This window comes from Aquabacterium soli, from assembly GCF_003933735.1.
Taxonomy (GTDB): Bacteria; Pseudomonadota; Gammaproteobacteria; order Burkholderiales; family Burkholderiaceae_C; genus Aquabacterium; species Aquabacterium soli.
In genome coordinates, this window is sequence record NZ_RSED01000027.1 from 1 (window position 1) to 55,995 (window position 55,995).

Sequence of the window (55,995 nt, forward strand, 5' to 3'; positions counted from 1 at the left end):
GTTTTCGGTCGGCGTCAACACTGCTAGGAGTTTTCATGTCTTTTACTAATGGCTATAGGGCGCATCTCGCCCAGCTCGACGCTGAGCACCTCGGATTCTGGCTAATGCACTACCCCTCTGGGGTGTCTATGCGCTTGCAGGAGCGCATCAAGTTCGCCTCAAAGCTGATTGCCAAGGCTTGCGCAGTATCTCGGTCCTCGGCGTATGAAGCGTTCTCAAAGGCCACTGGATTTCAGGACTGGTTTGAACTGAACCGAGAGCTGAACCGGTACAACAATGATGATGCCCAAGCTCCCAGTAGCTGGCTTGAGCGCCTCTCGGGAACATACTTCTTGTTGGTCGAGCACCAGGAGGAGGTTCCTCTGGCCCCGGCCCACATAGGTGAGCTTGAAGCGTTTGCTGAGAAGGTCGCTCGTCTTACTAGTGCTGCGCCCGAGGTCGTATTGGATGTTGTCTGTGCTGGATTGTCTGGCAGTGCCGCCTGGCATGAAGTAGTTGGTCGTCGTTTGCTCGAGGCAAGCAAGCCCTTGTATGGATTCCAGGTTGATGAGGTCAGTGCTGGTGGCAGGCGGCGGGCTCCAGGGGCCTTTTCCAGAAGCCCGGCATGCATGGCCCTTACCGAGATGCTCGATGAGCAGACACTTGATTTCGCAGAGCAATCCAAGCCCCAACAGCTAGATGCGGGACGATGGCTTGATGAGGTCTTACGGGAGCAACCAGGCTTCCTCGAAGGCGGCCTTGTTAAGGCTTCGCTGCTACTCAAGACAGGCGAATATGCCGCCGCCAGGAAGATGGTGAATGACTATGTTCGACTAGCTCACCGCTGTATTCCCAAGGACTTTGCTGGCCGCATTCCCTGGGTTTACCTTTCAAACAGAGTGTATTTGCGGCTTCTAGCTCTGCAGTGCCGGGTCCACTACCTGTGGACCGACGTACGGTCATCCTTGGCGATTGCGAGGAAGGTCTATAGGTTAAATCCAGAGGACAACCAAGGTATGCGCTTCTTGCTACCCCTGTTGCTGCTGGAGGTGCAGGACTACTCGGCTGCCAAGCTCTCGTTGCGTCACAGCAAGAATGACACGCATGGTCTCGCGTCCCTCAATCGAGCCTTCGTCGCCTTTGCCAACAAGGAGCGCGACGTCTTTCGACGTGAATTGCTCACTGCATTGTTTGACTTGCCGTGGGCGGTGCTGTTCCTCAAGTCGGATGTCTCGACGGCGCCTTACAGCGATGATGCCTTTCGGATGGTCGCTCCGGACGTGGACTGGTACGCGGAGTTCGCGTGGCAGCCTTATCACTCTGTGCGAGGCTTACGCAAGGCATGCCAGCGCATACTTGCGGAGCCAATGGTTCAGCAGGCGGACGCTGAGCTGCGTAGTCTTTGGCTAGCTGGCAGTGCTGAACCTCGAAATGCGAAGCCAAACCGACGTGATGCTTGGTTTGCAGCGAAGGATGTTTGGATAGAGCGTACAACTGCACCAACGGCCTGGAAGTGAGCTAGGCCTGCATTTGAGTGTCCTTAGGCGTTACTCCCGATTGGCTCATTCCCTCAAGCCGAGAGAATCGAGCGCAGTTCTCCATACGCAAGGGACTTCATGAGCCGCATCTCAAGAGTTCGGTCTGGTCTTGCTGTTCTAGCCGCAAGCTTGGCTTTTGGTGTTGGCACAGTTCATTCGGGCACTCCAGTAGCACAAGACAAAAGTTACGCAAGTACCCGTCATCCCATCGTGCTGGTGCATGGCCTGATGGGGTGGGACACTATCCTGGGCCTGGATTACTGGTATCAGATTCCCGCTGCTTTGCGGCAAAGCGGTGCCGTCGTGTTGGTTGCCAAGGTTTCCGCGGTGAACGACAACAACGTGCGAGGTGAGCAACTCCTCAAACAGCTGCGGGAATGGGCAGCAGCAAAGGGATACAAGAAGTTCAATCTCGTTGGCCACAGCCTTGGTGGTCCCACGGCGCGCTACGTTGCCGGAGTAGCTCCTGACCTGGTTGCAAGCGTTACTTCAGTTCAATCGCCCCATGTGGTTGATGGCGCGAATCCCGACAGCATCGTGAAGCTTCTGGCAAGCAATCCTGGCGTTTTCTCAAGTGCTGGCAAGCTCATTGATTGGCTGTCGGGCAGCGGCTCGCTGCCACAAGACCCCGCGGCCTTGCAGGTGTGGAGCTCGAACACGGCCGCGTTCAATGAGATGTGGCCGGCTGGCAAGCCTACCGCTAGCTGTGGCCAAGGAAATGAGCTGGCAAGCAATGGCGTGCGCTACTACTCCATCGCCGGCAACGTTGCGAAGACGAACACCTGGGACCCCTCTGACCTTCTGTTCTCAGAAGCGGGCGTTCCTAGCGATGGCCTCGTGCCAGTGTGTGCCGCCCATTGGGGACGCGTGCTGCGCGATGACTACCCCTGGAATCACTTTGATGGCGTTAACCAGTTCTTCGGTTTGGTCGGCAAAGGCGCCCCTGACCCGGTGACCTTCTATGTGCAGCAGGCAAACAGGCTCAAGAGTCTCGGTCTTTGACGCCTAAATTGAAGCTGGTTTGGTCTGCGGTTAAGTGCGCTTGAGTTTCCGGGCATAGCAGTGTCATCGAGCTCAATAGGCGCACGGATACCGTCAGTCTCATCGGACGCCACCTATCCCGAAAGATGTGGACAGGCTTGGACGTTATGCCCAGAGCTGAATGACCAGGAGCTCACCGGTGACGCAGACCTGGCCGTTGGCGAGTAGTTGTACGTCCACCTGCACCTTACGTCCCTCAATAGACCGAAGCTTGCCCTCCAGTTGGAGTTCGGCCCCAACGGGGTAGGGCGTTTGAAGTCGACTTTCAGTGAGCCCGTTACAAAGCGACTGGGTGCCTCATCCGCTTGTGCACCTTGTTCCTGACGCGCAAAGGCAGATGCCGTCGCTATGCCATGGCGGTCAAGCAAAGAAGCCAGCAGTCCCCCGTAAGCGCTGTCAGGAAATCCACCGCTGTACTTCGGGTCGGCGAGGAAAGTCGCCACAACCCGACCGTCAACCATGTAGCTTTTGAGCTTATGACCATGGGGATTTGCGGTGCCACATCCGTAGCAGTGGCTGAAACCTGCGGGATAGCTGTCTTGGATGGCGCAACGAGGCGGACATCGGCGGTGGCGACGTGAGGCTGGAGAAGGCCCGTTCGAGCTTGTAAGGGGAGCCAGCCACCAGTGCCTGCTTCAGAAGCGGTTGTTTTTCATCTCGCCTAGCTCCTCCGTGTAGAACTCGTCCGGTGCCTGCATGAAGTCAAAGTGCTCGAAGAGCGGCTGAATAACGGATTTCACGGATTCTGGAAGTAGGTCGCGGGCTACTTGGTGGCTGAATCGACCATGGATGGTGGCCTCGTCAGCGACCGTTGTGAATCCGGAGCGGATGTGTCTGCGCATGTTGTGCGAGAAGACGCTACGCCCCTTCAAACCTGTCCAGGTGCATTCCACCAAGATTTCGAAATCTGGCTCGAACATGAACTCTCCGAGTTCTACTACGCGCAGAAGAAACTCGCCGAAGCGCCACACCGGCAATGAAGCTTCGAAACCTTTACCGGCTTGGCTGGTGGTGCCGAAATCGCCGTTCGAATCCTCCTGATAGCCACGCAGTAGAAAGAAGTTGCCTTCAGGCTCTATGCGCCAGAAGTCTGCATGACCGACATCTGGCGAGACGATGTGCGCCAACCATGCTTGCAGTCCACCATCTACAAGGGCTGGTTTGGTTTCCTTCGATGTCATCGAGACGAAGGTTGGCCAGCCGGTGTACTTTCGAGCACTTTCGTTTCGGCGCATCACTTCCGCGACTGGCTTGTTTTTGGCTGTGCCCAAAATGCGGGCGGCAAACGAAAAGTAGCCCAGGGAAATCTTAGCTGGGTGTTCAGGAGGGAGGGTGGCGTTCAGCTCTTTCCAACGAGCAGTGCAGGTTTGAGCGAACTGATGGAGAACGTCTTGCTCATCAGTTTTCTGGTGGGGCATCAGCTCACCAGTACCTGGCATCATCGACCGAAGCAGGCCTAGGATTTCGTCTCGCTGATTTTGAACGGACCGACGCAGCAGAGCATCCCATTCGGAGCCGTTCAATGGACCGCGGCTTTCCGGGCCTGGAGCTCTAATGTAGTAGACGTGCTGCTTCAAGGCGCCCTGCGCGGTGGCGCTATCTGAGCGAACAGGTACCTTCGACCTGCCTGCCACGCGCACCAGTGGAAATTCCTCTCCTGTCTCCGGATGCTTTTGCACCGTCGTTTCGACGTGGAATACTGGCTCGGCACGCTTTTTCAGTATGGCGTTCAGCGCATCGGTCAGGTACGGCTCAAGCGACTCCGGACGCTTAGCGTCTGGTATCAGAACCTTTTCCTCGTTTTCAAGATAACCGAACAGGAGAAAGCCGCCACCATGGTTCTCCAGCGCAATGAGTGCCTTGGCGACGAGGCCTTGGCACTCGACGTCTGTCATGTCCAACCATCGCTTAACCTCGAAATCGAGTGTCTCTCGTGGGCTAATGAGCCAGTCTTCAAAACGCGAGTTGATGTCTTTGTTGAGCATGTTCGGAGTATCTGCTTGTGGCCGAATTCATTTGGCCCAATCTGCCGCCTGCAGTAGGAGCTCATCCAACTGAGACTGGTCGAGCATCAGCGCGCTGCGGCCCCAGATGCGCTTACCTTCAAAGCCTTTTTTCTTGCTAATCACGTAGTAGCCGAAACGCAGTTGCACCGCTCCATCATCAAAGTGCAATCGCTGCAGAACCAGTTCTTTGTATCGGCCATCCTTGACGCTAGCCTCGCGCACTATCGTGAACTCTCGCCGATTGCCGGTTGGGGACACGATGGCGCCTCGTCGCTCACCGCTGGGCGCTCGGGGCATTGCTCTTGGCATCGGAGAAATCCTTTATCGACCAGTTTGCAAACTTTGGGCTCAAGCATCCTGAACCTTGATGACTACGCACGCGGCCTTTCGTGCCATGTGCTGGGGAACTCTACTCGTAGCACAAAGCGCAGCAGCGAGTCTCTTGCCATTCGATAAGCCGGTCGTTTGGTATCGACACGGCTGGCCAGCTCGTCGTACTCACGCTGAGCCGAACGAGCATCCTGTGCACGGTAGGCTCCAATGTCGGCACCGGCATCCAGGATATCTTCGATGGTTCTGAAGTGCGCGTAGGCTTCGCCGCGTGTGTGCTGGTAGCCAGGTGGCTGGTTGTGTAGTGCAAACCGAGAGAGCTTGCTTTTTGCCTCATCGAAACGCGCTTTGACTTGCTCAAGATACTGGAGCATTTCCTGAGTTCGCTGAAGCAGGCCGGGGTCTGGCTCGATGTCAAATGAGCACGGCCTGTGCTTGTTTATGTTCAGCGTCTGGATAGGCGCCTCAACATTGATTTCACGCGCTTGGAAAAAATCCCAGTACGGATGAGAGCTCAGGTAAACCGGAAGTTCCTGAGCCACCCACGCTATGGCAAGCAGTTCAGCGGAATCGGTCTCCTGGGCAAACGGCCTTGGTACGTTGACAACCACATGAAAGCCAACGGTGCCTTCAGCAATTGTCAACTCGTTGCGAAGCACCACATGGGTCGCGGTGCTCTCGTTCCGAGGGATGCCGCTCCCGGTCGGAGTGGTCGCTGACCGGATTTGTATGTGACCCGCGTTGACAGTCAATTTGGCCATGAAGCTCTACCTCTGCGCCGATGTTCTGCGCGTAGTCTAGTCTTGCTCAAGCGCTTGGCGATGGTGCTTGATGGCTGTACGCGTATCCAGTATTATGCAGATATCGAGTGCTCTCAAGAGCTGCATCCTTTCCGATGAAGAATGGCGAGAAAAACTAGTTTGGCCCTCGGTGGCCTGGCCGCTGTCCTGATTGCCACGAACGCGGCGTGGGCGCTTCACGCCCACGAGCAGAGTTCGACGATGGCGCATCTTGAACAGGCTGCAGGAGACGCATCGACGCTTCTGAATCAAGCACTTGCGGTTCTACCGGTGGCGGCAGATGAAGAGGCGACGCAAGAGGAGGTTATCGCCGCAGCCCAACGAACCGGTGCCGCGATGGCGCCAGTGGAGAAGGGGGGGCTACATATGGGTTCAAGGCCTTGGTATGCGGTTCAGCGATGAAGGCCGGCTCGTGAGCGTATCTGCTGACCCACAGGAAGACGCCAAGGGCCCGACGCTGAAGGATTTGGGCTCGGCGGTGGCGTCGTAGCGTCTAGTCATGGCATCGCATCAGGCTCGATTTAGGCCACAGTATGTGGACATGAGCTGAAGCACACGGAGTGGCCGCGGTGTCCGCTGTGACGCTCCGGGCAGCTGGGCCCGACCAAGAAGCCGACACGTGAGCTGTGCAGAAAGACGGACTGGTGAGCTGGCATCTGTCGGGCCTTTCAACCATTTTTTGTTCGCCGGCCTTTCGTCAAGCTGGCGGATAGTAAGACATTGTTCGGTGGTACTCCAGGTAGTACCGTAGCTTAGCGTTGGGTCGTGTACGCAGTGGTTGCGGGAGAGCGAAGTGCTCGCGCTCGTCTAGGGGAAGCCGCTCAGAAATGAGCATCTGTCCTTGGCCATCGAACGAAATGAATCCTCGGTCGAAAAGCGCGTCCAAATGCGCCGCAAGCATGAGGCCATTGTCCGCATCCAGACGCTCGAACGAGTTGCTCGACTTCCATGGCTTCACGTGCGAAGCTCGAAGGAGTCCTTTGCACTTCAGGCCAGTGACAGCGCAGGCACGTCCCCATTTTTGCATCACACGTTCGCTGTACGCACCCTGTCCAATACGCGCTTGGTCCATCGCCATGCGCGTTGTCGCTCTTGGTTCATCGTCGATGTCTGGGATGGCGATGAATTCCGTAGGTGCACTCTCCATCGCATCCATGAGCCGAACCCAGGCCTCACAGCGCTGTGCGTCAGGCACCATGTTCATCACCATGGCAGCGAACTTGCGCTCGACAGTCATGTGGGAAGAGAACATCTTTGCCAGTGCCGCTTTGCCCGTCAGCTGCATCGCATCAAGAGTGACTGGCTTATCGAACCACAGGTAGTATTCGGCTGGACATACCCAGTTCGGAATCCAGTGACGGTTCGTGTCCCAGATTTCTTCGAAGCCGTCAGAGCCAAGAGCTTGCACCTTGTCTAGCTCCCAGGCACCGGCTGCTAGAGAGTCGATATCCAGCCTGTCCGCAATGCGGAGACGCTCTTGCCTGTCGAGCTGGAACTTGGCGTTTCCTGCGACGCCAACCAACTGCTGGACTCCATCGTGTGTGGCGGTCATGAAGACGAAGGTCTGGCCAGCATTTTCGGCAAGCGGTGCCTTTTTAGGCCGCTCAGTGTGAAAGACGCGGTAGGAAAAGCCACGCTCCTTGAAAGCCAGGCGCGGAGAGTTGTTCCATTCTTCATGCCCGAATCCCCACATGCCTGGGAAGCTTTTCGGGTCGGTTTTTACGCCTCCTGGCTTGCGGTAGCCATTGGTGTTCCAAAGAATCGGCTTCAGGATGAACAGTGCCATGTCAGGTGCTCAATGGATGTTTTGTGACCTCAGCCCGGACTCGGCTATTGGTCGCTGTCTTTTTGTGGAGCCGGGAAGGCTGCTGCTCGGGAAGGATTGGCTCGTTTCCAAGCTTCCAGGTCACGGCCCTTTAGCCAATAGTCGGTAGGGGCGGTATCGATGAGAGGGGCGTCATGTTTGCTGACCAAGGGCTGGCGTTCTAGGAAAAACGCTGGCTTGAGTTCCGTATCGAAAGGCCTGCGGAACATCTGCTCACCATCATCCCAGCGTAGGTCATTGACGTGTTTCCCCCATGGCTTGGCCAAAGCCTCGGCCATTTCGGGAAACAGCAGCGATAGCAGACGGTCGAAGATGGTGTTCCGCATGAAGTCCTGCTCATTGGCCCTGATGCCGTCCACAACCTCCTGGCGCCAAACGTCGTACCACTGGCGCTGACTCGGCTTTAAGTCGGGCTCATAGACGCTGAAGGCAATCATCACCAGAGAGTGGAAAGTCCGGTTCCGTCCTTTCGTCTGCCGTGCAGCGTTCAGTACACCTGCCACGTTTGCCAGCTTGTAGCCCACCGGACGATTGTGCTTGCAGCTCAGGATGCGTGCGAGGATTGATGTGTGTCCGACCAGGCGCTCATCCGTCGCTTCTGGATATCCATGGATGGTCAGCTTGTCCGCCGCATCGGCCAAACGCTCCTTGGCAGCCCTCTCTAGAGGAATGGCGTGTGGGAGCTGGCGACCATCATCATCGGTCATCACTCGCACATCATTGAGCTCGAGAACCGCGTTCAAGTACTCCTGCCTGATGTCTTCTAACGGTGTGGCAAGGACTCGCTCGCGCCGAGCGTTTTGCTCTGCGATGACTGATGCACGGGCTTCGAGCGCCGCCAGCATCGTCACGCGATGGTTCTCCAGTATCGGGTTGTGGAGCCAAGACTTGGTCTCCAACCCTTCGACAACGACTGTGACGAGCTCTTCTCGTGTCAACCGGCCTCCCGTGCGGCTGAAGTCGATTTCCAGAGCTGCTTGACCGGCGGCTCGAATTCGCTCGTGCCGCTCTTCGTCGATGATGTTGGTGACGGTCACCTCTATCAGCAACGGCTCATAGACGGTCGTTCCATCGGACGAGTGTGCGTGGCAGATGACGTCAGGAATCAGCCGTCCGAATCGGTGTTCCAGCCAGACCTTGTCGAGGACGAGCTGCTGGGCTGGTGCCGACCATCTGTCGGCAAGGTGGCGGCCCCTGGTTGTCGGCACGACTACCGTAGCTTCAAGCGCCGGGACCTTGAGCCTGCACTGTTCTTCGAGGATGCGTTTCACCTCGAGGTGAAGCAAGGTCTCCCGGCGCTGCGTCTGGTTCAGGCCCTCCGGAAGTACGAGCCCTTCAGGGACTGCATCGAAATGTTGGACAGCCTTCTCGGTTGCCTGGGCCAAGGCCTGCGCATCGAGTTCAGTGTCCTGCCAGTGAGAGCACCACTGCATGCTGTCGGGTAGGAGTTGTAGCCTCGCCCGAAGCTCCTCTGGACTCATGTGGGCTAGCTCAGGTGTTTCGATGTCCAGATAGATAGTGGGTAAGGGCAGTCCATCTCGACCCAAGGTACTGATGTCGGTCCCAGGTTTTCCGGTCAGAAGTACATGAAGCACTCGGCCGTCATCGAGGGTAAGGATAGCTCGGGTTGGGTCCTCGAATTGTGCATAGTGGACCTTGTGCCGCATCGCAGGGTGTTCCACCCAAGCCTCATATGAGCTGCCGGTCAGCCCTGTTGCGCTCGCTGTACGCCTGCGAAGCGGCAAGTCAATCCAACCGTCTTCCATGAGCTGGCGCATGGCCGCAACTCTGGCTGTGAGTACGAGGCATTCATCTCGTTCGACACCGTCTGGATGCCGAAAGTGAGGACGAATAACAAACTCGGATTTTGCGGCATTGACCGCGGTTAGAGGCTCCCCGCAGCTGGGGCATTCGCAATCGCACTTTGCTCCTCGGTGGTTTGCATCGACTTCGAGGATGTAGCGAGGCTGTCCTGTCACGCTGTCGCGAGCCCATGCCATAACGAGCTTCCTCAGAGCATGCCTGGCGCCGCGGTTCTTCCTTACCTGCAGATTCCCCTGGCCAGCCATGGTCGCCCCCCTGTTGAACTTGTCTTGCCTCTGTGGGCCATGTTTCTAATATTACAAGAAGGCGGACAGAATTCTGATTTGGCTCGCGTTTTCGACATTCTGGTAGATGACGCCTACTGGTGTATGAAAGGCAACTGCACACCATTGCTCAGAGATGAAGATTTCTTTCTGCGATACCCCGTGCACTGCTCTTGGCTAGCAGTCGCTTCGCCGAAGTGAAGCGCCCCGAGTTTCGCGGAGGCTCCAACCCTGGAGAATGGAGCCATGAAGAAGTCCCCGAAGTTTTCGCCTGAGGTGCGCGAGCGCGCCGTGCGCATGGTGCAGGAGCACCGGGCGGAGTACCCGTCGCAATGGGCGGCCATCGAATCGATTGCCGAGAAGATCGGATGTGTCCCACAGACCCTTCACACCTGGGTGCGTCAGCACGAGGCGATGCTGGACAACGTGACGGCGTCTCGACAGCCGAAGCCCAGCGCATCAAAGACCTGGAGCGCGAGGTACGTGAACTGCGCAAGGCCAATGAGATCCTGAAGCTGGCCAGCGCGTTTTTCGCCCAGGCGGAGCTCGACCGCCGGATCAAGTCCTGAAGGCCTTCGTCGACCAGCACCGCAAGCAGTTTGGGGTCGAGTCGATCTGCCATGTCTTGCAGATCGCCCCATCAGCGTATTGGCTGCACGCCGCACGTCAGCGGCAACCAGCCTTGCGCTCGCTACGTGCTCAGCGCGATGCGGAGCTGGTCCCCCTGATCCAACGTGTGTGGCGCGCCAACCTGCAGGTCTATGGCGCAGACAAGGTCTGGCTTCAGCTCAATCGGGAGGGCGTCAGCGTGGCGCGTTGTACCGTCGAGCGGCTGATGCGCGTGCAAGGCCTGCAGGGCGTGCGCCGAGGCAAGGCGCAGCGCACCACCATCGCTGATCCCAAGGCGCCATGTCCGCTTGATCGGGTCAACCGGCAGTTCAGGGCTGATCGGCCCAATCAGCTGTGGGTCTCGGACTTCACCTACGTCTCGACCTGGCAGGGCTGGGTCTACGTGGCCTTCGTCATTGACGTGTTCAGCCGCCGCATCGTAGATTGGCGCCAGAGCAGTTCCATGCACACCGACTTCGTGCTTGATGCGCTGGAGCAGGCCCTGTACGACCGCAAGCCCTCAGAGGACGATGGCCTGATTCACCATTCCGACAGGGGCTCGCAATATCTCTCGATTCGCTACAGCGGACGGCTGGCCGAGGCCGGGATCGAGCCCTCCGTGGGTTCCAAGGGCGACAGCTATGACAACGCACTGGCCGAGACCATCAACGGCTTGTACAAGGCCGAAATCATCCACCGTCGTGGACCGTGGAAGACCAAGCAGGCTGTCGAGCTGGCCACGCTGGAATGGGTCTCCTGGTTCAACCATCATTGATTGATGGGGCCACTTGGCAATGTCCCGCCCGCAGAGTTAGAGGCAAACTACCATCAACAACGCGCTGATCAGGCCGCGACCGTCTGACTTAAACCAACTGGCCTCCGCGAAACTCGGGGCGCTTCACGGGCGATTCACATGCGATAGTTGAGGCGGTCGCAGTGATTTCTCCTTGGCTGAAGTTGCTTGGGTTCCACCTCAACCTTATCCGGGTGCTACACGAAGGCCACCCCATCTCTCGCAGGGCGTATTTCTTCAAGAACTTTCACCACGTCCTGGGACATCACCCCGCCTCCCCCTCAAAACCACGACATGCCATCTACCTCCGACGTCCTGATTCACCTGGACCATGGCGACAGCGCCCTGGCGCTTCCAGAGGATCAACTGGTCCATCGCCGGCAGTTCGCGCATCTTCGAGACCAAGTGATCCGACATTTGGATGCCTTGCCCGATCCGGGGGGCTCGACCTTGGGCGACGAGCAGACCGGCGGCGGGTGGACGCAATTCCTTGACGGTACTCGCGGCGCTGGTAAATCCACCTTCATGGGCTCCGTCAAGAAGGCCTTCGAGGACGACAAGGCTATCCGCGGCCGGATGGCCTTCATCGGGCTGATCGATCCCAGTCGCCTTGAGCTAAGTGAAGTGCCGCTGCTGTTGATACTTCAACGCCTCAAGAAGCGGGTCGACAGCGAGCTTAAGGGCCTACGGCATGGCGAGGACGAACGCATTCGCGACGAATGGCGTCAGGCCTTTAAGAGCGTCGCTGGCGGGTTGAGCCTGTTTGCCCGGGACTACCACCCGCTCGACGGCCACGATCCGGACCTATTCCTCGACTGGGGGCTGGAACGCGCGAGCGACGGCGCGAGCCTGCGCGCGAGACTTCATCAGCTGTTCGCCATCGCCTGCCGCATCCTGGGCGTGAAGGCGCTGATGTGGGCCTTCGACGACGGAGACACGAACGCATCGCAGGCCATCGCGATCCTGGAATGCATCCGGAAGTACCTGGACGCGCCGCTGGTGATGGTCATGGTCACCGGCGACATGGAGCTCTATTCGCTGCTCGTGCGGCGGCACTTCGCAAAGACCGTCGCGGACGATCCCAAAGCCGCGTTGGACCTCACGCGAAACTCTAAGCCTGGCGATCGATCTTTGCAGTACCTGCGCATGATCGACCACTTGGAAGAGCAGTACCTGCTGAAGCTCTTTCCAATTCGCCGAAGAAGTCAACTGCTGCCGCTTCGGCACCTCATGGAGCGGACAGATTCGACCTGTCGTGTCACGAGTTCGGCTTGGGTCAGCGCCACGCCGAAGGTACAGGACCTGCTGGCTGCCATCGTGAAGCGCGGGCTTCGTGTCAAGACCGCCGGCGACGTTGCGCTGTATGTCGAGTTCTTGGCGACTCAGCCCTTACGTTCGGTGTTGCAGGTCATGTCTAAGTGCTCACAGCACCTCTCGGTCGGCAAGGACGAGAAATTCGAGGATGCGGATTGGTCGACTGAACTGACCGAGGACTTGGCAGGTGCGCTGCAGAGCCTCGGCTTGACCAGCCTCTACAAGTTCGCGTTGGACGTGGAAGCCCTGTCGGACAAGGAATTGGACGTGTTGACGCAGGCTGTATTCGACCTGTCGCTTCTGGACGGCGATCTCGATACGGCGCCCTATCTGCGGCCCATGTCGGCGAACCAAGACATCCGATCGAGCTTCATGGCGTTGGCAGCGGAAGTGCCAAAGGTCTGCGCCCTGCAGCCGGGGACGACGCTTCGCTACCTGCTGCGCGGGCCCGGCAGTGTCAGTCTGTACGCACTGGCCGAGGGTCAGATGGATCCAGGCCTTCCCGAGGACTTGCGGCGGCGTCGATTCAAGGACTACATCGGGATGGGGCGCAAAGAGGATGCCCTGGATTGGGGGAGACGCGCGACAGCCGTGATCGCCCTGCCTTACAGCATCAACCCGAAGGTCCGGGTCGTCCTTCCTGGGGTGATCGGCCTGAATCGAAAGCGGCGTCACAACAACCCGAACGAAATGGCAGCCAGAACGGCGATTAGCAACGCCCTGAGCGACAAAAGAGCGCCATTCCCTGTATTCGCTCTGGCATTGGTTGATGTCTCGAGCCCTTCGGGAACGCGGACCTATGCGTCGATCTTCGTCCTGCTGGGCATCATAGAGAAGCTGCTGTCATCCGGTCTGGAAGAATCGAACAAGATCCTCGACCGCGTGTATCCCGCATTGACTGTGTCCGCGCCAAGCTGGTCGCGTGCAGGAAGCGTCACTTCCGACGAAGGATCCGACCCCGCCGTATACAGGGCTGCAAAGGAAGAGGATCTGGAGAAGCGAAGCGACCTTTGGAGCAGGATGACCGAGTGGCGAGAAGAGTCGATCAAGCTGAAGGACGCCATTTCGCCCTCGGCTGTCGCCTTGGGAAAGGTCTGGTCACGCATCTTCTTCAGCCTCCAGAACGCCTGTGACGACTTGCGGCCACATGCGGACTTCTGTGACGTCATGGAGATCTTCGCCCAGTGCGTGATCAACGCATTCCTTGTGGAAGAGTCGGAACATCATCTGCTGGTGAAGCCCTCCGCAACGCCAACACCCTCCGTCCAGGATAGACGGAACCCGCGCGTGTCGACAAAGGTCTTCATCGACAAGCTGAAGGGCATGAGCTTTCGCAGGGATGAGTTGCCGCTGACATCCATCGTGGCGACCTGCCCCCTGATTCTTGGTCTTCTGGAGTCGACCGACGATGTCGCGAACGCGCTCATCGGGCTGTTCCCGGCCGGCACTGACAAGGATTCGATCAAGCTGCTGCTGCGCCCAGCGGCGCTCGCGCGCGAGATGAAGAAGATCTCAATCGCCGGGGGGCCAGCAACTGCCAAGCCTTCCGCGTCGACAGACAACTCGGCGCCCGTGGCGAGCGTCGCCGACGACGAATTATGAACGCCCAAGCCGCTTCTGTCGGCTCCCTCCTGGCCATCCTGGCGCTGTCGGACCACCGGGTCCTCCAGACCGCTTGGTCGACGCCCTTCACGTCGGGGGTGGGGTGGTCGGAACTCCGCAAGCCGGTCTATCTGGCGTTCCAGGCTTGGGCGGCTCGCTACCCCGATCACGTCTTCGACTCGGCGTGGCAACGGCTGAGTCAATGTCAATTTCGGCAGGCCAGCCTGCCCTTGGCCCTGCTGGTCGAATTGCGCGACGAGTTCCTGGAATGGCGACACGGCGAAGCCTGGGTACGACGCGATCAGCTCGGCGCTTGGCAGCAAGGGTTGGCCAGCCGTATGTCCACGCTTCCCGTACGCGCCGCAGCATACTTGTGGGCTCGACCTGAGTCCGTGGGCGATGGTATGCGTGCCATCGAACTCCAACGCAACAGGGGGGATCGACCGCGAGTCCCGTGGCAGTGGCAAGTGCTGCCGATGTTGCGCCCTGACGAGCCCCCCGTTTCCGCCTACATCGACCGCGAGGGCTTGCACGAGACACACCTGCACCTGAACGGAAGCACCCACGCCGAGGTGTGTTGGCTTCGGGCTCTCGGCGAACCGCGGGCTGAGAGCGAGGAGTTCGTCAAGGCCTGGACCGGAGGAGCGAATTCGGCTCGCCTGCATGACCTCGTGGAGCAGGCCAATCCCTATCTGACGCCCCATGTCTTCTACCGACACCTGCGGGTCGCAGGCCGCCTGCGAGCCTGGTTGAAGGCCGCGAGCGAGCATCGGATCGCCCCAAACTCGCGATTTCCAGTCTCCTGCCACGACTTGGACGAGATGGACGAATCTGAGTGGTCAGTCGGTTTGCAAACGCCCAACTTGCCCAGGCATCAAGGCCTCGAGATCGGCGACGAGCTGGTTTGGATGTCCCGGCTGCTCGCCTCCCTGCAGGCACGGCCTAGCGCGACGCTGTCCCGGATGCTGCACGCCTACCTGCTGCTGATGCACGAGCACTACCGGCTCCTGGTGCAGGGCGAGTCGCAGTACGGCTTCGACCAGTTCCAGAAGTTCACCCTTACAGAGCTTCGCGCGCCGGCGGAAAGGGACTACCAGAGTCGCTTCCTCGCCATGCATGGCCGTTCCACCATCAGCAAGATCGGCTACCTGGAGGGGCGATTCGCGCCCAAGGATTCGTTGGAAGGGGTAGAGACGCTCTTGCGCTCGATCCTGGGCGGCTATTGCAGCTACCTGCATGAGGTCGGTGCGGCAGGCCAGACGGCCAACCCCAAGCCAAGGACGCTGTCGGACGTGTTGGCCGAACTCGAGCGCTACTTCGCGAAGCCACCCACCTCGGACCGGGCCTTCCATCGCTTGACCCTGGTCGCCCACTTCATCAAACAACCCTGGTCGGCGATCCCGCGACACCGTGCAGGCCCCTACCGGCACCATGCCCTGGACAAGCGCCTGCGCCAAGTGACCGGCGTGCTGCTGCGATCGCTGTCGACCTGGCCGCGGCTGCGGACCTGGGTTCGGGGCGTCGATGCGGCCGCGAACGAACTGCACGCTCCCGCCGACGTATTCGCTCCTGTGTATCGCGTCTGCCAGCGGGCGGGCCTGACGCGACGCAGCTACCACGCCGGTGAGGACTTCCGGCATCTGCTTTCAGGCATCGCGGCCATCTGGGAGGCCTTGACCCTGCTCGACCTAAAGGACGGCGATCGCATCGGGCACGGGACAGCCATGGGGATCCGACCCAGCTTGTGGCTCGATCGCATGCCCGACAGGCTCAACCTCACTCGCGGTGAATGGATGTTCGGCGTTCTGGCCGGTTGGCAGCTGCTGCGCGACCTGCCTGACATGCAGGCCACGGCGCACCGCCTGCAGGGCGAGTTGGAGGCCACGGCCCGGCAGGTCTTCCGCGAGTCCATCCCAGCACGCGATCTCGAAGGCGCGATGGCGCTCCGTGGTCTGTGCCGGCAATCGCTTCTTCGCCACAAAGTCGACCCGGAAGGCGCCGACAGTGAACCCCTAAGCGATCTCTGGCGCGAAGAGGCCGCGGTGGTCCGTCGCGCACGGGACGAGCAACCGCGACAGGTCGAGTTGCTCTGGCGGTGGCTAAGCGACGAAGGCATCCAGGAACGAACCGACGAGTGGATCTCTAAGGAAGCCGCCTTTCTCGATGCTCCCGCCTACCTCCGGCTGCAGCAGGCGCTGATGCAGGCCGTCGCCGACCGGTCCGTGCTGATCGAGACCTTGCCATCGAGCAACGTCCGAATCAGTCAGTACTATTGCATCGACGAGCACCATGCATTGCGCTGGATGCGCGTACCCGGCCATGTCGAAGCCGGCGACCCGGCCATCATGACGTGCCTAGGGTCCGACGACCCCGGGATATTTGCCGGCGATCTGGAGACTGAGTTCTATCTGCTGTACGCGACCCTGAGGCGTCAGAGCACTTCAGACGTGGAGAGCCTGCAGCGCGTGAGCGAGTTGAACGAGCGAGGGCGGGTCTACCGTTTCCACGATCCTTTCCTCGCCTGACCAGTTGGCGCCAATCGAATATTGACCAACCCGGGGTGCAGATGAATACATGCACACCCCGGGCTGGATCCCAACCGTCGAGTCTTAGCGATGCTGGCTTGTCTATGACATCTATGCGGGTCGGGCCTCAATCCATTCAGCAGGTCCCGGGCTATCTACGACTTCACCGTCGATGGCCCACCCGGAACGCAGTCTCGCTTACCCGGTGGAGCTGTCTACGACTTTATTGGCAATGAACAGCTGAGTCATGGCCTGTGTCTGAGCGGCAGCAACTGAACTGTGCCAGCCCTTGACTCCCTGTCAATCTGACTCAGCGGGGCCTTCGGTCTTCAGCTCAGCAAACTTGGCAGCCATGGTGGGGTTGCCGCGTGTCAGCTTCTTGACAGTGAGATCTTCGGCCTTGTCGTTGGCCAGGCGCAGATTGTTGGCCGACTTGTAGAGCGCATCTTTGGTCTTCTCCAGGTCCTTTATCGCTTCGTCGATGCGCTTAACAGCTTCCTCGAAACCTTCGGAGGCAAGACGCCAGTTGCGGCCAAACGAGGTCTTGAAGTCTTCCAGCTGGGTCTCGAAGCGCGTGATGTCCACGTTCTGCGCTTTCACCAGGGCCAGCTCGGATTTGTAGTGAAGCGAGTTCATCGCCGCATTGCGCAGCAGCGTGGTCATGGGAATGAAGAACTGTGGTCGCACCACGTACATCTTCGGGTAGCGGTGCGAGACATCGACAATGCCGCTGTTGTAGAGCTCGTTCTCAGGCTCCAGTAAAGAGACCAGCACCGCGTATTCACAGCCTTTGTCCGTTCGGTCCTTGTCCAGTTCCTTGAAGAAGTCTTCGTTCTTTTTCTTGGTGGCCGTCTGGTCGTTCTCGTTTTTCATCTCGAACATGATCGAGACGATCTCGGTCCGTGCGTCGTCGCTCTCACGGAAGATGAAGTCGCCCTTGCTGCCGCTGCTGGCGTTGTTGTCCTTCTCGAAATAAGCGCGCGGAAAAGCGCTGGCGCGAATGCGGTTGAACTCGATTTCGCAGTGCTGCTCCAGTGTCTCGCCCACCATCTTGGTCGAGAGCTTGGCCTTCATGTCGCGCAGGCGCTCAATAGCTTCGTCGCGATCCTTGAGTTGGGTTTCGTACTTGTCCTTGAGCGATTTTTCGGCCAGTTCCTTTTCCAGCGCGGCGCGGTCCAGTTGGTTTTTGAACTTGTCCCGTTCTTGCTGAACCTTGCCCACGGCCTCGGTAATCGCCAATTGGTGGCTAACTGACGTGGCATCCAATTGAGATTTCAGGGTCTGCAACGCCAACTCTTTGCTGGCAGCGTTTTTTTGCAACTCGCTTTCCAGCCGGGCCTGGGCCAGTTCGGCCTGGGCTTTCTGTTCAAGCTGGGTCTGGCGCAGTTGCTGCGCCAGATCGTCGCGCTGCTTTTGCGCATCGCTGACGGCGTCGTTCACGGCCAACTGGCGCACCACGGCTTCGCCGTCCAACTGGGCTTTGAGCCTCTGGATTTCCGCATCTTTGGCCGCAGCGGTTTTCTCCAGTTCGGCCTGCAGCCGCGCGGCGGCCAGCAGTTCGGCGCTTTGCTGCTCCTGCTGAGCTTGGGTCAGCTGGTTGAGCAACCCATCACGCTCTTTTTCCAGCCCGCTCAGGGCCTGGGTCACGGCCAACTGGCTGGCCAGGGCCGTCGCCTCCAGCTGGTTTTTCAGGTCCTGGATTTCGGCATCCTTGTTCGCAGCACTGCTTGTCAATTCACCGGCCATCCTGGCTTGTTCCAGCGCGATGGCGTTGCGCTTCTCCTGCTCGGCCAGTTGCAGCCGCTCGTGCAACTTTTTTTCTAAATCTTCGCGCAGCTTGTCGAACTCGCTGTCGCGCACCTGCTTCTGAATATCAGCATAGCCAGCTTCATCGATCTTGAATGCTTTCTTGCAGTGAGGGCAAATGATTTCGTGCATGGAGTGTTTGGCACTGAAGACCGTATAGCGAATGAATCTGGGCTGGATGCGCGCACGACCCACTGAATCTCTTCGCAACCCTCCTCGGAAAACACACTTTCGAGTCGTCTGGATCGGGCGTGCGGGAGATGCTTACTCTACCTTTGGAATCGGTTGTCAGCCCTGCAGTAACTGAGCTGGCCACAGCGAGGCCTCGTCGGCGCGGTGCTTTTCGACAGGACAGTGGTCATTCAGCAAACGGTGCAGGGTTCAGTCACTGCCTAAGCGCCATAGGCCGCCATGAACACCCGCACAGCCTCGCGCAGAAGGGCCCTGTTTTCTGCGGACTCCGGCATCTCCAGCTTCAGCAGTCCGCGGATGTGGCCGGAGCCCATGAACATGGACAGGAACAGGTCTGCTGCCTGAAGCGGGTTCCGCACCTTCAGTGTGCCCGCTGAGTGAGCCCGGCGCAGGTAGGCAGCCAGCTCGCCGTTCACGCGCTCCGGGCCATCCTTGTAGAACGCACGGCAGATGTCCGGCTGCGCCCCCGCGACGCCGTAGACAGAGCGCAACGCGCCCAGTGCGTCGTCCCCGCGCGCAAGCGCGAGAAACCGGGCGCCGATCGCCAGCAGCGCTTGCTCCGGCTGGGCCGGGTCCAATGCCACGGCGCCAGGCACGCCAGCCACCACCGGCGCCGTCCTGTCGCGCACGACCGCCTGGAACAGGGCCTCCTTGGAGCCGAAGTTGTTGTACACGGTCATCTTGGACACACCGGCCTCCGCGGCGATGGCATCCACATTGGCACGCTCCAGGCCATGCTCGTTGAAGTGCCTTTGCGCTGCTTCCAGGATGCGCCTACCGCGCTCGGGATCGCGTGGCCGCCCGCGTTGGGGCTTTGGGGTCGGAGTCGTGGAAAAGGCCATAGCGAAAATTATTGGACTTGACAGTTCAATATATCTCAATAACATTAGTGGACTTGTTGGTACACTAAATTAGGCCAGCACGACAAGCCCTGCTGACGCAACAGACGATCAGCGACTGAACCCTCACTCCATCCACCACACGGAGCCATCACCATGGATGACGTCATCATCATCGGCGGCAGCTTTGCAGGCCTCGCCGCTGCCCTGCAGCTTGGCCGCGCCCGCCGCAAGGTCACCGTCCTCGATACCGGCCGGCCGCGCAATCGCTTCGCCGGCCACTCGCATGGCCTGCTTGGCCACGATCACAAGCCCCCGCTGGACATCCTGGCCGAGGCGCGGCAACAGCTGGCGCGCTATCCCACGATCAGGCTGGTCGTTGCCCGGGCCGACAGCATCTCGGGCAGCATCGACGATTTCTCCGTCCTCACTGACGATGGCGAAAGCCTTCAGGCGCGCCGCCTGATCCTGAGCTATGGCGTCACCGACCAGATGCCTGATGTCCCGGGCTTTGCCGAAAGCTGGGGCACGTCCATCGTGCCCTGTCCCTATTGCGATGGCTTCGAAGCCGCCGGCCAGCATTGGGGCCTCGTCTGGTCCGGCCCTCAGTCGCACAATCAGGCCAGACTGTTCCAACATTGGACCGACAAACTGACCGTCTTTGCCAATGGTCACGACATGCCTCCCGATGTCCAGGCCGATCTGGCGCGCCGCAACGTCGCTGTCGTCAATGGCCGGATCGTCGAGATCGCCCATCGCCAGGGCCATATCACCACCGTCAACCTCGATACGCATCGCAATATCGCGGTCGACGTCCTGTTCGCCCATCCGCGCAACAAGCCGTCCGCGAGCCTGCATGAATCACTTGGCCTCGATACGGTGGATACGCCTGCCGGCATTGTCCTCAAGGTAGACGAGCGTCGGCAAACCGGCGTGCCCGGCATCTACGCCGCTGGCGACCTCGCCACGCCCTTCTTGCCCTCGGTCACCCAGGCATCATCGCAGGGCGCGATGGCGGGCATCTTTGCCCAGCAATCGATGCTGGTCTGAAAGGGCGCATTCCCTGTGGCTAAAGCTGGTCGTTCCCCGCAAGCCATAGCACCACTTTGTCCATCTGCTGCGAAGTGTGCGGATGGGACAGCAGGCCTTCGACGACGTAGGTACCCACAGTGGCCATGACCGACGCTTTGGCGCGCGACATCCCTTTGGACACCATTCGATCGACCAGCATCTGATCCAGCATGGCGTGGAAGCGGTCGTGCCAAACGCGGATCGTGTCGGACCGGTCCATGCGCGCATGAACCGTGGACACCAGCCTGCTGGTGCGTTGGAACTCCACCAGCAACCACTTCAACTGGGTTGACAGCGGCTGGTCCTGCTTGGTGGCCAACTGGGCGATCGCCTGGTTGACGTGGCGGTCCAGAACGGCCACCAGCAGATCATCCTTGTTGGCGAAATACCAGTACAGCGTGTTGGGCGCCACACCCGCCGCCTTGGCCACGGCAGCCATGGACGTGGCCTCGTAGCCATCGACCAGGAACAGCCTGCAGGCCGCATCCTCGATCTGTCCACGTTTGACGTCGTGATCGACTTCTCTTTTGTTTCGGGCCATGGCTCAAGGTCTGTGTCGCGCCTTGAATGATATTCAACAAATGCTACACTCTTGTGTGTTGAATGTCATTCAAGATCATGGCGAGCACCCTTTTTTCTGCCCCAGCGTTGACTGAAGCGGCCCTTCAGGCCATGAGCTTCAAGGAGTTGATGGCCTTGTTTGCAACGCTGCCCGCGCCAGAGCTGAGCGAGATGGACGGCGAGTTCGCCGCGGCTTTGCTCGCCCAACCTGGCGCGTTGGCTCAGATCATCGGCAACCTGACGGTCAACAACCCGCTGATGCCGGGCCGCTGGCTTTGCAAGGCATTCAGGCCCGTGTTTGAGCATTCCGGGCGCGGCTACAACGCTTTCGCGCACCTGGGGCGCAAGGTTCAGCGCTATCCCATGCAAACGCTGATCGCGCCTTCACGCTACGACGCACGCCCGGCTTACACCCTGGTGTACGCAGCCTATCGGTCAATGTGTGGGGCCATCCACATGGTGGACGAGGTCAGGCGGGTGGCACCTGGCCTGTACCTGGGGATCGGCACATGGGGCTTCACCGCTCGGCAGCGGCAGGTGGCGTTGCCCTTTGTCCTGCGCGGCCCTGTCGCACCGTATGCCGGTGACATCGGCACCGCCAAGCGCGGATTCGATGTTCGCCAAGAGATCCCCGCACTCCAACACCAGACCAGGAAACCATGAGCACACCCCGCCGCAAAGCGCTGATCACGGGCGCATCCGCCGGCATCGGCGCCACGTTTGCCCGTCAACTGGCCGCGCAAGGCCACGATCTCTTACTGGTCGCCCGCCGCGGCGATCGGCTGCAGAGCCTGGCCGATGAGCTGTCCGGTCGCCACCAGGTGCAGTGTGAGGTCCTCTCTGTTGATCTGACGCGGGTGGATGCTTCGGCCACCGTGATGGCCCACCTGGACAAGCTGGGCTGGCACATCGACTTCCTTGTCAACAACGCCGGGCTGTCGGGGCACACCAAGTTTGCACAGACCCCTTGGTCGCAGGTGGGGGGCGAGATGCAGCTCATGATGACGGCGTTGACCGAGCTCACGCACCGCATCGCGCCAGGCATGATCGAGCGCCGTTGGGGGCGCATCATCAACGTGTCCTCGCTCGCGGCCTTGTCACCACCGGGTGAGAGCCTGCTTTACTCGGCGATCAAGTCGTACGTGCTGGTGTTGTCGCAGTCACTGGACATGGAGTTCAAGCCCCACGGGGTCCACGTGACAGCCTTGTGCCCGGGCTTCACGCACAGTGAATTCCACGATGTCATGGGCACGAGGAACATCGCCAACCACCTGCCAGGCATCCTGTGGCAGCAGCCCGATGCCGTGGTCAAGGAGGCCCTGGCCGCAGTGATGGCAGGCAAGCCGGTGTGCGTACCCGGTTGGGTCAACAAGCTGCTGGCCGCCATCATGCGGCCCACCCCGCTCTGGCTCGGTTATCGTCTGGGCAAGGCCTTCAACCCTTTCAAGTGACAGGCGACCATGACGTGGATGATTTACGGCGCCAACGGCTACACGGGTGAACTCATCGCCCGGGAGGCGGTGGCCCGGGGCATGCGACCCATCCTGGCCGGACGCAACCGCGTCAAGGTCGAGGCGCTGGCCCAGGCTCTGAAGCTGCAGAGCTGCGTCTTCGACCTGGATGACGCAGGCACTGTGGCGGCCCATCTTCGCGGCGTTCGGTTGGTGCTTTTGACCGCGGGGCCTTTTTCGGCGACAAGCCAGCCCATGGCGCAAGCTTGCATCAAGGCCGGCGCGCACTACCTCGACATCACGGGCGAAATCGATGTGTTCGAGCAGTTGCACCGTGCTGACCGTGCTGCGCGCGAGGCCGGCGTGGTGCTGTGCCCTGGCGTCGGCTTCGATGTCATCCCCACCGATTGTGTGGCGGCGGCACTCAAAGAGGCACTGCCCGATGCCACCGAACTGCGCCTGGGGTTCGACACCACCGTCAGCCTGTCGCCCGGCACGATGAAGACCACGCTGGAAAGCGCGCCTCAAGGCGGCCGCGTGCGACGCAACGGACACTTGCTGCAGGTGCCACTGGCCCATGAGACGCGGCGCATTGACTTTGGCCGGGGCGAACGCCTGGCGGTGGCCGTTCCATGGGGCGACGTGTCCACGGCATTCCACACCACCGGCATCCCCAACATCACGGTGTATGTACCCGCATCGCGGGCCTCGATCCTGGGCATGAAGCTGGGCAACTGGATGCGCCCCGTGATGAAGCTGGCTGTCGTGCAGCGTGCCCTGGCCGCTGTCGTGTCCATGGTGGTCAAGGGGCCTGACGAAGCCTCGCGTGCACGCATGCCTGCCTACGTCTGGGGCGAAGCCATCAACGCCCATGGCGTGCGCAGGACGGCCCGCGTGACCACAGCCAACGGCTACAGCCTGACGGTGCCAGGCGCGTTGGCTGTCACGCAGTTCTTGCTGGACAAGGGCGCCTCACCGGGCTTCACCACACCGTCGCGGTTGATGGGGCACGGCCTGCTGGCGACATTGCCCGGCGGCAATCCGATGGTGATGGCGTGATGCTGCCTATGGCCTGAACGGTCGGAGCCCCTCCGATCACGACAGGTTTCCTTCAGGCTTGGCAATGGTCAATTGCTCGCCAGCCGGGTGGCCTGCCAGCCACCGCCAAGCGCTCTGAACGCGGCCACGGCGGCACGCGCGGCTTCAACCTGGGCCTGGGCACGCGCATCGGAGGCCCTGAGCAGGTTGTCGTCGGCTTGCAGGACTTCGATCAGGCTGACCACGCCCTTCTGATACGCGGCGAACGAGGCGCCTCGCGCCCGGTCGAGGGACGCCACGCCCTTGGTCAGCACGGCGGCCTGCGCCTCGCGATTGACCAGTGTCGACAAGGCGTTTTCGACATCTTCCGTGGCGCGCAGTGTTGCAAGCCGGTAGGCGGCCAGCAGCTCGGCCTCCTGGCCTCTGGCCTGCTGGATCTGCGCGTCGATCCGGCCAAAATCGAACAGGCGCCAGCGAAGGCCCAGCATGCCGGCGGCCTGGCTTGCGCCGCTGCTGTACAGGTTGCCGCCGGAGACCACGGTCGCGCTGCCGATCAGGCCGCTCAGCGAGAGCTTGGGGTAGTACTCGGCCATGGCCACGCCGATGCGCGCGTTTGACGCGGCCAGCCGGCGCTCTGCCACCATCAGGTCGGGCCGACGCTTGAGCAGGTCGGCCGGTGAGCCGGTGCCCTCGATGGCCGGAGGCGAGGGGATGGCACCGGCATCGGCCAGTTCCACCCGATGCGTGCCAGGGGGCGAGCCGAGCATCACGTCCAGTGCGTTCATGGCCGTGTCCAGTGCCATGTCCAGGGCGGGGATGGCGGCCTCCACCTGCGCCAGGGCGCCTTCCGCCTGCCGGACCTGCAGTTCGGCAGCCAGTCCCTTGTCGTACAAGAGCTTGATGGTGGAGAGCAGATCCTGCTGCGCCTTGGCCTGCCGTCGGGTGATGTCCAGACGGCTTTGCAAACCGCGGATGACGATGTAGATGTCGGCCGTCTGGGCGGCCACGACCAGGCGGGTGGCGTCTGCACCGGCCTGAGATGCCTGGTAGTCGGCCAGTGCGGCTTGCCGTCCCCGGCGCAGGCCACCGAACACATCCACTTCCCAACTTGCGCCGAGATTGGTTTCGTAGCTGTTGCCGTACCGGTCGAATCCGGGTCTGCCGTTCAGGACCTGTCCCAAAGGCGTTTCGACCGACTGGTACGCCCTGGCGGCCTGCCCGGTGACATGGGCCGAGGGCTGCAGTGCGGCTTGGGTTGCGCCAAGTCCGGCGCGTGCCTGGGTGACCCGGGCGTAGGCCTGCGCCAGATCGAGGTTCTGCTCAAGGGCAAGGGTCACGAAGCGCGCCAGCTGAGGATCGCCGAAGCGGGTCCACCAGGTGGCGATGTCCCTGGTCGCTTCAGCGGGCATGTTCGACGCGGCCTGCGCCTGGTAGCGTGGCGGCAGGGGCATGTCGGGTTGGACGTAATCCGGACCGACAGCACACCCGGTGGCCAGGGTGCCGACCATGAGCGCAACGGGGAGGGCGTGTCTGGGCAACATGTCGGCATCCTTCAGTCGGTGGTGGTTTGTGACCATAATACCAAATGGTCACTGGTTTTCAAGCCACCTTGGCTTGGCGTAAGCTGTGCCCATGAAGACAAGCACCCCATCCACCACGACCCGTGGACCGGCCGAGCATGACCTGCGTGACCAGATCGTCGCTGCGGCCACCGAGCACTTCAGCCGGTATGGCTATGGGAAAACCACCGTGTCGGACCTGGCCAAGGCCGTCGGGTTTTCGAAAGCCTACATCTACAAGTTCTTCGAGTCGAAGCAGGCCATCGGCGAGATGATCTGCAGCAACTGCCTGTTCAGCATCGAATCGGAGATCCGCACGGCGGTGAACCGGGCCGGCACGCCCCCTGAAAAGCTGCGGGCCATGTTCAGGGCCATGACCGAGGCCGGTATGGCGCTGTTCTACGATGACCGCAATCTGTACGAGATCGCGGCGACATCCGCCACAGAGAAGTGGCCTTCGGTGCTGGTCTACGAGCAGAAAATCCTGCAACTGCTTCGGGACGTGGTGCAGGAAGGGCGACAAACGGGTGATTTCGAACGCAAGACGCCACTGGACGAGGTGGTCATGTCGATCTGCCTGGTGATGCACCCCTACCTCAATCCCCTGCTGCTGCAGCACAGCATGAACTACTCGGACCAGGCGCCCACCCACCTCTCCAACTTGGTGTTGCGCAGTCTTTCGCCATGATCATGCATTGTGACCATTGACTAATTTGGTCACTGTAAACATAATGAAAGCTCGATCCACTCATCGATGGGGCTTTCATGCGGCGGTGTTTCGCGAACTTCACGGCCTGGTGCGCACTGCCGTTGGCATTGACGGCCTGCGGCGACAAGCCTCCTGCCGATCCGCGCACCGAGGCGCCCCTGGTGCGGGCGGTTGTCGTGGCGGAGGCCGCCTCTGCCGAGCGCTCGTTCACGGGCACCGTGGCTGCGCGGGTCCAGAGCGACCTGGGGTTTCGCGTGTCCGGCAAAGTGCTGCAGCGGCTGGTGGATGCCGGGCAGGTGGTCAAACGTGGCCAGCCGCTCATGCGCATCGACGCGGCAGATCTGAAGTTGGCCGTGCTGGCGCAGGAAGGCGCGGTGGCGGCGGCCAAAGCACGGGCACTGCAGACCGCGGAGGATGAAGCACGCTACCGCGACCTGCGAGGCACCGGTGCGATCTCCACGTCGGCCTACGATCAGGCCAAGGCCGCGGCGGATGCGGCAAAGGCGCAGTACAGCGCGGCCCAGGCCCAGGCGGATGTCGCCAGCAATGCCAGCCACTACACGGAACTCTTGGCCGACGGCGACGGTGTCGTCATGGAGACGCTCGCGGAGCCGGGGCAGGTCGTCAACGCTGGCCAGCCCGTCGTGCGCCTGGCGCATGCCGGCCAGCGCGAAGCGGTGGTTCAACTGCCCGAGACGTTGCGCCCCGCGATCGGCTCATTCGCGCAGGCCACGCTTTTTGGCAAGGACGCTGGTGCTCGGGCCAGACTGAGGCAGATCTCGGGCGCCGCGGATCGGCTGACGCGGACCTTCGAAGCCAGGTATGTGCTGGAAGGTGAGCTGGCCAGCGCTGCGGTGGGCAGCACCGTCACCATCCGCATCGACAGCGGGCAAGCCTTGGTGAGCGGCGGCCTGCAGGTGCCGCTCACTGCCATCGCGGATGCCGGCAAGGGGCCGGGTGTATGGCTCATCACCGGGGCGCCGGCGAAGGTGTCGTGGCGCGCCGTCCAGCTCCAGCGTCTGGGAGACGACAGCGCACAGGTGACCGGGGAACTGAAGCCGGGCCAACAGATTGTCGCGCTGGGTGCCCACCTTCTGCGTGATGGCGAAGAGGTGCGTGTAGGCACGCGCACGGCCGCTGCCACGACGCCAGGAGCGCGTCCGTGAGCGAGGCCCGATTCAACCTGTCTGCGCTCGCCGTGCGCGAGCGGTCCATCACGCTGTTCCTGATCTTCCTGATCTCGGCTGCGGGCATTCTTGCTTTCCTGCAGCTGGGGCGCGCTGAAGACCCGCCATTCACGATCAAGCAGATGACGGTCGTCACAGTCTGGCCAGGGGCAACGGCACAGGAGATGCAGGATCAGGTGGCGGAGCCGCTGGAAAAGCGTCTGCAGGAGCTGCGGTGGTATGACCGCGCCGAAACCTACACCCGCCCTGGCCTGGCCTTCACCATGGTGTCGCTGCTCGACAGCACGCCTCCATCGCAAGTTCAGGAAGAGTTCTACCAGGCCCGCAAGAAGCTGGCCGACGAGGCCAGGAAGCTGCCTGGCGGTGTCATCGGGCCCATCGTCAACGACGAATATGCCGACGTGACCTTCGCGCTCTTTGCGCTCAAGGCCAAGGGCGAACCGCAGCGCCTGCTGGTGCGCGACGCGGAGGCGTTGCGCCAGCAGCTGCTGCATGTGCCCGGCGTGAAGAAGGTCAACATCATCGGGGAGCAGCCCGAACGCATCTTCGTGTCCTTCGCCCACGACCGCCTGGCCTCGCTGGGCATCGCACCTCAGGAGATCTTCGCCGCGCTCAACAGCCAGAATGTCCTGACGCCCGCCGGCTCCATCGAGACCAGGGGGCCGCAGGTCTTCATCCGCGTGGATGGTGCGTTCGACAAGCTGGAGAAGATCCGTCAGACCCCGATCGTGGCGCAAGGACGCACGCTGAAACTCGCGGACGTGGCGACGGTCGAGCGGGGCTATGAAGATCCGGCCACATTCCGCATCCGCAACAACGGTGAACCGGCCCTGCTGCTGGGCGTCGTGATGCGCGACGACTGGAACGGGCTTGATCTCGGCAAGGCCCTTGAAGCGGAGACCAGCAAGATCAACGCAGGCCTGCCATTGGGCATGACCCTGACGAAAGTGACCGACCAGGCCGTCAACATCCGCTCGGCGGTGGACGAGTTCATGGTCAAGTTCTTCGTGGCATTGCTCGTGGTGATGGTGGTCTGCTTCGTGAGCATGGGCTGGCGTGTCGGCATCGTCGTGGCGGCGGCAGTGCCGCTGACCTTGGCGGCCGTGTTCGTCATCATGGCGGCCACGGGCAAGAACTTCGACCGCATCACGCTCGGCTCGCTGATCCTGGCCCTGGGCCTGCTGGTGGACGACGCCATCATCGCCATCGAGATGATGGTCGTGAAGATGGAGGAAGGCTACGACCGTGTCGCGGCATCTGCCTACGCCTGGAGCCACACGGCGGCACCCATGCTGTCGGGCACGCTGGTCACGGCGGTCGGCTTCATGCCCAATGGGTTCGCGCGCTCCACGGCGGGCGAGTACACCGGCAACATGTTGTGGATCGTCGGCATCGCCCTGATCGCATCGTGGGTGGTGGCGGTGGCGTTCACGCCGTATCTGGGCGTGAAGATGCTGCCCGACATCCAGCGGGTCGAGGGTGGGCATCAGGCCATCTACAACACACGGCACTACAACCGCTTCCGGCGCGTGCTGGGCCGCGTCATCGCCCGCAAGTGGCTGGTCGCCGGCGCAGTCGTGGGGTTGTTCGTGCTCGCCATCGTCGGCATGGGGCTGGTGAAGAAACAGTTCTTCCCGACCTCCGACCGGCCGGAGGTCCTGGTCGAGATCCAGATGCCTTACGGCACCTCGATCGAGCAGACCAGCGCCGCGGCTGCGAAGGTCGAAGCCTGGTTGGCCAAGCAGAAGGAAGCCCGGATCGTGACCGCCTACATCGGCCAGGGCGCTCCGCGCTTCTTCCTGGCGATGTCGCCGGAGCTGCCCGATCCGTCCTTCGCCAAGATCGTGGTTCTCACGGGTGACGACAAGGAGCGCGAAGCGCTCAAGTTCAGGCTGCGCCAGGCCGCAGCAGATGGCCTGGCGCCCGAGGCGCGCATACGCGTCACCCAGATCGTGTTCGGCCCGCCTTCGCCGTTTCCGGTGGCCTACCGCGTCATGGGGCCGGACCCGGGCAAGCTGCGTGAAATCGCCGCACAGGTCGAGGCCATCATGCACGCCAGCCCGATGATGCGCACCGTCAACACGGATTGGGGAGCGCGTGTGCCCACGCTGCACTTCACGCTGGACCAGGATCGCACCCAGGCCCTGGGCCTGAGCACCCAATCGCTGGCCTTGCAACTGCAATTCCTGTTGAGCGGCGTGCCGCTCACCGAAGTGCGAGAGGACATCCGCTCAGTGCAGGTGGTCGGCCGCGCGGCTGGCGGCATCCGTCTCGACCCCGCGAAGATCGCCGACTTGACGCTGGTGGGCGCGGCGGGGCAACGCATTCCGCTGTCGCAGGTGGGCGCCGTCGATGTGCGCATGGAGGACCCCATCCTGAGGCGGCGCGACCGCACGCCGACGATCACGGTGCGCGGCGACATCGCGGAAGGACTGCAGCCGCCGGACGTGTCCACGGCCGTGCTCAAGCAACTGCAGCCTGTCATCGACACGATCCCTGCGGGCTACCGGATCGAGCAGGCTGGCTCCATCGAGGAATCCGCCAAGGCCACCACCGCGATGCTGCCCTTGTTCCCGATCATGATCGCGATGATGCTGCTCATCATCATCCTGCAGGTGCGCTCGATCTCGGCGATGGTGATGGTCTTCCTGACCAGCCCGCTGGGCCTGATCGGCGTGGTGCCGACCTTGATCATGTTCCAGCAGCCCTTCGGCATCAATGCGCTGGTCGGCCTGATCGCCTTGTCGGGCATCCTGATGCGCAACACCCTGATATTGATCGGGCAGATCCATCACAACGAACAGGCAGGGCTGGCGCCATTCGATGCGCTGGTCGAGGCCACGGTGCAGCGGGCACGGCCCGTGGTGTTGACCGCGCTGGCGGCGATCCTGGCCTTCATCCCCCTCACGCATTCGGTGTTCTGGGGAACGCTGGCCTACACGCTGATCGGGGGCACCCTGGCAGGCACTGTTCTGACCCTCGTGTTCTTGCCGGCCATGTACTCCATCTGGTTCAAGATCAGGCCTCAACACCCGCTCCCGGGAAGGATTTGACATGTATTCAGAAGTCGTCGTCATCACGGGCGTGTCCTCGGGCATCGGCCGCATCGCCGCAGAAGCCTTTGCAGCACGGGGATGCCGCGTTTACGGCACGGTGCGCAGCCTCGGCAGCACAACTCCCATACCGGGTGTCGAACTGACCGTCATGGATGTGCGCGACAACGCCTCTGTCCAGCGCTGCATCCAGTCCATCGTCGACCAGGCCGGGCGCATCGATGTGCTGGTGAACAACGCGGGCGTGAACATGCTTGGCGCGGTGGAGGAGACCACCTTGGACGAGGCCCAAGCTGTTTTCGATACCAACGTGTTCGGCGTGATCCGCGCAGCCCAGGCTGTGCTGCCGCACATGCGTGCCCAGCGCCACGGAAGGATCGTGAACGTCAGCTCCGTGCTGGGCTTTCTTCCGGCGCCCTACATGGGGCTGTATGCGGCGTCCAAGCATGCCCTTGAAGGCCTTTCCGAAAGCCTGGACCATGAGCTGAGGCAATTCGGCATCCGTGTCACCCTGGTCCAGCCATCTTTCACCAAGACGAATCTGGAGGCCCATTCGCTCAGGGCGGTGTCGCCCATTCCCGGTTACGACCTGGAGCGCGCGCTGGTCTCCAATGCCCTGGTCCGACAGCTCGACAGCGCGCCTGATCCTTCCACGGTGGCCAAAACCATCATCGCCGCGGCTCTGGGCACGTGGCGCATGCGGATCGCGCCCAGCGGGCAGGCTTCGCTGTTGCAAAAGCTGCGCCGCTTCATGCCTTCGAGCCCCGTCGATGCAAGCATCAGAAGGACATTCGGGTTGCCCTGAACCACTGCGCCGTCGCAACAACGATGACTGGACATACAGTGAGAAGGCCCGCGGCTCCTCGTCGCATGCGGATCGGACTGGTCGAGGATGACCTGTCCATTCGCCAGAAGTTCGCCAGGACGATAGGACAAACCGACCAGTTCGAGCTGTGGTTCGAGTCTGGTTCGGTCCAGGGCGCCTTGGAGTGGATGGCTGGCTGCTCCGCGGCGGACTGGCCGGAGATCTGGCTGGTGGACCTGGGCCTGCCCGATGGCAGCGGCCTGACGGTGATCCGCGAGGCCTTGGCCACCCATGCGCGCACACACGTGCTGGTCATCTCCATCTTCGCGGACGACGATGCCATCATCGGCGCGCTTCATGCGGGCGCGATGGGCTTCATACAGAAGGGGGACGGGGATGAAGCGCTGCTCGAACACCTCGGGAACGCCATGGAGGGCGGGGCGCCCATCTCGCCCAGGATCGCTGCACGCCTGCTGGCCTCGTTCAAACAGTCCGTGCCGCACGGTCAGGGAGCTGCCGGGTACCCGGATGACAGAACGGAGCAACACCCGCCCGCAGCCGACTTGACGTCGCGGGAGAGGGCCGTCCTGGATTGCCTGAGTCAAGGCTATGCGTACGAGGAGGGGGCCGAGCTGCTCCAGATGTCGCTCAACACGTTCCGGCACCACATCCGGGGCATCTACGGCAAGCTCGGTGTGCATTCCAGGATCGACGCGCTCGACGAGGCAAGGAAAAGGAGATGGCTGCACCGGTCATGAGCGTGGCGATGGCCAGGGCCATGGCGCTTCTGGCGATCCTGGCCGGGCTGAGCGTCGTGCTCGGCGGCGTGATGCTTCCATTGACATGGCAGCCCGCAGCACGGGGCATCACGTGGATCCGTGCTGCCGACGTGACGCCCGGGGCCTGGGGGCCGGGCCGCGCCATGGATAGACGGGTGGCATCTCCAGCGCGCCTGCCCGATCCGTGGCGGATGTCGGGCCGCAGTGACACATGGACGTATCACATCGTTCTGCCGGACCAGGCAGGTGCAGATGCCCACAGCGATTCTTCACTCGCCACGACCCAGGGGCTCTGGATACCACGGGCCAGCACGTTGGTGGCCATCTGGCTGGACGACCAGCTCATTGCAGGCATGGGCAGCGCCCACACCATCGCCGACAAGCCGTGGCTGCTCAGCCTGCCGCACACGCCCGAGCGTGCAAGGCCACGCCATGTCCACATCGTCGTCGCCGGACAGGGCGGCCGCGCCAGTGGACTGTCATCCATTGCCTACGGATCATTGACCGAGCTCGAATCTCGTCACGAGGCGAGAGAAGCCCTGCTGATGGGCGGTGGCCTGTCGGTCTTCACGGCCACCTTGATCATGAGCCTGGGATCGGGGTGGGTCGCTTATCACCTCCGATCCAGGGCCGTCGGACTGTTCTCGTGCATCACCTTGCTCATGAGCCTTCGCGAAGCCTTGGTCTTCTGGGGAGCAGGGTGGTTTCCTGCGCAGGCCGGCGAGAGCATGGTCTACGCCAGTGCCGGGGCCGCCTTCCTGGTGTCGGGATTCTTGCTGTTGCGATACATCGATCGCCGGGCACCGCTGTGGCAAACGGGTTCCAAAGTCCTGCTGCTGGTGGTGCTGCCGGCCGTGGCCGCTTCGTTCCTGGAGGTGCCGGGGGGGCAAGAGGCCATGTGGCTCTGGTACTGCATGTCGCATGTGCTGGGCCTTTGGCCGACGGCCATCGTGGCCTGGGAGGTTCTGAAATCACCCTCTGCGAAACGCACGCTGATCCTGTTGTCGGCCGTGGGCGTGAGCGCTTGCACGCTTCTGGACGATTGGCACGCTTTCATCTCCAGCGCTCCTTCCAGCTATGAGTTCCTTCGGCTGGCCCCCGTCGCTTCCGTCAGCGCCTTGCTGTCCGTGGTGGTGACCACCTACATCCGCGTGTCCGGGGCCCTGGTGGCCGAGGAACGCTTCAAGGTGGATTTGCAGGTGGAGGTTGATCGACAGCGCCTGGAACTCGAGCGCCTGCACGCAGCAGTGCAGGAGAAGGCCAAGACGGAAGCCGCCTTCAGGGAGAGATCCCGCATTGCGCGGGATCTCCACGATGGCCTGGGCTCGCAACTGGTCCACATCCTGTCGGATGTGGAGGCCGACGACGTCGGGAAGGCCGACCTGGTCGCCGAACTCAAGGATCTCCTTGATCAGTTGAGGCTGACGATGGATGCGCTCGACCCTGTGGCGAAGGACGTGATCGACCTTCTGGCGCAGATCAGGTATCGGCTCAGGGATCGGTGGCAACGCGCGGGCATCACGCTCACCTGGGCTGTGACGCCCCTCGCATCGGACAGGCGATTCACGCCCGAAGACCTCGCAAGCCTGCAGCGGATGCTCTACGAAATCTTCGCGAACATCGTCAAGCATGCCAAGGCCACCCACGTGACCGTCCGAACCTTCTCGGATGCAGCGCATGACGTCTGCGGAATAGCCATCAGTGATGACGGCATCGGGTTTGCTCCAGCCGCCGAGCACGCGGGGCGGGGCATGCACAACATCGCTTCCAGAGCAAGGGACATGGGTCTGTCGATGCAGGTCGACTCGGGACATGGCCGTGGTGCCAGGCTGAGCCTGAGCTGGCCTCTGCGGCAGTTGTGAGGCCTTGAGCGGCCATGCGCGCATCGCATGCATGCGATCGAGATCGACCCGATGCGCAAGGTGCACGCCGTCGGCACCATGTGAAGCAGACGGCATGCAGGAGGGAACACAGTTTCCAACACGGCATGGCGTCGATCAGCAACCTTCAAGAAAGAGGATCAAACATGACCATCAAGCCGCTCAAGGCGCTGATGATCGCGGCAGTTGCCGCGGTCAGTTGCGCCGCCCAGGCCTCAGGACCTGGCTATACCTTCACGGACGGTGGAGCCGTCCTGACCTTCACCAGCGACTCGCTCGCGGCGCTCAACACCGCAGGCGTCGGCGTCACTGCCACGGCACCCGCCACATTCGACGGCGCCAAGATCACCATGACGTCCGATGATCCCCGGGTGATCTGGAACAGCAATTTCGACGTCACGTCGTTGACCGGCTTCGGCGGCTTCACCCTGACGTCGTCCACGACGAAAGGTGCCCAGGTGGTGTTGAGCAACATCTCGCTCGATACGGCCTCGGTGACGGTATACGCCGATGTGGTCACCTCTTCGTTCTCCAGCAACTTCGGCTCTTATCAAGGCAAGACGATTTCCAAGCTGGCCTTGTTCACTGGCACAGCCGCAGGCAGCACCAACATCCTGGCCTCGGGCGGCAATGTCAGCACGTCCATCGGGAACCTGAAGCTGACCGGCACGGCCATCCCCGAACTTGGCAATGCCCTGGGTGTTCCTACCTTCATTCAGCAGGCGCTGTTCCCGAGCATCAACTTCGGCACGATCGCGCTCAACGGCCAGTTCGCAGCCGTACCCAGTGTACCGGAGCCGTCCACCTTCGCCCTCATGGGCATGGGCGTGGGCCTGATCGCCCTGGTGCAAGCCCGGCGCCGCCGGCTGACCCGTTGACCATCGCTCTTTGACTTTCCTGTTACTCCACTACTCTTTTCGGCCGCGTCCTGCGGCCGTTTTTTTTAGAGGTGCCATATGGTTCGATACCTTTTCTCGGCTGCGGCCAGCGTTCTCGCTGCTGCCACGTTTCATGCCAGCGCGTGGTCCTCGCCGTTGACACTCAACACCTCCTGGCTGGATGCCAATGCGACGATGACGCTCAGCTCGACTGTGCTTCAGACATTGGCCGTCACTGGGATCCAAGTGTCTCCTGGCGGCAAGGCGAGCGCCATCAGCGACGGCGTCTTCAACCTCCCAGTATCCGAGGCCACGCTGGACATCAAGCTTCTGCCCCCCTCTCTGTCGATTCTGGAGGCCGAGGTCGCCGGTGTTTCTCTGGACTTCTTGAACACGCTCAACCAGTCGAAGGTCAGCCTTGCGAACCTGGCCATCGACTTCGGCAGCAAAATCGTGACAGGTGATGTCGTGACAGCGATGGGCTCGACCAGGGCGCCACTGCTCACATTCTCCGTGACGCAGCCCCTGACGTTCAACTTGAAGGGTGGTGTGTCTTTCCAACTGGGGCTGGGCAATCTGCACTTCACGGATGAAGGCGCTCAACGGTTCGCCGATGCGGTGCAGGTTCCGACATTCATGGTGCCCGTCCTGAAGCAACTCGACTTCGGCACGATCCAGACCACGGTGGTGCCCTGGTTCAGGAAGCCTGTCAGCGCGGTTCCCGAGCCGTCCACCAGCGCGCTGTGGATGGTTGGCGTCCTGGGCATGGTCCTCGCCCGGGCCGGGTCTCGCAAGTCCCGCAAAGGATTGGAAGGGGGCCTCTGATGCGCATACCCAGGGATCTGGTGTTCTTCGGATTCGCTTGCTGGGCCGCCGCCGGCACATACGCTCAGACCTCCGTGGAGAAAGCCGATGAGTTGCAGCTGAAGCCTGCTCAAAACATGTACTGGCGCATCGGGTACACCACCCTGAAGCCCAGCAACAAGAACGGCAACGCCACGGAACTCGGGCAGAGGGTCGTCAAGTACGGGGACGAATTCACGCCGGGCCTCGATCCTCAGTACGCGCAGGCACTTCAACTGTTGTCCAGCAGCATGGCGAGGGATCATCCATCTGATTATGAAAACCAAGGGCTGGGAATTCCTGACGGCGTGACGGTGAAAGCCAGGCAAGCCGGTGGGTTCACGGTCACGATGGGGCGCTACCTGGACGATGATCGACACTGGGCCATCGAAGCGTATGTCCTTGGCCAACCCTTTGATGTGTCTGCCCAAGGCGCTGGAAGGATTGGCGGCCAGGGAAGTGATGCAGTCAATCTTGGGAAGGTGCTGTCCACCAAGGCCCTGGGGCCCATTGCCTATGCGAAGTACATCGCCGGGAACAAGGACGCCTGGTTTCGGCCCTCCATTGGCATCGGCGGTTACTACTTCCTGTTCTTCGACACGAATGCTTCGAAATCGCTGGAGGACTACGCTGGCGGGCGTACCAGCATCAGCATCAAGAACGCCTACGGCCCGGCCAGCTTCCTGGGTGCAGACATCAAGATGGGCGATGGTTGGACATTGAATGCGACGCTGGGCCACATCTGGTTGCGCACCCAGGCCAAGGCGGTGACCGACGCGGATCCGAGCCGCACGGCGCTGAGCCCCGCGCTGGTCCAGGCCGCACGTGACATTGGCCCCAACACACTCACGGCGATCGAGATCATCAACGGCACGAAGTTCAATACACAGAATCTGGTGCCGGGGGTTGCCGGCCAGCTTGCCGCCGCCCGCAGTGGTGACAATCAGTCGCCCAGTCTGGGCAGGTACACACGGTCTTTCGATGCCAAGCTGAATCCCTGGCTATTGACGGTGAGCGTCGGCCGCGATTTCTGATCCCTCAGTCACTGCCTGGCTTTGACTGGAGCAGCGCGTCCACCCGCTTGCGATTCGCCCGGAGGATTTCGCGGCGCGTGGCCTCGGACTTGACCGAGCGAGCCAGGATGACGGCACCGACGCATTGGGCGATCACAGCCCAGGCGGCGTCCTGATCCTCGAGCTCTTCATTCCAGACGGCGTGCATTTCCTTGAGCCCGTCTTCGATGATGGATTTCACCTCGGCCGGAATGCGTGCCAATTCGGAGCCCAGGGCCGGGAGCACGCACCCAGCTTCCGGGTGCTGCGCGTGCGGGATGCTCAGGTAGGCCTTGGTGCGTTGGCTCATGGTCAAGCCCGCGTCCAGCGGCTGCGGCTTGAGCATCGACAGGCTGTATTGCATCTCTTCCCGGATGACCTCCTGCAACAAGGCCTGCTTGGAGGGGAAGTGACTGTAGAACGCCCCCGGCGTCAAGCCGATGGCGGACATCAGGGCTTCCACGCCCGTGGAATCGAACCCGCCCTTCTTGACCAGTGCACGGCTGCTGTCCAGCAGTTTGCGGCGTGTGTCTTCCTTGTGGCTTTTCGAGTAGCGCATGCGGATCCTTGACAGAGGGGGGCATCGTAACATAGCATCCATTTACTAAATGACCATTTTGTAAAGAGGCGGCGTTGTGGCGTGCCCCCGTGGATGCCCATTGAGCCGAGGAGACATCAATGACCTTTGTCGTGACAGACGCCTGCATTCAATGCAAATACACCGACTGCGTGGACGTATGCCCTGTGGACTGCTTCATGGAGGGCCCCAACTTCCTGGTCATTGATCCCAGCGGCTGCATCGATTGCGCGGTGTGTGTTCCTGAATGCCCGGTGGAGGCCATCTATGCCGAGGAGGACCTTCCACCAGGCCAGGAACACTTCCTGGGGCTCAATGCAGAGATCGCCGCGGCAGGCCAGTGGCCAGTCATCAACCAGAGAAAAGACCCGTTGCCGGAGCATGCCCGGTTCAAGGACCAGAAGGACAAGCTCTACCTGCTGGATCGTCATGGGGCCTGAACAAGGGGCTCGTGCATGGGCCGGGGCGGCGCAGCTGAAGGATGGCTTTGGCCGCGTCATCGACTACCTGCGCGTGTCCGTGACCGATCGCTGTGACATGCGTTGCAGCTACTGCATGCCGAAGGCGTTCAAGGGGTTTCAGGAGCCGGCCGCCTGGCTCAGCCACCAGGAGATGTGTCGCCTCGTGAGCCTGTTCGTCCGCCTGGGCATCAGCAAGGTTCGGCTCACCGGAGGAGAACCCTTGCTGCGCCGGAACCTGCCCGATCTGGTCCGAAGCATGTCCTCGCTGGCGGGCCTGGAAGACCTGTCGCTTTCGACCAATGGCGCTCACCTGGTTGCTCACGCCCATGCCTTGAAGGCCGCCGGGTTGCACCGGCTGAACATCAGCCTGGACACATTGACGCCGGAGAGATTCCACGAGATCACCCACCGCGACTGCCTGGAGGATGTGCTGGCGGGCATCCAGCTGGCACGGCAACTGGGCTTTCGGATGGTCAAGATCAACATGGTGCTGCAGGCCGGTGTCAATGACGATGAGGTCGACGACATGCTGCAGTTCGCGGTCAAGAATGGACTGGTGCTGCGCCTGATCGAAACCATGCCGGTCGGGCATGCGGATCTGGGAAAGACCGCTGTCGACGTGACGGCGATGGCCAGAAGGCTTGTCAAGAAGCATCACCTCATCCCGCACACCGAACCTGTCCGGACCGGCCCTGCGCAAAGTTGGCGCGTGCCGGGCAGTTCCGCCATGCTGGGCGTGATCACGCCCATGTCGCAGCACTTCTGCGCCGCGTGCAACAGGCTGAGGCTGGGGGTGGACGGGACGCTCTACCCGTGCCTTGGCCACAACGACGCAACGCCGCTGGGCCGGATGGTGAGGAGCGGTGCGTCGGATGCCGATCTGGCGGACGCGATCCGGCTGGCGGTGGCCAACAAGCCCGAACGCCACGAGTTTCATGAAAGGCCGGAGCGGGTCGTGCGGTTCATGTCGGCCACGGGCGGCTGATGAGCACTCCCTCCAGTCGCGGGTCGTCGAGCATTCTCATCTCATGCGCCTCTCATGCAATTGGCATATGCGGCATGAACTTGGCGGCAAGGATCAATTGAAAGCCGCTGTAATCAAGTTGTTGAAGCACAAGGACGTCACACCATGACCACTGACTTTGAAAGCGTCGAGATCAAGCCCCGTGAGCGGCTCGACTTCAAGCTGGACCAGGGATTGCCGCGCTTCTGGAATGGCGGTGATCCGTACAAGACACGCTTCTTCGACGCGATGTCCTTGACGTTCCCGATCGGTGAACGCTATTTCATCAGCACGGTCCGGGCCTACCGCGATGACATCAAGGATCCGAAGCTGGCCGCAGAGGTGAAGGACTTCATTCGCCAGGAGGCACAGCACGGCATGGTGCATGCTCAGTTCAATGACATGCTCGCCGAGCAGGGCATGGCGGTGCGCTGGACAGAGCGCTTTCTTGATCGCAAGTTCAAATGGCAGAGCCACCGTTGGTCCAAGGCGTTCAACCTGTCCTACACGGCGGCTGCAGAACACATGACGGCCATGATGTGCACCGCCTTTGTCCAGCGCCCGGACATATTCAAGAACGCTGATCAGCGCATGGCCGCCATCTATGCCTGGCATTCGATTGAAGAGATCGAACACAAGGCCGTGGCCTTCGACGTGTTGACCAAGGTCGCGAAGGCGAACTACTTCACGCGCATCGCAGGGCTGATCTATTTCAGCATCGAGTACCCCATCGGCAACTGGTGGGGTGTGAACCAGATGCTGAAGGCCGATGGTTTTGGTGCATGGGCACGGGCCAAGATGCTGCTGAAAGGGGCCTGGTGGCTGTACAAGCCGGGCGGCGTGTTCATGCCGGTCCTGGGCTATTACCTGTCGTACTTCAAGCCNCAACTGGTGGGGTGTGAACCAGATGCTGAAGGCCGATGGTTTTGGTGCATGGGCACGGGCCAAGATGCTGCTGAAAGGGGCCTGGTGGCTGTACAAGCCGGGCGGCGTGTTCATGCCGGTCCTGGGCTATTACCTGTCGTACTTCAAGCCCGGCTTCCATCCCTGGCAGCACAAGGAGATGCATCGCTACGAAGCCTGGGTGCAAGCCTATGAGAAGACGGGAGATCCCATCAAGGCGTCCGAGGTGTTCCAGGATCGCCCTTTGACCACGTGATGGCCGGCTTACCCCATACCCTGGAGGTGGCAACGTGGTATCCGAGCGCGTCCTCAGACATCTGACGTTTCCTGTGCAGTACCTGGAGATCGGCGAGTCCCTGGCCCGAGAAGGTGGACACGATCTTCAAGCGCTGTACCGGTACTGCGGCATCGACCTGCCAACGCCCTTCATGCCGTGGCAGACCATCAACGGCAAGCAGCTGCAGCTGGCATTGGCGTACTTCCTGAATATATGCCCGGCAGGCCGGCCCCCTTTGGTCATGTTCATGGAGCATTTTCCGTTGACGACCCACGGACCGATCGGCATGCTGGCCATCACCTCCGCGACGCTGGGCGAAGCCCTGCAAGGCGCGCTGACCTACGCGCCATTGGTCATGCCCGCCTTCGGCATGCGACGCCAGGACTTGGGTGGCGAAGTCCACACGATCGTGGAGCGGCGGCACGACTTCGGCGCTGTCAACGATTTCTTCACTGAAACGGTGGTGACTGCGCCTTTGAAGATCATGCCCTTCCTGACCGAGAAGATCGATGGCGCCTCGGTGCATCTCATGCACGGTCCCACCGGCGACCCGGCCGATTACGAGGCAGCCTTCGGATTGAAGTTTGTCTTCAATGCACGTCAGAACAAGTTCGTCCTGCCCGCGAAGGCGCTGGACATTCCACTGATCGCGCGCAGCCGGGCGTCTCATTTGTTGATGAAGGCCACGCTGGAGCAACAGTGCGTGGCCGCTCATGGTCTGAAACCCCTGACGCAGGAAGTCAGGAGACTGCTGCATGCGGCCCTTGTCCAGAAGCAGGTGCTGGACGCCGACAGGTTGGCGCAAGCCTTGGCCATGTCGCCACGAACCTTGAGCCGGCGCATCAAGGGCGAGGGCACAACCCTGCCACAGCTGCGCAGCGAGGTGGGCGTCGAATATGCCGAGATGCTGCTCCTGCAGACGGAAAGGCCGATTGCCCAGATCGCGCAGTTGGCCGGATTCGCCGACGCGGCCGCATTCTCACGCGCCTTCAAGCGCACCACGGGACAGACCCCATCGCTTTGGCGGCTAAGCCGAAAGGCCAGCGAGATCAGCTCGGTGGCTGCCTTGCTGACCCCGGTCCCTGAATCCACCACGCTGTCGTGCAAGGCAGCGCCCTGAAGCCCTTTTGAGAATCCTGCAGAGGCCACCTATGCCTGAGACAAGAACCATCATCAACGGTCCAGCCAGCGTGCCGGCCAATGCGAAGGACGTGCCGACCGTCTGTGTCTTCTGCACCCACAATTGCAGCCTGACGGTCGATGTCAAGGACAACGTGATCACGGCCATCAGGGGGGATGAGAGCAACCCCAACACCGGTGGCTACATGTGCAACAAGGCGCAGGCCATTCCAAATTACGTCAACCACGCGCAAAGGCTGGAGCACCCGCTCAAGCGCATGCCCGATGGGCAATACCAGAGGATCTCCTGGGATCAGGCCATCAGTGAAATTTCGGCGAAGCTCAACGGCATCCGCAAGAAGCACGCGCCGCGTGCCATCGCCATGTTCGGTCTGGGCGGGCAGGGCAATCACATGGATGCGTTCGGCGCCTTGCCGTTCATGTTCAGCATCAACTCTCCCATCTTCTTCAATGCGCTGGGCCAGGAGAAAACGCAACACGCCCTGGTGTGGCGGCACATGTACCGCGCGGGGCCGGACATCTACCTGCCGGCAGATGAGGCAAAGTCTGACTACGTGCTGGTGATGGGCACGAACCCGCTTGTCAGCAACCGGGGGCTGAAGCCGGTCGATGAATACAGGAAGCTGGCCTCCGATGCCGGCCGAAAACTCGTGGTGATCGACCCGAGGGTCTCGGAGACGGCCAAGAAGGCAGACCGCCACATTCGCGTGAAGCCGGGGGGCGATGCGTATCTGCTGATGGGGTTTGTGGCCACCATCCTTCAGGAAGGGCTGCAGGACAAGGCCTACATCGCAAGCCGGGTCAACGGCTTCGAGGAGTTGGCTGAAGGCTTCAAGGCTGTGGATCCCAGGAAGATGGCAGCGTATGCCGGGGTTAGCCACGACGACCTTGTCCTGACCGCCAGGGAGTTCGCTGCCGCCCCGTCGGCGTGCATCGCCTGGGATCTGGGCGTGGAGCACACCGTCAACTCGACCTTGAACTCCTACCTCATCAATGTGATGTTGTTGATCACGGGCAACGCGGGGCGGGAGAAGGGCAATCTGTTTGTTCAGCAGTTCGGGCCGAGAGGCCTCTATCTGGAGAAGCAGGCCAAGGCGCTGGTCTCCGGCATCGGTGCGATTCCCTTCATCCTGCCTGTGGGGATGTTTTCGCCCAACCTGGTGGCCGAAGAGATCCAGAACAAGCACCCCGACCGCATCAGGGCGCTGATCGTGGATTCCACGAACCCATTGGTGAGCTACGCCGATACCAAGGCCTTGAAGGCCGCGTTCGAAGAGCTCGAACTGATGGTGGTGATTGAAGTGGCGATGACTGAAACGGCGCGGGTGGCCGACTATGTGCTGCCTGCGCCCGTGGGCTATGAGAAGTGGGAATATGCGACGTTTCCCCACCTGCACTTCACGCCGCAGCTCCGGCCCCCCGTGGTGAAAGGGCCGCAGGAAGCCTTGCCCGAGCAGGAGATCTATTACCGGCTCACCCGTGCCATGGGGCTCGTCCCCAAAGCCCCCGGCGTATTGCACCTGCTCGCCAGGAAGGCAAGGTCACCTTTGGGTGCGCCTGTCTACCTGGGCGCACTGTCCGCGCTGGCCGCCGTGCGCGGCGGGGGCCTCTACCCGATCCTCGGGCGCATCATGACCTGGTTGTACGAGACCTTGGGCACCACCTTGCCTTCGCCGGCGCTGGCGCCGCTGTGGCTGCTCTGCCAGGGTTATGCGCTCACGCACCGGAAGGCCCTGAACAGGGCCATGCCAGAGGCCCGCGGCCACAAGAACCCTTTCGCGGCGGGCGAACTGGTCTTCAAGGAACTGCTGGCTCATCCGGAGGGTTTCCTGGCCGGGGAGCTGCCCATCGAAGACAACTTCAAGGTGGGTTGCCGTCATCCCGACCGAAAGGCCAGGATCTACCATGCACAGTGGGTGGCCGACATCCAGAAGCTCGCTGCGACGTCTCCTTCGCAGCAGGATCCGTCCTATCCCTTCGTGCTCAACGGGGGGTTGCGCACGGGCTGGACTGCCAACACCATTGTCAGGGACCCTGCGTGGCGCAAGGGCAAGGGCCCGCATTGTGCCGTGCTGATGCACCCCAGCGATGCAGCCTCGCTGGGGGTGGCTGACGGCGCCATGGTTCGGCTGGAAACCAGGCGGGGCCATTTGGTGGGGCCCGCAAAGTTCGATGCCAATACCGCCATGGGCCACCTTCAGATCCCGAACGGCTTTGGGGTGGAGTACCCCGACCCGGTGACGGGTAAGCTGACGCCGGTCGGCATGCTCGTCAATTCGATCGTGGACATCAAGGACCGGGACCCCTACACCGGTATTCCTCATACCAAGTACATCAGGTGCCGTGTCGTGGCGTCTGACGAGTTGTCCCTGCAGAAGGTGCCAGCCTGAAATTCTGCCGGACTGAACGGTGTCAGTCCACGGCGCGTGCATCGGACCGCTTCAGCGTGTAGATCAACCCCACCCCCACGCTCGCCCCGTTCGTGCGCCGCACCAGGGGGCTGTCGTCGTTCGCCGCCCCAGCCACGCTCTCCAGCCGAAGGAATCCAAAGACACGCATGTCTGGCGTCAACTGGCGCGATAGCGATGTTTTCAGCCGCCATGAGATCAGCCCGCTGCTGGCGTCGTAGGCTGGGCGGTCTGCCAGGGCATCCTCCGGCTTCACCTCGTAGTAGGTTTCGCCAAGCCGTCTGTCACCGAGCAGCGCGCTGAAGCCCACGCCGTAGCTCCAGCCCGTTCGGTCGCGATGATGAAGGCTGATCTCTGGTTCGAGGCTCATGCCCCGATGGCGACCAAGGTCGCGTACCTCGAACACCCCGCGCACGGGCAACTCGAAGGTGATGCGGTGCGACGCCTCGCGGCCGTTCAGATACCACCGCGCCACGGGGCCGAACTCCACCAGGGTCGGCAGACGGTCCATGCCTTCGCGGGCCTTCAGCGGCTTGCTGCCGGAGCTGAGGGAGCCCGAGAGTGACAAGTCGAGCTCGAAATCGTCTGTGCGGATGGCGCGCAGGCCTGTCCCATCGGCATCCGAGCGCAAGCGCTTTCCGCGGTAGACCACGTACGGCAAGGCCACGGCCTTGTTGACCTGCTCATCCGCCCCGGGGTAGGCCAGCTGCGAAATGCCACCGCCCCCGACGCCGATTTCCCAAAGCGGCAACTCGGAGGGCTTGACCGGGTCTTCAGCACGCACGCCGGTGCAGAGGATGGCAAGACTGGCAAGGAGGATGTGTTTCATGGTTGATGCTCGTCGATCCACCTGGAAATGTAGTCGGTTGCTGTCACGTTCTGTGGACAAGGCCTGACGCCACCTTGACGCGCAGCCTGCCCCCTTGTCGCCCAGGGTGCCTCACGGGCGCGCTGCTTGCTCCTAAGATGGAGCCAAATCAATCTGGTGCTCCGAGAGGCCAGTCACAGGAGACAGACATGAGCCAACAAGCCCTGCACAACGCCAAGGAACTCGTTGCCCGCGAGAAACTCGATTTCGGCCTGGACGGCGAGCTGCCCCGCTGGTGGTATGAGAACAACCCGTACAAATCGCGCCTGATCGACGCCTTGCAGGCGGCATTTCCGGATGGTGAGCGCTACTTCATCTCGTGCGTGCGCAACTTCCGCGAGCAGACCACCGACCCGAAGTTGTTGGCAGAAATCAAGACCTTCATCCGCCAGGAAGGCCAGCACGGCATCGTGCACTCCAAGTACAACCAGCGCCTGCGCGAGCAGGGCATGGACATCGATGCCATCGTGGATTTCATCAACGCCAATAACGAGCTGCACACCAAGCGCTTCTCGAAGGAATACAACCTGGCGTTGACGGCGGCCTTCGAGCACTTCACGGCCATGCTGGCCGAGATCTTCTTCGTCGAGAAGCGGACCATGGCCAACGCCGACCCCAAGCTGCGCGCCATGATGGCCTGGCATGCGGTGGAAGAGATGGAACACAAGGCTGTGGCCTACGACGTGATGCAGCAGGTGGCCAAGGTGGGCTACTTCAAGCGCTGTCTGGCCATGGCCCACGTGACCTTGTTCCTGAGCTACCTGACCATTCGCTTCACCAACCGCCTGCTCAAGAACGACGGGTTCTCGTTCGGCAAGCGCATGTGGATGATGGCCAAGTGCCGCTGGTGGCTGTTCGGTTACAAGGGCATCATCTCCAGCCATCTGGGGAGCTTGTTGGCCTACTTCAAGCCTGGGTTCCATCCTTGGCAGCAGGAGGCCATCCACAACTACGACGCCTGGGTTGAGGCTTATGAGCGCACGGGTGATCCGATGGTTGCTGGGGCGGCGCTTTATCAGGCTGCGCACTGAGCGCTGCCAGCATAGGGAGCACCGAAAGGTGCCTGATATTCCAAGCCCCGCAATAGCGGGGCTTTTTTATACTCGTGTGAGTCTGGCGGCCCAGATGCCCCCTAAAAGAAGGGGAGCCGCTTTGGATCCCGCAATCGCATGCAGGCATCTCTCATTGGGCTAAGTGCACGCGGCGCGACGGCCGCATTGACCTGCCCGGCAAAAATCTTGAACACAGCAGAGGCGCTGTGAGGTTCTAACGCCATATATCCCCTTGGACATCCAATCCAAAGTCCAAGTTCAGTGCTTCGGGCGACTGCCGCGCCTCATCAAGTCATTGGTGCGTCAAGGGCTAAGATACATTTTTCGAGAGAGAAACGGGACTCCCGCCCTCCCCGCCGAATATGAACTAATCCCTTGATTTCAAAGGCTTTTTTCTTTTCGTCGCCATGGGTTCGAAGTGATTGAAACCGGACGCCCAACTTTCACTTCTCTGATGACTACGACGTCCACCGACTTCCAGTCAGCACTGTCAGCGCCTGAGCCAGCCTCGTCTCCCGCGCTTTACACGCCAAGCGTCAGTAAAGCCAGTGGACTTCAGCACCAAGTTGCGCAAGTTTCAGCCCCTTGTTCTGCAGCACCATTGCGCACATCGTGAACCATGGCGCTTGCCGCCCCGTTCGGGTGGCACTTCTCCAACGTCGAGGGCATGGCATGAATGAGCAACTGGAAAAGGCCTTCGCTGAGGATGGCGATGTGCTGTTCGATCAGTCTTGCCGTGGCGTACTGCGCCATTAGCCAAGCGAGAGCATGAACGCCGAAGACGAACTGCTAGGCCACTTGCCGGCCTCATGGTCTGTAGGCCCTCTCTCGCAAGGCTATGCTGTTTTCATGACGCAATCAGTCTGGCGACCCAAGCAAAGCCCTGTGCGGATGGACAGGATGGCAGGCAGCACATCGCGCTAAGCCTATGTCCAGACGAACTAAGCTCCACGCTGCCGTCCTAGACCGATTCATCCGGGTGCGAGGCGCCCGTGAGCACAACCTCCGCGATGTCGATGTCGACATCCCACGCGATGCACTGGTAGTGTTTTCTGGCGTATCGGGCTCGGGCAAATCCTCCTTGGCCTTCGGTACGCTCTACGCGGAAGCTCAGCGCCGCTACTTCGAGTCGGTGGCGCCCTATGCGCGGCGGCTGATCGATCAGGTCGGCGTGCCGGCCGTGGACAGCATCGAAGGCTTGCCGCCCGCCGTGGCGCTGCAGCAGCAGCGTGGCACACCCAGCACGCGCTCGTCGGTGGGCAGCGTCACCACGCTGTCGAGCCTGCTGCGCTTGCTGTACTCCCGCGCCGGGCATTACCCGCCCAGCCAGCCCATGCTGTATGCCGAGGATTTCTCACCCAACACGCCGCAGGGGGCCTGCCCGCACTGCCATGGGCTGGGTCGGGTGTACGAGGTCACCGAAGCGACGATGGTGCCTGACGACTCGCTCACCATTCGCGAGCGCGCCATCGCTTCATGGCCGCCCGCCTGGCACGGGCAGAACCTGCGCGACATCCTGGTCACCTTGGGCTACGACGTCGACAAGCCTTGGCGCCAGTTGTCACGCAAGGACCGCGATTGGATTCTTTATACCGACGAGACGCCCACCGTGCCGGTGTACGCGGGCTTCACCCCTGCAGAGACGCGTGCGGCGCTCCGCCGCAAGGCAGAGCCCAGCTACATGGGCACGTTCACCAGCGCGCGCAACTACGTGCTGCACACCTTCGCCACCACGCAAAGCGCTTTGATGAAAAGGCGCGTGTCGCGCTACATGGCGGGCACCTCGTGCCCCGTGTGCGAAGGCAGGCGGCTCAAGCGCGAGGCATTGTCGGTAACGTTTGCCGGCGTGGACATCGGCGCGCTGTCGCAACTGCCGCTCGACCACGTGGCAGCGCTTTTGGCGCCCGCAGCGCAAGGCCAGTTCGAGGCGACAAAGGACACGCAGACACTCAGCCGCAAGGCTGCGCGGGCCGACACGGCCCGGCGCGTGGCGGCAGGCGGTTCGGCCCATACCGCCTCGTCGGATGTGCGCCGCACGCCCTATCTGTCGGAAGAAAAGCGCATTGCCGCGCAGCGCATCGCCGAAGATGTGTGCTCGCGCATCGCCACCTTGCAGGGCCTGGGCCTGGGCTACTTGTCGCTGGACCGGAGCACGCCCACGCTGTCGCCTGGCGAGCTGCAGCGCCTGCGCCTGGCCACACAGATCCGCTCCAATCTTTTCGGCGTGGTTTACGTACTCGATGAGCCCTCGGCTGGCCTGCATCCCGCCGACAACGAGGCCCTGTTGCAGGCGCTCGATCAACTCAAGCGTGCTGGCAACTCGATCTTCGTGGTGGAACATGATCTGGCGGTGATGCGGGCAGCCGACTGGATCATCGACGTCGGACCATTGGCGGGCGAACTGGGCGGCGAGGTGCTCTACAGCGGGCCACCGCGAGGCCTGCGCGAGGTGGCGGCGTCGCAGACGGCCAAGGCCCTGTTCGCCCCTCCCGAAGCCGCGAGTCGCACCCTGCGCGCACCGAAAGGCTGGCTCGAATTGCGCGGCATCGAACGCAACAACCTGCGCGGCATCGACGCGCGCTTTCCTTTGGGTACCTTCACCGCAGTCACGGGCGTGTCGGGCTCAGGCAAGTCGAGCCTGGTCAGCCAGGCATTGGTCGAGCTGGTAGGCGAGCACCTGGGGCAGGAGCCCGCGGCGGCACCTGATGGCGACGAAGCGGACATCGACATGGTGGTCCCCACGGGTGGCCATCTGCATGCCGGTGCCGAGCACCTCAAGCGGCTGGTGACGGTTGATCAAAAACCCATCGGCCGCACGCCGCGCTCCAATCTCGCGACATACACGGGACTCTTCGATCATGTCCGGCGCCTCTTCGCCGCCACGCCTGAGGCCCGGGCGAAGCGCTTCGATGCCGGGCGTTTCAGCTTCAACGTGGCCAAGGGCCGGTGCGACACCTGTGAAGGCGAAGGCTTCGTGAGCGTGGAGCTGCTTTTCATGCCCAGCGTCTATGCGCCTTGCCCCATCTGCCATGGCGCGCGCTACAACGCAGACACGCTGAAGGTGTCGCTGCGTGGAAAATCCATCGCGGACGTGCTGCACATGACTGTCGAAGAAGCGCGTGCCTTTTTCGAAGACGAGCCCAGCTTGCGCAGGCCGCTCACCCTGCTCGCGGACATCGGGCTGGGCTATCTGAGGCTGGGGCAGCCCGCCACGGAGTTGTCAGGCGGGGAGGCGCAGCGTATCAAGCTGGCCACCGAGTTGCAGCGGCAGCAGCGAGGCGACACGCTGTACGTGCTCGACGAGCCCACCACGGGTCTTCACCCGGCAGACGTTGCACGGCTGATGGTGCAGCTTCATGGCCTTGTAGATGCGGGGAACACCGTGGTGGTGGTCGAGCACGACATGAGCGTGGTGGTCCAGAGTGATTGGGTGATCGATGTAGGGCCCGGGGCAGGAGCCGAAGGTGGCTGCATCGTCGCGGAGGGTGCTCCCGAGCTTGTGGCCAAGTCCCGGCATGGCCGGACCGCGCCATACCTGCGAATGCATGCCTTCCCGGATCACGGTTAGCACCGGCCTGACGCGGGCCGGTGGAGGGCTTGCGGCCTGGCTGCGGTCAGCCCTGCAGCTCGGCTGGTTGTTCGAGCTTGTACAAGGGAAGCTTCACCAAAGCATCGAACGACATTGGCTTGCCGAGCAGGAAGCCCTGCAGCAGCTCGCACCCACGGGCCAGGAGCCAATCGAGCTGTTCGCGGCTCTCTACGCCCTCGGCCACGCACACCATGCCCAGCCGGTTGCCAAGACCGAGCATGGTCTCGACCAGCATCTGTCCGTTGGCTGTGTCCAATGAACTGATGAAGGAGCGGTCCAGCTTCAGTTTGGTCGCCGGCAAGGTCTGCAGGCGGGCCAAGGACGAGTAACCGGTTCCGAAGTCGTCAATCGCGATGGAAAATCCCGCCTCGGACAGGGTTCGAAGCTGCTCCTCGCTGCGCTTTTCCCGGGAGGACATCACGCTGGATTCGGTCACTTCGAGTTCCAGGTCATGGGGCTCAAGGCCTTTTGCCCGAATCACGCGCTTGATGCCTTCGACAAGATCGGGCTCTTCCAGCTCCTGCGGCGACACGTTGACCGCGATGTAGCGCAGCATCAAGCCATGGCGGCGAAGTTTGACCAGGTCCGTGCACGCCTTCTCAAGCACCTGCTGCCCTAGCCTGCGGATGACGCCCGCCTCTTCCGCCAGTCTGATGAACACTTCAGGGCTGATCGCGCCGAGCCTGGGATGCTGCCACCGGGCGAGGGCCTCCGCGGCCACGGGCTCGCCATTGCTGTCGAAGCAAGGCTGGTAGACGACGTCGATGTCCTTGCGCTCGATGGCCTTGAGCAGGTCCTTGCGAAGTTCGTAGTCGGCACGAACCGCATCGTCATGCGACTTGTCGAACACAGCGCAGGCCGTGCCTTCATGCCGCTTTGCCGCGTACATGGCCACATCGGCACGCCGCTGGATCTCGGTCGCCGTGATGGCGCTGTCGATGGAGGCCGCGCCGACGCTGGCGGAGATGTCGAATGCCATGCCGTCGTACAGCACAGGCCTTGCGAAGGCACCGCTGGCCAAGGCAAAGAGTTCGTCAACAGTCCTCTTGCTCTGCCTGCAGGTCACGAGAATGCTGAACTCATCGCCGCCCAGCCGGGCCACGCTGGCGAAACCGTTGAAAGCGGCCGCAAGGCGGTTGCCTATGACCTCGATGACCTGATCGCCCGCCGCATGTCCGTACTGGTCATTGATCTGCTTGAAGCCGTTCAAATCGATGAAGAGCAGCCAACCGCATGCATCTGTGCGCAGGCAGGCCAATTGCAGCGCGCTCGTGAAGGCACTTCGGTTGAACAGGCCGGTCAGGGGGTCGGTGGTGGCGGCACGCGTGACTTCCTCTCGCCACCGCACGGCCTTTCTGCGGTGCCCGCGCGTCGAGGCCTCCCACAGCAGAAAGCCAACCAACTGCGCGGTCAGCAGGATGGACAGGTCTCGCGCCAGGTCCTGGTAGACGTCTGCGGCAGAGAGGCAAACGTGGGCTGTTCGGGCCGGGCCGCTGTTAGACGATGCCGATGCGCAGCTCGCCGAGTCGCCGAGCCATTGCAGCGCCGGGGTGACGCTCGGTGCGCGAGACAGCTGCTGACACTGGCGTTCGTAGCAGGCTTCGACCGATAACAAGTTCTCGAAGTTGCGCTGCATGGCGCGCAGGTTCTCTGCCGGCATCGCTTGCCCCTTCGCGCCGATTGACTCCACCAACATGGTGGCCACCGACCTGGCTTGTGTTCCGTTGCGCGTGAACCCATAGTGAAGACTGGACAGAGACAGGACGAGCGAGGTGATGATGGCAGTGAGGACAAACGGCAGTCCATGCGCCTTGCCCATGGCGCTGTGGTCAGCAAGCGGATAAGACATGACTTCGGTGGGTACCCTGGCGCACGACATGGATGCCATTCGCCAAGCGCGCACCTACTCCCCGGCCAGGCTGCGCGCGAGCCTGTGCCATCGCAAGCGGGCCGAACTGCCGCGCCGGTCTTGGCCGCACTGAACTGCATGGAAGGCGGCTATTGCTCCCAGCACGAAGGTGTGGACGGAGCGTGAGTGGGCTGGAACACCGCGAAGTGGACAGTCCGCTCTCCCAGCATTGTCCAATTTGCGGGTTAACCCGAACTCTCAAAATAGCTCGCGAGGATAACGAATTTCCCTCTTTTGAGGAAGCTCACCCCTTTAATGCAGGGGTGATATCGGCTCCCGCGGCCTGCTGCAATGCACGAGCGAGGTCGTTGAGGTCATAGGGCTTGCGCAGCACCACCACGTCGGTCTCGGGAGACTGAGCGCTGTAACCCGTCGCCAGGACGACCGGAATGGGCGGCTGAAGCGTCTGGCACCATTCGGCCAGATCGAATCCGGTGATCGCGCCAGGCATCACCACATCGCTGAAGACGACGTCGAATCGCTCACCTTGCGTGATGAGTTCCTTGGCCTTTTCCGCATTGAGGCAGTGGGTTGCGCAGTGTCCCATCCCCTCGATGGCCGACAGGACCACCGAGGCCACCAGGCTGTCGTCCTCCACCATCAGCACGCGCAGCGGCCGTCCCGCTGCCACCGCTCCTGTGCTGGCGCTTGCGCTGGCAGTTGGCACCGCTGTTGTCGACGGCAGGATCAATTGGACGTTGGTGCCCCGCCCCTGTTCGCTGACGATGTGTGCATCGCCACCAGATTGCCTGGCGAACGATAAGACCTGGGCCAGGCCCAGCCCGGACCCGGAGCCCACGGGCTTCGTTGTGAAATACGGATCGAACGCTTTTCGCAAGGTCGATGCGTCCATTCCTGGCCCGTTGTCGCTGACGTCGATCTGGACAAAGGCGCTTTGAGCGGGCGAAGCGCTGCTCAATCCGTTCACGGCAAGGAAGGCATGGATCTTGATCTCCCCACGCCCCTGCATCGCGTCTCGCGCATTGAAGATCAGATTCAGCAGCGCGAGCTCCAGCTGGCTCGGGTCAACGAACACGGCGGGCAGGCCCGGTGCCACATTGGCATGGATGTTGATGTTCGTTCCGGCCGCCTTGCCCGCCAGATCGCACACTTTCAGCAAAAAGTCATTGATGTTGACGGCTGCAGGTTGCAGTTTCTGGGCTCGCCCGAAAGCGAGCATCTGTTTCACTAGGTCGGCAGCTTTCCCTGTGGCGCGTGTCGCGGCGTCGAGCATCCTGCGAGGCGGCCCTTCCGGCGTGGTGGCGACCATCAGGTGGAGCGCCGCGGAGATTGTCTGAAGCAGGTTGTTGAAGTCATGCGCCACACCGCCGGCCAGCCGGCCCAAAGCCTCTCGCTTCTGCGCATCGGCCAGCCTTTGCTGCACCTCGGCCGTGCGGGCGACGGCGTCATTGACCTTGGCCTCCAGGACATCGGCTGATTCCTTGATGCGGACACCAGCGTCCCGAAGAGCGCGAGCGACCCTGTCGGCCTCGCTGATGCCGGTCTTCAGGAGTTGGGGGACCCGTTCCTGCCCAAGTTCTTCGGCCGCCTCTTCGAGCGCCAGGAGCGGCTCACTGACACTGCGTGCAACGTAGAGGGCCAGCAACAAACTCAGTCCCAGAAGGGTGGCCGCCAAGCCGATTGCCTTGACCGCAGCATGACGCGCTTCGTGGTCGAGCGTCTCCTGAGGCAACGCCACGATCGTGTACCAGCCGTGACGGTTCGGCAAGCTCAAATACGTCAGCGCAGGCACCTTGTCCAAGGTGATGCTGGGCTCGAAGCCATCCCTACCGGCCAGGGCCCTTTGCTTCATGTCGACAGTGGCCTCCCTCCCTAGCCAAGCATGATGATCCTTGCTCCTGGCCATCACCTTCAGGTCCTTGTCCACGATCGACACGATGGCGCCATGAGATGGAGACAGCTTCGAAATTGCACTGTTCAATACGGCAGGATCGAAAGCGACGACCACGTTGAAGTCGACCGGCGTGATCGCCTGGGCGGCAATCACGCCGATCAGAGGCTGCTTCACAAGCGGACCACTGCGATCGAAGTAGGACGCCTCACCACTGGTCAACCATAGCGCAAGCTCTGGCACAGGCACCGCGAGCAGGGGGTCATAAGGGAACCGCGTGTTGAGCACTTGTCGCCCGGGACGATAAAGTGCAACCCAACTGTCCATCCCTTTTGTGGCGAGAGAGGCTTCAATGTAGAAGCGGGCCAGGTCGTTGAGTTGAAGCGCAGTCGAAGCGCTGAGCGTTCGGGCCATCACGAACCGTTTGTCCAGTTCGCGCTCGACGATGCTGTTCAGACCGTCTGCCAGGCGCCGCACATCCTGCAGCGCTGAACTTTTCAGCTCCACATACTCCGACCGGGCAACGAGCCCGATGGCTATGGCGGACGGCAGCCATGCCGCAAACACTAGCCATAACAGTCGGGTTCTGATCTTCACGGTTGCTCGGATATCCTGGGGGTTCATCAGGGTACCACTGCGGTCAGCCGGCGCGTGTGTGAGGTGGCCGCCGTGAGAAGCCAGATGGATCAGCGCCAGTGCGCATTCAATCAGGCTTGAACGACTGGACCAGGGTGGCCGCGCTCAACGAGAATCTTGATGTGTCCGATATCACGGGCCTGCGGATCTCTCGGTACCAAACTTTGCTTTGGTTTGCGACGCACGACCGGCAACATGAACGGACCTCAATCAGAACACCCACGACTGTCGCCGACGCGGCCGCGACTGGATCCCAAAGAGGCTGATGGCGGCGGCCACGGCCAGCTCGAAGAAGTGGCTCGCGCCGATGAGTGCTGGCGGACGAGACACGTTGCGCGCCCCTCAAGCCTGCGATTGAGTCAGTAGGCCACCACAGATTGAACAACACCTGGATGAGGACGTGATCTAAAACCGATGCGTCTCAAAAGCCGAGCGTTGCCGTGAGGGCGGTCACTGTTCCACGCGGGCCCTCGAACTGCCTTGTGGCGGCAATACCAAGCACGAAATGCTTGCAAGCACTCCAGCGCAAGCCGAGCGCGGCCGAGGGCTGGTCGGTCTCGACGCCAAATGTCTCGGCAGTCAAATCCACCTTGCTGCTCAGCGCCTTTTCCAGCGCCAAGGCCCACGAGAGCCTTGTGCTGTGTGACGGCCGGTCATGGTTGATGCCAAGATTCGCGTGCGCCAGCCACCCTTCGGCAAGCTGTTTGCTGGCCACCAGGGCAAGCAGCCATCCATGCGCTTTGGGGGGTACATCAGGAGACTTGTCTGCGAGCACAGCCCAGGCGACGGCGTATCCAGCCTCGGCGCCATCTCGCTGCCGAAGACTCGTCTTGCCGGCAAAGGCCCACAGGGTGGCCGGGTCGCCCTCGCCTCCATTCGATCGGCCCAGGCCGACAGCCAGCTCCGTGTCCAGACCGACGCCGCACCCCACCTGGGTTGTCCATGCCGTGGAGGACGGCGCCACGTGCTGACGCGCCCGGGTCCAGCCAGTCTCCCATTCGCATTCATGCAAGGCCTTGACGTCAGCGTCATCGGTCGCCAGAGGCTGGCCGGCGAATGCAGTGAGTGCAGTAGAGGCCATCAGCGTGGCGAACAGCAAGGTGCCGATAGAACGCGCCCTTGGTCGCCAGTTCACGTGGCGGCCCCGGCTGGCTGCAACTGGAAGACGGACACCGCCTGCACGAGGCGGCTGGCCTGTGCCTTGAGGCTTTCGGCCGCGGCCGCGCTTTCTTCGACCAACGCGGCATTCTGCTGGGTGACCTGGTCCATCCTTGTGATCGCATCACCCACGAGGTGGACGCCACCACTCTGCTCCCGGTTCGCGGTGCTGATTTCGGCCACAAGAGTGCTGACACGTTCGATCGATGCCACGATCTCGGACATCGTCGAGCCTGCGTGATTCACCAACGAGGCGCCTTGCTCCACGTGTTCCACGCTGCTGTTGATCAGCGACTTGATTTCTTTGGCGGCACCTGCGCTGCGCTGCGCGAGGCTGCGAACCTCCGCAGCCACGACCGCAAAACCACGCCCCTGTTCACCGGCACGGGCGGCTTCCACGGCAGCGTTCAATGCCAGGATGTTCGTCTGAAATGCGATGCCGTCAATGACACCGATGATGTCAGCGATGCGGCGTGAACTCTCGTGGATCTCCTTCATGGTGCCGACCGCGCGCCCCACGACCTCACCACCTTGACGAGCCACGGCCGTGGCGTTGGCTGCCAGGCTGTCCGCCTCGGCCGCGCTGGCTGCATTGTGCTGAACGGTGGCACCTAGTTCTTCCATCGACGAGGCTGTCTGCTGGAGCTCGCTGGCTTGCTGTTCGGTGCGCATCGACAGGTCCGCATTGCCTTGCGCGATCTGTGCGCTTGCAGTGGCGACGCTTTCGGCATTGCTGCGCACGTCGGCCACCACGTCCCTCAGGCTGGTTTGCATTGCGGCAAGCGATGAAAGCAGGCTTTCTGTGTCACCGTCGCGCACTGGCACATGGATGGTCAGGTCGCCTTGGGCTACAGATCGTGCCACGTCCATGGCTGTCGTGGGCTCGCCACCGATCTGCCCGGTGAGGTGGCGGGTGAGCACGGTCGCGATGACGACGAGGATCAATGCTGACGTGGAGAGGATGCCCCACAGCAGCGCATGAGCGAAGCTGCCGGTCTCTTTCGCCTGTGCATGCACCTGGGCGACGGCTGAGTTGTTGAACTCCATGAGCGCGTCGATGGAGTCGCCCAGGCTTTTGAACGCAGCGCCCCCCTGCGTGGTGCTCATGTCCAGCGCGGCTTCCAGCTTCGCAGGGTCACCCGACCGAGCCTTCGCATCGGTGTCGCGAACCATGGCTTGAAACCTTTCGGTGGCGCTTTGCATAGCCACGAAGAGCTTCCGCTCGTCGCCACCGACGACGAGCCTGTCGTAAGCGGCTATGTGCTTCTTCAGTTCGGCCAGTTGGGTATCGAGCGCGGGCGATGAACCGTCGATCGCGGCTTTTCCCTGTGTCTGCACGACCTGCATCTGGTAGATGCGCAGATTGTCTACGGCGTCATTGATGTCGCCGATGATGGTGAGGCTGGGCAACGCATCTTCGGCAAGAGAAATCTCCATGGCGCTCAGGCCGTTCAGCCCGTACAGGGCCGATGCAGCGATGCAGGCGGCTGTACCTAGGCCGGCGCCGGCCAGCAACAGCAGGCGTGTGCGCAGCTTCAATCGATTAAGGAAATTGTTCATGGGGGGCGAGGGGCCTGAGAATGGCAGACACACATCGGCTCCACACTGGTTGAGCTTGAGGTTACGCGGCGTAACAATCCCAGGCTCGTGATTTTTGAGCGTTTTGCTTAAGCTGCTGCCTCTTGGAGGCGGGGACCTTGAAATTCACCCTCTAGGTGTCCTGAACGTGGTGGACCAACGAGGGGCCGTGACCGGATGCACGCTGTGCTGCCAGTCCCCACGAGCGACGCCCTCCATCTATAAATGGAGCGTGGGGGCACTTCCGGCTGAAGCCTGCAGCGTTCGTTGGGGGTAAGGCCTGAACCGCAGCAGCGCGGGGTTGCCCAGTGAGACGCCAGCGATCGTTTCAAAGTCAGGCACATCCCGATGCCATCCGAGGGGCGTTCTACAATCGTACTGAGTGATCAGCACCTGCACCAACTGTTCTGGTGATCTGATCCCCTCAAACCG

General features: G+C 61.8%; 39 protein-coding genes, 2 pseudogenes and 1 other annotated feature. Of the genes and pseudogenes, 25 read left to right on the forward strand and 16 right to left on the reverse strand.

Annotated elements, in window-relative coordinates; genetic code table 11:
- Both EIP75_RS21760 and EIP75_RS21765 read left to right on the forward strand, forming a co-directional pair.
- Positions 1 to 1,496: hypothetical protein (locus tag EIP75_RS21760; RefSeq protein ID WP_233584991.1), on the forward strand; the 1,496-nt coding region annotated here is incomplete at its 5' end.
- Positions 1,497 to 1,595: 99 nt separating this feature from the next.
- Positions 1,596 to 2,519 carry an esterase/lipase family protein gene (locus tag EIP75_RS21765; RefSeq protein WP_125245307.1) on the forward strand — a complete coding sequence of 308 codons (924 nt, stop codon included), beginning with the start codon at positions 1,596 to 1,598 and terminating at the stop codon, positions 2,517 to 2,519.
- A 674-nt stretch (positions 2,520 to 3,193) separates the two neighbouring features.
- On the opposite strand, the gene EIP75_RS21775 is transcribed toward EIP75_RS21765, so the two are convergent.
- From EIP75_RS21775 to EIP75_RS21795, 5 genes are all read right to left on the reverse strand, one after another.
- The gene (locus EIP75_RS21775; protein ID WP_125245308.1) at positions 3,194 to 4,543 is read right to left on the reverse strand and encodes an AlbA family DNA-binding domain-containing protein; all 1,350 of its coding nucleotides are present in this window, start codon (positions 4,541 to 4,543) and stop codon (positions 3,194 to 3,196) included.
- A gap of 27 nt (positions 4,544 to 4,570) precedes the next feature.
- Entirely contained in the window at positions 4,571 to 4,822 is a 252-nt protein-coding gene (locus tag EIP75_RS21780; protein ID WP_125245309.1) for a hypothetical protein, read from the reverse strand.
- Between the two features lie 113 nt (positions 4,823 to 4,935).
- On the reverse strand, positions 4,936 to 5,655 hold the full coding sequence (locus tag EIP75_RS21785) for a hypothetical protein (RefSeq protein WP_125245310.1): 720 nt from the start codon (positions 5,653 to 5,655) through the stop codon (positions 4,936 to 4,938).
- 736 nt (positions 5,656 to 6,391) lie between these two features.
- Positions 6,392 to 7,480: an HNH endonuclease gene (locus EIP75_RS21790; protein ID WP_125245311.1), complete on the reverse strand. Its 1,089-nt coding sequence runs from the start codon at positions 7,478 to 7,480 to the stop codon at positions 6,392 to 6,394.
- A gap of 44 nt (positions 7,481 to 7,524) precedes the next feature.
- The gene (locus EIP75_RS21795) at positions 7,525 to 9,297 is read right to left on the reverse strand and encodes a hypothetical protein (RefSeq protein ID WP_125245312.1); all 1,773 of its coding nucleotides are present in this window, start codon (positions 9,295 to 9,297) and stop codon (positions 7,525 to 7,527) included.
- Positions 9,298 to 9,852: 555 nt separating this feature from the next.
- Between EIP75_RS21795 and EIP75_RS21800 the strand changes: the two are divergent.
- From EIP75_RS21800 to EIP75_RS21810, 3 genes and pseudogenes are all read left to right on the forward strand, one after another.
- Positions 9,853 to 11,077: pseudogene (locus tag EIP75_RS21800) on the forward strand (IS3 family transposase).
- Positions 10,130 to 10,246: a sequence feature (AL1L pseudoknot), on the forward strand. Its footprint overlaps the pseudogene before it by 117 nt.
- 225 nt (positions 11,078 to 11,302) lie before the next feature.
- A complete protein-coding gene (locus tag EIP75_RS21805; RefSeq protein ID WP_125245313.1) occupies positions 11,303 to 13,924 on the forward strand; it encodes a hypothetical protein in 2,622 nt (873 codons plus the stop codon).
- Positions 13,921 to 16,449 carry an amidohydrolase family protein gene (locus EIP75_RS21810; protein WP_125245314.1) on the forward strand — a complete coding sequence of 843 codons (2,529 nt, stop codon included), beginning with the start codon at positions 13,921 to 13,923 and terminating at the stop codon, positions 16,447 to 16,449. Before EIP75_RS21805 ends, EIP75_RS21810 begins: the two co-directional genes overlap by 4 nt.
- 300 nt (positions 16,450 to 16,749) lie before the next feature.
- On the opposite strand, the gene EIP75_RS21815 is transcribed toward EIP75_RS21810, so the two are convergent.
- Together EIP75_RS21815 and EIP75_RS21820 are read right to left on the reverse strand one after the other, a co-directional pair.
- Positions 16,750 to 18,387 carry a DUF2130 domain-containing protein gene (locus EIP75_RS21815; RefSeq protein ID WP_125245315.1) on the reverse strand — a complete coding sequence of 546 codons (1,638 nt, stop codon included), beginning with the start codon at positions 18,385 to 18,387 and terminating at the stop codon, positions 16,750 to 16,752.
- Positions 18,388 to 18,647: 260 nt separating this feature from the next.
- On the reverse strand, positions 18,648 to 19,289 hold the full coding sequence (locus EIP75_RS21820; RefSeq protein WP_125245316.1) for a TetR/AcrR family transcriptional regulator: 642 nt from the start codon (positions 19,287 to 19,289) through the stop codon (positions 18,648 to 18,650).
- 153 nt (positions 19,290 to 19,442) lie between these two features.
- Here EIP75_RS21820 and EIP75_RS21825 point away from each other — a divergent pair, with 153 nt between their 5' ends.
- The gene (locus EIP75_RS21825; protein WP_125245317.1) at positions 19,443 to 20,336 is read left to right on the forward strand and encodes an NAD(P)/FAD-dependent oxidoreductase; all 894 of its coding nucleotides are present in this window, start codon (positions 19,443 to 19,445) and stop codon (positions 20,334 to 20,336) included.
- Positions 20,337 to 20,355: 19 nt separating this feature from the next.
- On the opposite strand, the gene EIP75_RS21830 is transcribed toward EIP75_RS21825, so the two are convergent.
- A complete protein-coding gene (locus EIP75_RS21830; RefSeq protein WP_125245318.1) occupies positions 20,356 to 20,898 on the reverse strand; it encodes a TetR/AcrR family transcriptional regulator in 543 nt (180 codons plus the stop codon).
- A 191-nt stretch (positions 20,899 to 21,089) separates the two neighbouring features.
- Between EIP75_RS21830 and EIP75_RS21835 the strand changes: the two genes are divergently transcribed.
- The 3 genes from EIP75_RS21835 to EIP75_RS21845 are packed head-to-tail and all read left to right on the forward strand — an operon-like array spanning position 21,090 to position 23,428.
- Complete coding sequence (locus EIP75_RS21835) at positions 21,090 to 21,581, forward strand: hypothetical protein (protein ID WP_125245319.1); 492 nt, start codon at positions 21,090 to 21,092, stop codon at positions 21,579 to 21,581.
- Complete coding sequence (locus EIP75_RS21840) at positions 21,578 to 22,369, forward strand: SDR family NAD(P)-dependent oxidoreductase (RefSeq protein ID WP_125245320.1); 792 nt, start codon at positions 21,578 to 21,580, stop codon at positions 22,367 to 22,369. The genes EIP75_RS21835 and EIP75_RS21840 overlap by 4 nt, the downstream gene beginning before the upstream one ends.
- 9 nt (positions 22,370 to 22,378) lie before the next feature.
- Positions 22,379 to 23,428 carry a saccharopine dehydrogenase family protein gene (locus EIP75_RS21845; protein WP_125245321.1) on the forward strand — a complete coding sequence of 350 codons (1,050 nt, stop codon included), beginning with the start codon at positions 22,379 to 22,381 and terminating at the stop codon, positions 23,426 to 23,428.
- A gap of 68 nt (positions 23,429 to 23,496) precedes the next feature.
- On the opposite strand, the gene EIP75_RS21850 is transcribed toward EIP75_RS21845, so the two are convergent.
- A complete protein-coding gene (locus EIP75_RS21850; RefSeq protein WP_125245322.1) occupies positions 23,497 to 24,948 on the reverse strand; it encodes an efflux transporter outer membrane subunit in 1,452 nt (483 codons plus the stop codon).
- Between the two features lie 91 nt (positions 24,949 to 25,039).
- Between EIP75_RS21850 and EIP75_RS21855 the strand changes: the two genes are divergently transcribed.
- The 9 genes from EIP75_RS21855 to EIP75_RS21895 all read left to right on the forward strand — a co-directional run bounded on the left by EIP75_RS21855 (position 25,040) and on the right by EIP75_RS21895 (position 36,134).
- Positions 25,040 to 25,654 (forward strand): TetR/AcrR family transcriptional regulator, encoded by a 615-nt coding sequence (locus tag EIP75_RS21855; protein ID WP_125245323.1) that lies wholly within the window; start codon positions 25,040 to 25,042, stop codon positions 25,652 to 25,654.
- Between the two features lie 77 nt (positions 25,655 to 25,731).
- The gene (locus EIP75_RS21860) at positions 25,732 to 26,841 is read left to right on the forward strand and encodes an efflux RND transporter periplasmic adaptor subunit (protein ID WP_125245324.1); all 1,110 of its coding nucleotides are present in this window, start codon (positions 25,732 to 25,734) and stop codon (positions 26,839 to 26,841) included.
- A complete protein-coding gene (locus tag EIP75_RS21865) occupies positions 26,838 to 29,915 on the forward strand; it encodes an efflux RND transporter permease subunit (protein ID WP_125245325.1) in 3,078 nt (1,025 codons plus the stop codon). The genes EIP75_RS21860 and EIP75_RS21865 overlap by 4 nt, the downstream gene beginning before the upstream one ends.
- A 1-nt stretch (position 29,916) precedes the next feature.
- Complete coding sequence (locus EIP75_RS21870) at positions 29,917 to 30,720, forward strand: oxidoreductase (RefSeq protein ID WP_125245326.1); 804 nt, start codon at positions 29,917 to 29,919, stop codon at positions 30,718 to 30,720.
- A 65-nt stretch (positions 30,721 to 30,785) separates the two neighbouring features.
- Positions 30,786 to 31,478 (forward strand): response regulator, encoded by a 693-nt coding sequence (locus tag EIP75_RS21875; protein ID WP_158622948.1) that lies wholly within the window; start codon positions 30,786 to 30,788, stop codon positions 31,476 to 31,478.
- Positions 31,460 to 33,361: a sensor histidine kinase gene (locus tag EIP75_RS21880; protein ID WP_125245328.1), complete on the forward strand. Its 1,902-nt coding sequence runs from the start codon at positions 31,460 to 31,462 to the stop codon at positions 33,359 to 33,361. The genes EIP75_RS21875 and EIP75_RS21880 overlap by 19 nt, the downstream gene beginning before the upstream one ends.
- A 164-nt stretch (positions 33,362 to 33,525) precedes the next feature.
- A complete protein-coding gene (locus EIP75_RS21885; protein WP_199758670.1) occupies positions 33,526 to 34,257 on the forward strand; it encodes a PEP-CTERM sorting domain-containing protein in 732 nt (243 codons plus the stop codon).
- Between the two features lie 78 nt (positions 34,258 to 34,335).
- Positions 34,336 to 35,082: a PEP-CTERM sorting domain-containing protein gene (locus tag EIP75_RS21890; protein WP_125245330.1), complete on the forward strand. Its 747-nt coding sequence runs from the start codon at positions 34,336 to 34,338 to the stop codon at positions 35,080 to 35,082.
- 74 nt (positions 35,083 to 35,156) lie between these two features.
- A complete protein-coding gene (locus EIP75_RS21895; RefSeq protein ID WP_158622949.1) occupies positions 35,157 to 36,134 on the forward strand; it encodes an OmpW/AlkL family protein in 978 nt (325 codons plus the stop codon).
- A gap of 4 nt (positions 36,135 to 36,138) precedes the next feature.
- On the opposite strand, the gene EIP75_RS21900 is transcribed toward EIP75_RS21895, so the two are convergent.
- On the reverse strand, positions 36,139 to 36,711 hold the full coding sequence (locus tag EIP75_RS21900) for a TetR/AcrR family transcriptional regulator (RefSeq protein ID WP_125245332.1): 573 nt from the start codon (positions 36,709 to 36,711) through the stop codon (positions 36,139 to 36,141).
- Positions 36,712 to 36,830: 119 nt separating this feature from the next.
- On the opposite strand from EIP75_RS21900, the gene fdxA reads away from it, so the two are divergent.
- From fdxA to EIP75_RS21925, 5 genes are all read left to right on the forward strand, one after another.
- On the forward strand, positions 36,831 to 37,169 hold the full coding sequence (gene fdxA / locus EIP75_RS21905; RefSeq protein WP_125245333.1) for a ferredoxin FdxA: 339 nt from the start codon (positions 36,831 to 36,833) through the stop codon (positions 37,167 to 37,169).
- Complete coding sequence (gene moaA / locus EIP75_RS21910; RefSeq protein ID WP_199758673.1) at positions 37,159 to 38,175, forward strand: GTP 3',8-cyclase MoaA; 1,017 nt, start codon at positions 37,159 to 37,161, stop codon at positions 38,173 to 38,175. The genes fdxA and moaA overlap by 11 nt, the downstream gene beginning before the upstream one ends.
- 144 nt (positions 38,176 to 38,319) lie before the next feature.
- Positions 38,320 to 39,291: a metal-dependent hydrolase gene (locus EIP75_RS21915; RefSeq protein WP_125245334.1), complete on the forward strand. Its 972-nt coding sequence runs from the start codon at positions 38,320 to 38,322 to the stop codon at positions 39,289 to 39,291.
- A gap of 95 nt (positions 39,292 to 39,386) precedes the next feature.
- A complete protein-coding gene (locus EIP75_RS21920) occupies positions 39,387 to 40,493 on the forward strand; it encodes a helix-turn-helix domain-containing protein (RefSeq protein WP_125245335.1) in 1,107 nt (368 codons plus the stop codon).
- Between the two features lie 31 nt (positions 40,494 to 40,524).
- Positions 40,525 to 42,903: a molybdopterin-containing oxidoreductase family protein gene (locus EIP75_RS21925; RefSeq protein ID WP_125245336.1), complete on the forward strand. Its 2,379-nt coding sequence runs from the start codon at positions 40,525 to 40,527 to the stop codon at positions 42,901 to 42,903.
- A gap of 22 nt (positions 42,904 to 42,925) precedes the next feature.
- Here EIP75_RS21925 and EIP75_RS21930 read toward each other — a convergent pair whose 3' ends face one another.
- Positions 42,926 to 43,750 (reverse strand): MipA/OmpV family protein, encoded by an 825-nt coding sequence (locus EIP75_RS21930; protein WP_125245337.1) that lies wholly within the window; start codon positions 43,748 to 43,750, stop codon positions 42,926 to 42,928.
- Between the two features lie 188 nt (positions 43,751 to 43,938).
- Here EIP75_RS21930 and EIP75_RS21935 point away from each other — a divergent pair, with 188 nt between their 5' ends.
- Together EIP75_RS21935 and EIP75_RS21940 are read left to right on the forward strand one after the other, a co-directional pair.
- Positions 43,939 to 44,820: a metal-dependent hydrolase gene (locus tag EIP75_RS21935; protein ID WP_158622950.1), complete on the forward strand. Its 882-nt coding sequence runs from the start codon at positions 43,939 to 43,941 to the stop codon at positions 44,818 to 44,820.
- 949 nt (positions 44,821 to 45,769) lie between these two features.
- Positions 45,770 to 48,409, forward strand: coding sequence for an excinuclease ABC subunit UvrA (locus tag EIP75_RS21940; protein ID WP_125245339.1), 2,640 nt, complete (start codon positions 45,770 to 45,772; stop codon positions 48,407 to 48,409).
- A 46-nt stretch (positions 48,410 to 48,455) separates the two neighbouring features.
- Here the strand turns inward: EIP75_RS21940 and EIP75_RS21945 are convergent, their stop codons facing one another.
- The 5 genes and pseudogenes from EIP75_RS21945 to EIP75_RS24920 form a co-directional block, all read right to left on the reverse strand.
- On the reverse strand, positions 48,456 to 50,279 hold the full coding sequence (locus EIP75_RS21945; protein ID WP_158622951.1) for a putative bifunctional diguanylate cyclase/phosphodiesterase: 1,824 nt from the start codon (positions 50,277 to 50,279) through the stop codon (positions 48,456 to 48,458).
- A gap of 304 nt (positions 50,280 to 50,583) precedes the next feature.
- Positions 50,584 to 52,788, reverse strand: coding sequence for an ATP-binding protein (locus EIP75_RS21950; RefSeq protein ID WP_158622952.1), 2,205 nt, complete (start codon positions 52,786 to 52,788; stop codon positions 50,584 to 50,586).
- A 193-nt stretch (positions 52,789 to 52,981) separates the two neighbouring features.
- Positions 52,982 to 53,160 (reverse strand): annotated as a pseudogene (locus EIP75_RS24745) (arsenical-resistance protein); the annotation flags it as partial.
- Positions 53,161 to 53,248: 88 nt separating this feature from the next.
- Positions 53,249 to 53,962, reverse strand: coding sequence for a PA4824 family protein (locus EIP75_RS21960; protein ID WP_125245342.1), 714 nt, complete (start codon positions 53,960 to 53,962; stop codon positions 53,249 to 53,251).
- Positions 53,959 to 55,545 (reverse strand): methyl-accepting chemotaxis protein, encoded by a 1,587-nt coding sequence (locus EIP75_RS24920; RefSeq protein WP_125245343.1) that lies wholly within the window; start codon positions 55,543 to 55,545, stop codon positions 53,959 to 53,961. The genes EIP75_RS21960 and EIP75_RS24920 overlap by 4 nt, the downstream gene beginning before the upstream one ends.
- Positions 55,546 to 55,995: the final 450 nt, after the last annotated feature.

What these genes read in the sequence shown, in the direction of transcription:
- EIP75_RS21885 (WP_199758670.1), top strand. Translation starts at nt 33,526, where the DNA reads ATGACCATCAAGCCGCTCAAGGCGCTGATGATCGCGGCAGTTGCCGCG.
- EIP75_RS21785 (WP_125245310.1), bottom strand. Translation starts at nt 5,655, where the DNA reads ATGGCCAAATTGACTGTCAACGCGGGTCACATACAAATCCGGTCAGCG.
- EIP75_RS21790 (WP_125245311.1), bottom strand. Translation starts at nt 7,480, where the DNA reads ATGGCACTGTTCATCCTGAAGCCGATTCTTTGGAACACCAATGGCTAC.
- EIP75_RS21880 (WP_125245328.1), top strand. Translation starts at nt 31,460, where the DNA reads ATGGCTGCACCGGTCATGAGCGTGGCGATGGCCAGGGCCATGGCGCTT.
- EIP75_RS21940 (WP_125245339.1), top strand. Translation starts at nt 45,770, where the DNA reads ATGTCCAGACGAACTAAGCTCCACGCTGCCGTCCTAGACCGATTCATC.
- EIP75_RS21875 (WP_158622948.1), top strand. Translation starts at nt 30,786, where the DNA reads ATGCGGATCGGACTGGTCGAGGATGACCTGTCCATTCGCCAGAAGTTC.
- EIP75_RS21805 (WP_125245313.1), top strand. Translation starts at nt 11,303, where the DNA reads ATGCCATCTACCTCCGACGTCCTGATTCACCTGGACCATGGCGACAGC.
- EIP75_RS21930 (WP_125245337.1), bottom strand. Translation starts at nt 43,750, where the DNA reads ATGAAACACATCCTCCTTGCCAGTCTTGCCATCCTCTGCACCGGCGTG.
- EIP75_RS24920 (WP_125245343.1), bottom strand. Translation starts at nt 55,545, where the DNA reads ATGAACAATTTCCTTAATCGATTGAAGCTGCGCACACGCCTGCTGTTG.
- EIP75_RS21810 (WP_125245314.1), top strand. Translation starts at nt 13,921, where the DNA reads ATGAACGCCCAAGCCGCTTCTGTCGGCTCCCTCCTGGCCATCCTGGCG.
- fdxA (WP_125245333.1), top strand. Translation starts at nt 36,831, where the DNA reads ATGACCTTTGTCGTGACAGACGCCTGCATTCAATGCAAATACACCGAC.
- EIP75_RS21825 (WP_125245317.1), top strand. Translation starts at nt 19,443, where the DNA reads ATGGATGACGTCATCATCATCGGCGGCAGCTTTGCAGGCCTCGCCGCT.
- EIP75_RS21855 (WP_125245323.1), top strand. Translation starts at nt 25,040, where the DNA reads ATGAAGACAAGCACCCCATCCACCACGACCCGTGGACCGGCCGAGCAT.
- EIP75_RS21845 (WP_125245321.1), top strand. Translation starts at nt 22,379, where the DNA reads ATGACGTGGATGATTTACGGCGCCAACGGCTACACGGGTGAACTCATC.
- EIP75_RS21935 (WP_158622950.1), top strand. Translation starts at nt 43,939, where the DNA reads ATGAGCCAACAAGCCCTGCACAACGCCAAGGAACTCGTTGCCCGCGAG.
- EIP75_RS21900 (WP_125245332.1), bottom strand. Translation starts at nt 36,711, where the DNA reads ATGCGCTACTCGAAAAGCCACAAGGAAGACACACGCCGCAAACTGCTG.
- EIP75_RS21830 (WP_125245318.1), bottom strand. Translation starts at nt 20,898, where the DNA reads ATGGCCCGAAACAAAAGAGAAGTCGATCACGACGTCAAACGTGGACAG.
- EIP75_RS21765 (WP_125245307.1), top strand. Translation starts at nt 1,596, where the DNA reads ATGAGCCGCATCTCAAGAGTTCGGTCTGGTCTTGCTGTTCTAGCCGCA.
- EIP75_RS21945 (WP_158622951.1), bottom strand. Translation starts at nt 50,279, where the DNA reads ATGTCTTATCCGCTTGCTGACCACAGCGCCATGGGCAAGGCGCATGGA.
- EIP75_RS21890 (WP_125245330.1), top strand. Translation starts at nt 34,336, where the DNA reads ATGGTTCGATACCTTTTCTCGGCTGCGGCCAGCGTTCTCGCTGCTGCC.
- EIP75_RS21860 (WP_125245324.1), top strand. Translation starts at nt 25,732, where the DNA reads ATGCGGCGGTGTTTCGCGAACTTCACGGCCTGGTGCGCACTGCCGTTG.
- EIP75_RS21815 (WP_125245315.1), bottom strand. Translation starts at nt 18,387, where the DNA reads ATGCACGAAATCATTTGCCCTCACTGCAAGAAAGCATTCAAGATCGAT.
- EIP75_RS21850 (WP_125245322.1), bottom strand. Translation starts at nt 24,948, where the DNA reads ATGTTGCCCAGACACGCCCTCCCCGTTGCGCTCATGGTCGGCACCCTG.
- moaA (WP_199758673.1), top strand. Translation starts at nt 37,159, where the DNA reads ATGGGGCCTGAACAAGGGGCTCGTGCATGGGCCGGGGCGGCGCAGCTG.
- EIP75_RS21775 (WP_125245308.1), bottom strand. Translation starts at nt 4,543, where the DNA reads ATGCTCAACAAAGACATCAACTCGCGTTTTGAAGACTGGCTCATTAGC.
- EIP75_RS21870 (WP_125245326.1), top strand. Translation starts at nt 29,917, where the DNA reads ATGTATTCAGAAGTCGTCGTCATCACGGGCGTGTCCTCGGGCATCGGC.
- EIP75_RS21925 (WP_125245336.1), top strand. Translation starts at nt 40,525, where the DNA reads ATGCCTGAGACAAGAACCATCATCAACGGTCCAGCCAGCGTGCCGGCC.
- EIP75_RS21835 (WP_125245319.1), top strand. Translation starts at nt 21,090, where the DNA reads ATGGACGGCGAGTTCGCCGCGGCTTTGCTCGCCCAACCTGGCGCGTTG.
- EIP75_RS21795 (WP_125245312.1), bottom strand. Translation starts at nt 9,297, where the DNA reads ATGCGCCAGCTCATGGAAGACGGTTGGATTGACTTGCCGCTTCGCAGG.
- EIP75_RS21840 (WP_125245320.1), top strand. Translation starts at nt 21,578, where the DNA reads ATGAGCACACCCCGCCGCAAAGCGCTGATCACGGGCGCATCCGCCGGC.
- EIP75_RS21820 (WP_125245316.1), bottom strand. Translation starts at nt 19,289, where the DNA reads ATGGCCTTTTCCACGACTCCGACCCCAAAGCCCCAACGCGGGCGGCCA.